The organism is Marinomonas epiphytica (assembly GCF_054780655.1).
This window is the reverse complement of record NZ_BAAGVX010000029.1, coordinates 4,112-60,915: the sequence shown is the minus strand read 5'-3', so window position 1 is coordinate 60,915 and position 56,804 is coordinate 4,112. Positions and strand designations below refer to the sequence as shown.

Genomic DNA, 56,804 nt, shown 5'->3' with positions numbered 1-56,804 from the left:
AGCTGTAGGTGTGTCCTTTTGCTTGAAACAGTGTGCCGTGCTCAATGTTACCGAGCTGGCTAATGGCACCGTCTGCAGGGCAGGCGATGGTGTCTTCACCTTCGCAAATAGGGCGCAGTTCAGGGCGAATGGCGCGGGTAAAGAAATCGTTAAAGTTACGATAGGAGAGAGGGTCACTGTTTACGGCTTGGGACATGTCCACTTGGTATTTTTTAACAAATTGACTGATGAAGGTGTTTTTAACCCAATTGTTTTCACACTCAGCAATTCTGCCTGCCAGTCGAGACAGTGTTTTTTGAGGGGTGATATGCTGCGCGAAGGCAAAAAGTTGGTCTTTTGTCACAGTGTTTTCCTGTTGTTATAGGGCATCACTTAATGTGGTGATGATCTGTTTTAAATCTTTGTAGTCATTGTCTGAAAAATCTTGTTCGGTGTCTAACCAAAATACCAGCACTTCATTGTTGCTAACGGGAGCGGAGGCAAAAATGGCTTGTTTGCAACCATTTAGCATAATGGGTGCCTGGTCGGGCAAGCCCGCACCTACTTTATTCAATTTACTGCCTTGTAAATGTGTGGCTGAGCGTTTTTGGCTTAGGCGTTGTAGGGTGCTTGAGGGGGCGTTCCAGTTATTGCTTTTTATGGTCGACACGTTATGGCCGAATTGCGCGATAGGGCGACAATGCTGGTTTTTAATGCTGATAATTAGAACTCGATGAGTATTGATGATCCGTTTTTTTATGGCTTTTAATGCGATCTTAGCTTGTTGTGTGTTATCGCCTTTGTGTGGAAGTAATGCACTCTTTAGGCGATCCAATCCTTTTAAGGTTCGTGGTTTGCTGCGACCGCCACGATAAAAAAGGTTGGGGTTTAAAAGTTTGCAGGCCAGAGGTCGATGGCTAAGTTTGCTAAAGTTGGCGGCCCTAGCTGCTGCTAGGTGAGTGAGGCTGATTACCTTACTAAAGGGGACATGTAATGCACTGGCAATAACTCGATAATAAAAAGTGAGCTCTTTGCTATCCCAGTCTTTCAGGCGTACTTCATAAGCTACTCTATGAGCGCAATGACTTAAAAATAGGGGTTTATTAATGAGTAACGCAAGAGTTTTATCTTCAGTGAATTTAGGTTGCAGGTCCGGATGAGGTGTCAACTCAGCTAACGCGGTCATTTCTTTTGTGTTCGGTAGGTTTTGGGCTAAAAAAGACTGAATGATGGCATTTGGGGCTCCCCACAGGTTTAAAAGATGAGGGGTAAGTTCGTCTAATCGACAGCCAAAACGCTCTTGCTCGGCTTGTTCTGGCTTAGCGCCTTTGCGGATTGCGTTTTCACAAGCGCTGATGGTAGGTTCTGCGTAAAAATACAGCATCCAACGCACGGCGCCACGAAAAAAAGTAATCCAGAAGATGTCTTCTTCCTGGTTTGGGAATTTTATGCTGGCCCACTGTTTTGCAATATAAGCGGCTTCATAGCTGGTTTGAAGGCCGCGTAAATACATAGCACTGGCTTTAGAGTTGTTAACAAAAGGTTCTAACCTGTTGGGTAACTTGATGATCTTGTTCATACCAATCATGGATGCTGCATGAATAGGTGATTTAATGTCATTTTCTTTGTTGGTGCTGCTTTGAGTGGCTTCAATTAAAACAGCGAGCCCTAGCATGGGTTCTTTTTCGATGATGTTTTGGATGTGCTCGAAGCGACTCTCCTCATCATTGAATAGCCGACGCAGCATGGATAGATTTCGTGCCCCAACAGGAAACTTTTTTTCGCTAAAAAAGCTCTGCCATTGCTCAAGATTAGAGGGAGACGAATTTTGCATAGTTAGGTGTTCTTCAGTCCGTTCAAAAATATTTAGTTAAAATTAGTCTATCTGCCAGATATCACACATAATGATGATACTGTATATTAATCGTTGAGAATACTTAGTTGTTGATAAGGAAAGAAATATGTTTGCAATTATCGGTGTGGTCGTCGTCATTGCGAGTGTGATTATTGGTTATGTAGCGGCTCATGGAAACCTTTTGACCTTATGGCAACCATTTGAAATTCTGATTATATGTGGTGCTGCTCTTGGTGCGTTTATGGTGGCAAATCCATTGGTAGTGCAGAAAAAAACCTTAGCCATGCTGCCTCAAATAGTAACCGGAGGCCACCATACCCAAGCGTTTTATCAGCAGTTGCTGGGGCTAATGTATAGTCTATTGCAAAAAAGTCGCTTAGAAGGGTTTCTGGCAATCGAGGATGATATTGAAGCACCTTTTGAGAGTGAGCTGTTTAGACGTTTTCCGAAAGTGCTGGCAGATAAGGAGCTGGTGTATTTTTTAACGGATAACTACCGAATTTTTACATTAACAGGCTTACCTGCTCATGAAATTGAAGCCTTAATGGATAACGAGGCCGAGCAGATCGCTGAAGAGTTGCTTGAGCCAAGCCATGCTCTTCATCGTGTCGCAGAAGCTTTGCCAGGTTTTGGGATTGTGGCGGCTGTATTGGGTATTATTATTACCATGGGCTCCATTGGTGGTCCTCTTGAAGAAGTGGGTAATCATATTGCTGCTGCCCTGGTGGGCACCTTTATGGGGGTCTTCTTGGCGTATGGTTTTGTGGGGCCAGCCTCAGCTCATTTGGAAAATCTTGCGGTAAAAGAGTTAAAATCTTATTTGGCTGTGAAAGCTTGTCTGGCTTCTGTGGTGTCTGGTCATTCTCCTGCCGTAGCGGTAGAAACTGCTCGAAAATTATTACCTCCTGAATTGAGGCCTAGCTTTGTTGATTTGTCATTGGATCTAAGGCAATACAAAACATCGCCTAGTGTTGAAGTTGAGCAGTAAGAGGTTGCTATGGCGAATGAAAATCTAGTTATTAGGCGAGTGAGGAAAGGCAAAAGAGCCAGTCCTCATGGTGGGTCTTGGAAAATTGCCTTGGCAGATTTTGCTTTGGCGATGATGGCGTTTTTTATAGTATTGTGGGTGATCAATGTCTCTTCTCCTCAAGAGTTGGCTGTCATCCAAGGTTACTTTAACGATCCTCTGGGTACGTCGACGGCCGGTGCTAGCAGAAGCCCAATTGACTTAGGTGGGAGTCCGGCGAAAAGTATAGAGCAAAAGCTCGACTTGGATTTACCAGAACCAGGTAGCACCATGAAGGAAGAAAAAGAGCCTAAGCTAGGTCGTGACATGGAGCAGATGAAAAAGGTTAGCGACATGCTGTACGAGCAGTTTAGGAGTATGAATCATGTGCTTTCTCAGGAAAATAATTTACGCATTGAGCTAACGCCAAAGGGTGTTCGAATTACATTAATAGATGCCCCTGACCAGCCTATGTTCGAGCGTGGCAGTGCTCGCATGATGCCAGATTATGAAAATATTCTTTTAAGTATGGCGCCAATTTTTGTGCAATTGGGGAACCCTGTTGCCATTGCAGGCCATACGGATGCGTCTCGCTTTAGTGGTGGTAATGCTTTAAATAATTGGGATTTATCTGCTTTGCGTGCCAATGCGACTCGTCGTTTGTTGGAAGAGGGGGGGATTAGTTACAACAAGGTGGCACAGGTGGTGGGGCTAGCTGACAGCGTGCCTTATGATCCAGTTGAACCGACTTCCGATGTGAATCGGCGAGTGAGTATTACCTTGCTAACAGATCAGGCCTACCAAGCTCTTCTAAGTCGTAATATTGCGGATTATGGCCCAGCTGACGTGGAAGGCGAAGCGCTCGATCTTACCCCGACAGCTGTATTTTAATGGCTTAAAATGCTTGGTTTTCCTGGATTGATTGCTTGATTCTCAAATAGCTTTCAAAGCGGTGGGGTGTGATTAAGCCTTTCTCAAGAGCGTCTAAAATAGCGCAACCTGGCTCTTTTTCGTGAGCACAATCTCTGAAACGGCAATAGCCTAAGTGATCTCGAAACTCAATAAAGCCGTTGAGAAGCTCGTCTTCACTGATGTGCCATAGGCCAAATTCGCGTATTCCGGGTGAGTCAATTAAATCCCCCCCTGTTGGCATGTGAAAGAGCCGAGCGGTGGTTGTGGTGTGTGTGCCTTTGCGTCGTTTTTGCGACAGTTCTCCAACACTGATATCGATATCGGGTAACAAGGTGCCAATTAAAGAGGATTTTCCTACCCCTGATTGACCGACTAATACACTGGTTTTCTTGCTTAAAAAGTCGTACAGCTCAGCCATGGTTTCTTTGCTTTTGGTTGAGGTGCGTAAAATCTTGTAGCCTAGGTCTTGGTATGTTTTTAGTAGGTCGTCTAAGGCTGGTCGATTACTATCATCAATAAGGTCGCACTTGTTAAGCAAAATCACCGGAGGAATGCCCACGGTTTCAGCGGCCACTAAATAACGGTCGATCAAATTTGCATGCGCTACGGGTTCAGCGGCAATGACCACCACAATATGGTCAATGTTTGCGGCGACGGGTTTTAGTCGGCCATGCATGTCTGGGCGAGACAAGGAGGTGTGCCTTGGGGCGCAGGCGACGACCACGCCACCTTCTTGCTGCTTAGGTCGCCAAATGACCTTATCGCCTGTCACTAGCTGACCAAGGTTGGCCCTTAGGTTACAGCGGGTAGAGATGCCTTCATAGGGTGCTTGGGTGCCCTCAACCTCTACTTGAGTGCCAAAATGCGAAAGAATGATTCCCTCTGTTTCTGGCCCAAGATCGGAGGATTGTAAAGCTTGTTCGGCTTTCTCTGCGCGCTTTTGGGTTCTTTCTATGCGCTCTTTTTGTATTCGCTCAATGCGCCAGGTCTGTTGTTTGCTAAGTTTTCTTTTCGACATTCGAATCAGCTAGTCATATAGTGAGTCGCATAGGGTATAATGCTTAGCATTGATAATAAAGGATTAGAGTGAGTTATGAGCTTTAGTAATGATAATTTAGTGTGGATTGATTTAGAAATGACGGGATTGGACCCTGATTCCGATACCATTATTGAAATCGCGACCGTCGTAACGGACAAGCATTTGAATGTGCTGGCCAAGGGGCCTAACCTCGCGATTCATCAATCTAAAGCGACCATGGATGCAATGGATGAATGGTGTACCCAGCATCATGGTGACTCGGGGTTAACTGAGCGCGTCATCTCGTCCGACGTCACTATGGCTCAGGCAGAGGCGGATACCATCGCTTTTTTAGAAAAATATGTGCCAGCGGGAGCGTCACCTATTTGCGGGAATAGTGTAGGTCAAGATCGACGCTTCCTATATCGTTATATGCCATTGCTGGAAGCGTTTTTTCACTATCGCTACATAGATGTCAGTACCATTAAAGAATTGGCAAAAAGATGGCGCCCAGAAGCCTTAGATGGTTTTACAAAACAAGGTAGTCATTTGGCGCTTGATGATATTCTTGAGTCTATTGGTGAGCTCAAGCATTATCGAAAAACCATGTTTCATATGCAGTAAGTATTCTTTGCCTCTTGGTTAGATAAAGCGAGTTGCACCGTCCCAGATTAACTTGAGGCCAGTTGCAAATAGGCAAAGGTAGATAAACTTAAAGAAGCTTTGGTTTGATAAACGAAAGTGTAACCAAGCGCCCAGTTGTACGCCAAGGTAAGCGATAGGGATAAAACTCAACGAGAGCAAGATGTTTTGTGTATTCAGTTGCCCCATTAATCCGTAAGGTATTATTTTTGCGTAATTAATAATGGTGAAAACAAGTGCCGATGTGGCAACGTATTGGGTTTTATCTAAAGGGGCTCTGAGTAAATACACATTTAACGGCGGACCGCCTGCATGGGCAATGAAGCTAGTGAAGCCTCCTAAAGCACACCAAAATTTTCCCGTTAAATTCCCTAATGGTTTGCGAATTTTGGGGGAAGATTTTTTGGGCCAAGCGTGCAGAGTAAAGCCAATGGCGATTAAACCGACAATGATTTTAAGAAAGTCGCTTGAAATCCAGCTGGCGGTTAAACTGGCCAGCACCAGTCCGGTTAGGGCTGCCGGTATGCACTTTAAAACATACTCTTTATGCCAGCGTAGCCAGAACTTTTGAATGGCAAATAGGTCCATGATACAAAGAATGGGTAACATGATGGCGGCGGCAACGACAGGGGAAGTGCTCAGTGAAATCAGTGGCACAGCAATCATGCCAAATGCGCCGGAGAAACCGCCTTTAGATACGCCCGTTATAAATACGGCTAAAGCAATTAAAAACAGCAGATACCAGTCCATAGCAATCCTTGTTGGCGGGAAGTTTGAAGAATAGAAAAAGTATACTGAGATACTTCTCAGTGTCTGTCAAAGGTTCTGCGATATAAACATGACTGAGAAAGTAAGACGATTTAGAAAGGTAAGCAATAACATGGGGTTTGAGAAAGAAGTTTATGGCGAAGAAGCCATGTTGGAATTTGGTAAATTGCTCTCTAGCGCATTGAATTCGGCATGTACCGTGTATCTGCAGGGTGACTTAGGGATGGGGAAAACCACCCTGGTTCGTGGCTTTTTGCATGGTTTGGGCTATACAGGGCCCGTTAAAAGCCCCACGTACACTCTGGTAGAACCTTATGAAGCCAGTAATCTTGAGCTGTATCACTTTGATTTGTATCGAGTTGGTGATCCAGAAGAGTTAGAGTTCATGGGAATACGTGATTACTTTAATGAGCAAAGTGTGTGTCTGGTTGAGTGGGCTGAGATGGGGCGAGGTGTGTTGCCAACACAAGATATTGAAATTTCACTGTCCCTAATTAGAGGGGGGCGTAAAGTGGTGGTAGAAGCCACAACCAAGCACGGTGAAGAGTTGCTAAGTGTCCTCTCTGAGGCGGCGGTTGGGTGAGTAAAGCAACTTTACGTTGCTTTCGATTGTGATGGTGTCTTGGTAAGGTTATAGTGTCCTTTATATATTGGCTAGCTACTTGATATGCATAAGAAAATTTACAAAACACTGACAATTGTTTGGGCGCTTTTAGCTTTTTGTTTAATGGGCTCTGCCATAGCGGCAGACATTAAAGATGTTCGTGTCTCCCAGCAAGAGGGGGTGACTCGTCTGGTGATCGAGCTGACATCGCAAACGAATCATAGACTGTTTCCGTTAGTTAACCCTGATCGAGTGGTAGTGGATGTGAATAGTGCAACCTTACCGGCAGCAACCGCAGCAAAATTATCGAATCTATCCAGCAAGGTGCTAACCCGAGTGAGATATGCGAAGCGCAACTCAGGAATTCGCTTAGTGTTAGATCTCACTGGTAAAGTGAAAGCCAAAAGTAGTGTGTTATCCGCGAGTGGTGCGTACGGGCCGAGAATTCTCGTTGAACTAGAGTACGGTGTTAAAAAAACAGCTCAAGTGGTTAAAAGTGTCGAAACCATAGTGGCTAAAAAGCGTGACGTGGTGATCGTAATAGATCCAGGCCATGGAGGGAAAGACCCAGGCGCGCTTGGTAAGTTTAAAGTGCGTGAAAAAGACATTGTTTTATCGATCGCAAAAGAATTAGCCAAAAGTCTGAATGCGGTTGATGGTTTTAAAGCCGTATTAACTCGCTCCACTGATAAGTATTTAAAGCTGCGTGAGCGGTCCTTAATTGCTCGGTCGGCTAATGCAGACTTATTGATTTCGATTCATGCGGATGCTTTTACTAAATCCAGTGCCCGAGGGGCTTCGGTTTGGGCTTTGTCTTTAAGTGGAAAAAGTTCCGAAATGGGGCGCTGGTTGGCTCAACAAGAAAGTTCTGCCGATCTTGTGGGAGGTATATCCCTAGACGATAAAGACCCTCTGCTGGCTGAAGTCTTGCTCGATATGTCACTGAATTCGACAATTCAAATGAGCTTGAATGTTGGTGAAAGTGTATTAGGTAAAATGAAAGGTATGGCGCGTTTGCATAAGAATACCGTTCAGCAAGCGGGTTTTGTGGTGTTAAAATCCCCCGATATTCCTTCTATTTTGGTGGAAACGGGGTTTGTATCTAACCCCACGGAAGCGAAAAACCTCTCTAGCCGAACTTATCGAGTTAAAATGGCCCGAGCTATTTCCCAAGGGGTGCAAGAGTATTATGTTCAAAATCCTCCAGACGGTACTTTGATTGCTTGGCGTAAAAGTGGGGCTGCAAGTTATGTGTATACGGTCTCGAAAGGCGATACCTTGTCGGAAATTGCGCGTCGTAATAAGGTGTCCCTACAAGGCCTTAGGCAAGCAAATTCGCTTAAGAATGATGCCATCTGGGTAGGCCAGAAACTTACCATTCCAGCTAATTAAGCCGTTAATTAGTGCCAGAGCTCTAGAATTTCATAGGTATTTCATGCAAAGAATTAATCTCTTATCACCACGCCTAGCCAACCAAATTGCAGCGGGTGAGGTAGTGGAAAGGCCTGCTTCCGTAGTGAAGGAACTGCTGGAAAACAGCTTAGATGCGGGCGCAACTCAGCTTGATATTGATGTCGAGCAGGGTGGGGTGAGGCGAATCAAGATACGCGATAATGGTGCAGGTATATTAAAAGATGATTTGTCTTTGGCGCTAAGTCGCCATGCGACCAGTAAAATCATTACCTTGGATGATCTCGAAGCTGTTTCTACGTTGGGGTTTCGTGGTGAAGCCTTAGCCAGTATTAGCTCAGTTTCACGTTTGCATTTGACGTCTCAGGCGCAAGACGTGCAAGAGGCTTGGCGAGTAGAGGCGGAAGGTAAAGATATGGCGACCGTGGTGAGGCCAGCTTCTCACCCCCAAGGTACCACCATTGATGTGCGAGACTTATTTTTTAACACGCCAGCAAGACGCAAGTTCTTACGTACTGAGAAGACCGAGTTTGCACACCTAGAAGAAGTCGTGAAACGTTTGGCTTTGAGTCGTTATGACGTGGGGTTTCGACTAAGTCATAATAGCAAGCAGGTCTATGATTTACGTCCTGTCACCGACCAGCTTCATGCTGAACATAGATTGGCCACCTTGTTAGGGAAAAAATTCATAGAAAATGCCTTAACTCTGGATGTTGAAGCGGCGGGTTTGCGTTTATGGGGGTGGATTGGATTACCAACTTACTCTCGTTCACAGGCCGATTTGCAATACTTTTTTGTCAATGGTCGAGTGGTGAAAGACAAGCTGGTGGCCCATGCGGTTCGTCAGGCTTATAGAGATGTGCTTTATAATGGTCGTCACCCGACCTTTGTGTTGTATCTAGAACTAGACCCTGCCACAGTTGATGTGAATGTGCATCCAACGAAGCATGAGGTGCGTTTTAGAGACGGTCGTTTGGTACATGACTTTTTGTTTAGTAAAATCCATAAGGTCATTGCAGATGTTCGTCCAGAGTCAGACTCGAGCCCGACGGCAGAACAATTTGCTCCAGATGTTCAGCAAGATGAAATAAAAGATCAGTCCAGTTTGCCATTGTCTAATCGTTCAGGGGGAATGGACTGGATGAGGGCGAATCCTCAAGCACCCGCTCAGGGAGAAGTGCGCGGCCAGCTGGAGGGGATGCAAGCGCTGTCCAATTATGCGGAACACTATACCCAAAGCCAGGAAGAGGTGGACCGTGAAACGGGAGAGGTTCGAGCTATTGCGCCTGTTGTTCAGGCTAGCCACTTTCAGGTGGCCGAGTCCGAGAGTTTTACGCAGCTTGAATCTGCAAGCCAAGATGTGCCGCCACTTGGTTTTGCGGTCGCTCAGTTGCACGGTGTCTACATACTGTCCCAGAGCGAAAAAGGCATGATTGTCGTGGATATGCACGCCGCTCATGAGCGTATTGTTTATGAACGTATGAAAACAGCCTTCTACCAAAAGAACATCGTTGCACAGCCTTTGCTTGTGCCCATTAATATTGGTGTCTCCCAGAGCGAGGCTGATTTGGTGGAAGAGAACGGCCAGGTGTTTGAGTCTTTTGGTTTGCGCGTGGAGCGTTCAGGGCTAGAGAGTGTCATGGTTCGTGAAATTCCTGTGATTCTCATGGGGTGTGATGCAGAAAGCTTGGTGCGAGACATGATTAGCGACCTATCTGAAAATGGTATTTCAGACGTATTGGAAGCGAGAGCAAATGAACTGATGGCAACCATGGCGTGTCATGGTGCTGTTCGCGCGAATCGTAAGTTAACCATTGCTGAAATGAATAGCTTGCTTAGAGATATGGAAATGACCGAGCGTAGCGGGCAATGTAATCATGGCCGACCTACATGGACGCAAATGACCATGTCTGATTTGGATAAACTCTTCCTGCGAGGGCGATAAAATGACTAAACCAACGGTTGTTTGTTTAATGGGGCCCACGGCGTCAGGGAAAACGGGCTTGGCAGTAGAGCTTGCAGAACACCATAACTTTGAAATCATCAGTGTGGATTCGGCATTGGTTTATAAAGGGATGGACATAGGAACGGCCAAACCCGATGCTGAGCTGTTGGCCCGCGCCCCCCATCGTTTAATAGACATTATTGAGCCTACTGAGGCGTATTCAGCGGCTGACTTCATGGACGACGCGTTGGTGCATGTTGATGAAATAATAGCACAGGGTAAAACGCCATTGTTGGTTGGCGGTACCATGATGTACTTTAATGCTTTGCAGAAGGGGTTGGCGCAAATGCCCAAGGCCAGCCCAGAGGTGCGAGAGCAGATTGAGCAGGAAGCGGCTCAGTCAGGTTGGGAGGTGCTGCATGAAGAACTGGCTCGCATTGACCCTGAATCCGCCCAGCGTATTCACCCAAATGATCCCCAGCGTCTACAGAGGGCATTAGAGGTGTACCGTTTAACCGGGAAAACCATGACCCAATGGTGGGCAGAGCAAGCACAGCAAGCCTTGCCCTTTAATATGGTGAATATGGCGGTAATGCCCCAAGAGCGTAAAGTGTTGCATGAGCGAATAGAGCTAAGGTTTATGCAAATGATGGAGCAAGGTTTTCTGCAGGAAGTGGAGGCCTTGTACCAACGTGGTGATCTCACCATTGAAATGCCCTCTATGCGATGTGTAGGGTATCGTCAGTTATGGCAATATTTAGAGGGTGCAGACTCTCTAGATGATGCTATTTTTAAAGGGGTGGTTGCTACACGCCAATTGGCTAAACGGCAATTAACCTGGCTAAGAGGCTGGGAAGATCTGCAAATTTTCGACAGTTTGTCGAAAGATCTTTTGCCAGAAGCCTTGAATTATATAGAAAGCAGAATTATATAAGGGGAAATGGACTAAAACTTGGTGTATCATCTACCATATTGTTTTACCAAGACTTCTACTGTTATTTACCTCAATTAAGGAGATTCCAATGTCAAAAGGGCAATCTTTACAAGACCCTTATCTAAATGTGTTACGCAAAGAAAGAGTACCAGTGTCTATCTTTCTTGTGAACGGCATTAAACTTCAAGGCCAAATTGAATCTTTTGATCAATTTGTCATCTTACTAAAAAACACAGTAAGCCAAATGGTTTACAAACACGCCATTTCAACGGTTGTGCCATCCCGCACAATTCGCATCCCAACTGATTTGACGGAAGAAACCGCTGAATAGTTTGGACTTGAAAGGGCAAACAGAGGAAATGTATATTGTTTTTTGAACGCCCTGAGAGTGGTGAAGTAGCTGTATTGGTTCATATTAATTTTAGCGATCAAAGCGAGAATTATGGGCCGGAAGAGTTTGTTGAACTTGCCATTTCAGCCGGTGCTGACCCAGTTGCGGTAGTGACTGGGTCGCGCCAACGAGCCGACTCGAAGTATTTTGTAGGCTCGGGTAAGCTGGAAGAGATAAAAGAAATCGTACAGAGAGAAGAAGCGCAAGTTGTGCTTTTTGATCATGCTTTATCCCCCTCCCAAGAAAGAAATCTAGAGCATGAGCTGCAATGTCGAGTGTTAGACCGCACGGGTTTGATACTGGATATTTTTGCTCAGCGCGCTCGTACTCACGAAGGTAAGTTGCAAGTTGAATTAGCGCAGTTACAGCATATGTCGACGCGTCTAATTCGGGGCTGGACCCACTTGGAACGCCAAAAAGGTGGTATCGGTATGCGTGGGCCAGGTGAGACCCAGCTAGAAACCGACCGTCGTTTATTGCGTGAGAGAATCAAATCCATTCAAAAAAGATTGGATAAAGTGAATACTCAGCGAGACCAGAGTAGACGCTCTCGTTCTCGTTCGGATATGCCTACAGTCTCTTTAGTAGGGTATACCAATGCGGGAAAATCTACACTTTTTAACCGTGCAACGGGAGCAGAAGTGTTTGCTGCTGATCAATTATTTGCTACCTTGGACCCAACGTTAAGACGCTTGGACATGGAGCAAATCGGCACGGTGGTGCTTGCGGATACTGTGGGTTTTATTCGCCAATTGCCGCACCGATTGATCAAGGCCTTTCAAGCGACCCTGAAAGAGTCATCCGAAGCTGATTTATTGTTACATGTGGTGGATGCCGCTGACATAGCACGAGATGAAAATATCTCTCATGTGGATGCAGTATTGGAAGAAATAGGCGCTAACGAAGTGCCTGTTTTAAAAGTATTTAATAAAATTGATGCCATGGAAACCGCTGAGCCGCGTATCGACAGAGATGCCGACGGTGTGCCAGTAAGGGTTTGGTTGTCTGCCCGAGAAGGGCAGGGGATCGATTTGCTAAAACATGCTATTGCGGAAATTTTAGCGCAGGATGTGTTAGAAGAAACCTTGTGTTTGCCATCTGAGTTAGGGCGCCTTCGAGCCATGTTATTTGAGCATGGTGCAGTGCGTTCTGAAACCTTTGATGAACAAGGTCGATCAGTTTTAAAAGTCTTGTTGCCAAAGAAAGATTATTTGCAAATACTGGCGCGAGTTGGTGTTTCGGAAAGTCAAATTATGGCGGCATAGGAATGCTTAACCAGTTTATTATTAGAAAACGAGTGGAGATGTAGTATGGCCTGGAATGAACCGGGTAATAACGACAATGACCCATGGAATCCGGATAAAAAACGCGATACAGGGGCTCAGCGCCCTGATGATGGTCGCGAAAAGGAGACCAATAATGATCCTTGGGGACGCAAGTCCGGTGGTCGCGATCAGGGGCCGCCTGACCTAGATGAAGCGTTTAAAAAGCTCATGGACATGGTGGGTGTTAAGAAAACGCGTAAAGGTGGTTCTGGTGGTGATTCTGGTTTCTCCGGTAAAATGGGAGGTGGCCTAATTGCCGTTTTGTTAATTGCTCTGATTGCTTTGTGGGCAGCCACAGGGGTTTATCAGGTTGACCAACAAGAGCGTGGTGTTGTGCTGCGTTTAGGTAAATATCATTCTACTGTGATGCCTGGTCTACACTGGAATCCACCAATGATCGATCAGGTGACCAAAGTTAACGTAACGAAAGTACGTTCTCTGGATCACAAAGCGCTTATGCTGACTTTGGACGATGCCATTGTTGAAGTGGGTGTTTCGGTTCAATACTCCGTTAATAACCCGAAAAACTTCTTGATCAACGTGCGTAGCCCAGAAGAGTCCTTGGCACAAGTCACTGAGAGTGCTTTGCGTCATGTAGTAGGTAGCTCTGAGATGGATCAAATTCTGACTGAAGGTCGTGAGCTTTTAGCAGAAGAAGTAAAAACCCGCATGCAAGGTTACATCAGTGCCTATGGTACGGGTTTGCTGATCTCTAAAGTCAACGTAGAGAACACTCAGGCTCCAGACCAAGTGCAAGAAGCGTTTGATGATGTAATTAAAGCGAAAGAAGATGAATTACGTGTTCGTAACGAGGCTGAGTCTTATGCTAACGGCGTAATTCCTGAAGCGCGTGGTCGTGCTCAGCGTATTCGTGAAGAAGCAGAGGCTTATCGTTCTGAAATTGTGGCCCGTGCAAGTGGTCAGGCAGATCGTTTTGATCGCTTATACCGCGAGTATGAAAAAGCGCCTGAAGTGACTCGTCGTCGTTTGTACATTGAGACAATGGAATCGGTTTATCAAAATGCTAATAAAGTGGTTGTAGATACCGAAGGTGGCAATAATATGATGTATTTGCCATTAGACCAGTTGCTTAAGCAAAATGCTGGCAATGCTCAAAATGCAACGAACGCATTGGGCTCGGCAGACATTAATGCGCTGACCGATCAAGTGATCAGTGAGTTGCGTAAACGTCAGTCCACGACAGTTCGTAGAGAGGGGAGAAACTAATGAAAGGCTTATCTTTTGCGGCTTTGATCCTTCTTCTAGTGGGTGTCTTAGCGGCCTCGCAAACTCTTTATGTGGTAAACGAAACCGAGCGAGCTGTGGTGCTCAAGTTTGGTGAAATCGTAGATGCCGATGTGAAACCAGGTTTGCACTTTAAATTACCAGTCATGAACGAAGTTAAAAAGTTTGATGCGCGAATTCTTACAATGGATTCTCGTCCTCAGCGTTATTTAACACAGGAAAAGAAAGCGGTTATCGTGGATTCCTATGTTAAATGGAAAATTGACTCAGTTGATAAGTTCTACCAAGCGACTTCTGGTGATGAAGTGGTCGCTAACCGAGTGTTATCGTCTCGTGTCGATACAGGGTTACGTAACCAGTTTGGTGAGCGTACCATGCACGAAGTGGTTTCCGGTGAGCGTGATTCTCTAATGACGGAACTGCGTGATGACTTAAACGAAGTTGCGCAATCTGAACTGGGTATTAGTATCGTTGATATTCGTGTTAAGCGAATTGACTTGCCACCTGATGTGAGTGAGTCGGTTTATCAGCGTATGCGAACTGAACGTGAGCGTGAAGCTCGTGAGCACAGGTCGAAAGGTTTGGAGCTTGCTGAGGGTATCCGTGCCGATGCAGACCGCCAAAAAGTAGTACTAGAGGCTGAAGCTCAACGAGATGCTGAGATGATTCGCGGTGATGGTGATGCGCAAGCAGCAGCCATTTACTCAAATGTTTATACTCAAGATCCTGAATTCTACGAATTTTACCGCAGTTTGCAGGCATATCGTCAGAGCTTTGAAGGTAACAACGACTTATTTGTCTTGAAACCTGATAATGAGTTCTTCAAATACCTAAATGGTGCGACGAACTAACAGGAATATTCGTTAATAATCCAGCATGGGTCTATTTGTTGAAATAGGAAACATGTTATTATTACACAAACCGGGCGCTGCCCGGTTTTTTAATGGTCATAACAAAGAGAGTTTATGCAGGAATTTTTGCAGGCGCTGCTTGTTGGTGTCAGTCTATTGTTGATCGCAGAAGGGATATTGCCATTTTTGGCTCCACATTTTTGGAGAGAAATAATGGCTAAAGCTATGGCAAGTTCCGATACGAATTTGCGTATTCTTGGTGCGGTTAGTATGTTCCTTGGCTTAATTCTCCTTCTGTTGACTCGCAGTTAAGAGGAAAGATTTAATGACACTAGCAGATCGTTGGTTGCTTCCAGATGGTGTAGATGAGGCTTTACCGGAAAAGGCCGAAAAAATTGAACATCTTAGAAGGACCCTGCTGAACCTCCATGAAAGTTGGGGATACCAACTTGTAATCCCTCCTCTCCTAGAATACCTCGATTCCCTGTTAACTGGGGCAGGCTCAGATCTTGAACTGGAAACAATTAAAGTAACGGATCAATTGTCGGGTCGCTTAATGGGTATTCGCGCCGATTTTACCTCCCAAGTTGCTCGTATTGATGCTCATTGCCTAAAAGAAGAAGGTGTGCAGCGTTTGAGTTACTGTGGAACAGTTTTGCGTACTGTTCCTTCTGGCTTAGATGGGACTCGCTCTCCTATTCAGTTAGGGGCTGAGATCTATGGTCACGGCGGGGTTGAAAGCGATATTGAAGTCTTGTCTTTGATGTTGCAAACCTTATCTACAGCGGGCTTAAAAAATCTGGTCTTAGACTTAGGTCATGTCGATATCGTTAAAGGCGTGATTAGCGCTTGTGAATTAAGCGATGTTGAGCAGGCTAAACTGACGGAGCTTTACAAGGGTAAAGATTTGCCGGAACTTGATCGCTATGTTGCATCTCTTGCACTGAATAGTGAGCAAGCCAGTTGGCTTACCGCTTTACCTCGAATGTGTGGGGGTATTGAGGTGCTGGATAAAGCCAAAGCTCAGTTTTCTAAAGTCAGTAAAGCCATTGAAGAAGCCTTAGAATTGTTAGCGCAAGTAAGTACTACGATTACTGATCGTTTCCCTGGGTTAGGTTTGCATTTTGATCTAAGTGACATGGTGTCTTATAGCTACCATACTGGCTTGGTGTTTGCGGCTTACTTACCAGGGCATGGAAATGCGATTGCCCGTGGCGGTCGTTATAACAATATTGGCGAAGTGTTTGGTCGTTCACGACCTGCAACAGGCTTTAGTACGGATGTGAAGGCATTGGTTGGCTTGGTAGATCAAGAAATATCTCAACCTTCAGTGGTCTTGGCGCCAGCTTGTACTTCGGAAGACTTATGGCAGGCAGTGAATGCTTTGCGTGCAGAAGGGTATCGAGTAATCGAAGCCTTAGATGGGGGCGCTTCTGTTAGCGCTGATTTTTCTTTGGAAAAAGTTGACCAAACTTGGCAGCTGATTCCGCAAGAGAAGTAATTTTTTTAGAACTACTTAAATGAGACCTGAAATTATGGGTAAGAATGTTGTTATTCTAGGCACTCAATGGGGTGACGAAGGTAAAGGTAAGGTTGTTGACCTGCTAACAGAAGATGTTGCTGCGGTTGTTCGTTTCCAAGGCGGTCACAACGCGGGCCACACCTTGGTGATCGATGGCAAAAAAACAGTTTTGCATTTGATCCCATCCGGTATCTTGCGTGATGGTGTGCAGTGCATCATTGGTAATGGTGTTGTGCTTAGTCCTGATGCCTTGCAAAAAGAAGTGCTTGAGTTATTGGAGCAGGATGTTCCTGCTGTAGAGCGTTTGAAAATTAGTGCTGCTTGTCCCTTGATCTTGCCTTACCACATTGCGATGGATCAAGCCCGCGAACAAGCGAAAGGTGAAAAGAAAATTGGTACGACGGGACGTGGTATTGGGCCAGCTTACGAAGACAAAGTAGCGCGTCGTGCTATTCGTGTAGGTGATCTATTAGACGCTGAGCGTTTTGCTTGTAAATTGAAAGAAGTGCTTGAGTATTACAACTTTGTACTAACTAATTACCATAATGTAGACCCAATTTCTTACGATGAAGTGTACGAGCGAGGCCTAGAAATGGCTGAGTTCTTGCGTCCAATGGTGACAGATACAATTGGTCTTTTGCACGATCTCCGTAAGTCAGGTGCCAACATTATGTTTGAAGGTGCTCAAGGTTCATTGCTTGATGTGGATCACGGTACTTACCCATATGTTACCTCTTCTAACACAACGGCTGGCGGTGCCCCTGCAGGTACAGGTTTTGGTCCTTTATACCTAGATTATGTATTGGGTATCACCAAGGCCTACACCACTCGTGTTGGTTCAGGTCCGTTTCCAACGGAGCTATTTGATGAAGACGGTGAGCGTCTTGGTACTCGTGGCCATGAATTTGGTGCGACGACAGGTCGTTCACGTCGTTGTGGTTGGTTTGATGCGGTGGCGTTACGTCATGCGGTGCAAATTAACTCAGTTTCAGGTATGTGCTTAACTAAACTTGATGTACTAGACGGGTCGTCTGTCATTAAAGTGTGTGTGTCATACACAGATGAAGCAGGCAACCCAGTGGCCGGTTCATTGGTAGACAGCGAAGGTTACGAAAAAGCGAAGCCAGTTTACGTTGAAATGCCTGGCTGGACTGAGTCAACTGTAGGTGCGGAAAGTTTTGAAGCCCTACCTAAAAATGCTCAAGACTACATTCGTTTCTTAGAAGAGCAGGTTGGTGTACCTGTTGATATTATTTCAACAGGCCCAGATCGCAATGAAACTATCGTATTGCGTGACCCTTTTAAACAAGCATAATGTTTAAAGTCCAATGAAAAAACGAAAACCGCATTACTGAATGCGGTTTTTTTTTCTTTACAAAGTCTATTTTGAATAAATAGCGTAGCGGAATGCGAAAAGACTGTAAATAGATTGAAAAGAGCGATTTGTCCTTTAATTCAATCGGGTAATATTTACATTAACTGTTTGTAAAGCAAAATATTTAACTTTGAATTATCAGGAATATAAATATGGTTAAGTTACTATTAGCAGATGACGACGCTCGTTTATCGGATTTAATTAAAGATTATTTTGATGGCGAAGGGTACGAAGTCACGCACGCTTGGAATGGTAAAGAAGCCTTAGCGTTAATGGCGGAAAGCACGCCTGACATTGTTATTCTTGATGTCATGATGCCAGAGCTAGATGGCTTTGAAACCCTAAAACAAATTCGTACTAAAAGCTCTATTCCAGTTATTATGCTGACTGCCAAAGGGGATGATATTGACCGCATATTAGGTCTTGAAATGGGCGCGGACGATTACTTGTCAAAACCATTTAATCCACGTGAATTGTTGGCTCGAATAAAAGCCATTTTACGTCGTGCTAGCCAAGAGAAAGAAGAAGACAATACTTCTGATATTGAGCTTGCAGGTGTATTAATGCGCCGTAAGAATCGCACTGTCTATTTGGAAGGTGAGTTGGTTGAGCTTACCAGTTCTGAATATACCTTGTTAGAATGCATGTTAATGGTGCCTGGGCAGGTATTAACAAAACAAGAGTTATCTGAAAAAGCGCTTGGTCGAAAGTTGACCATGTATGATCGCAGTTTGGATATGCACATTAGTAACTTGCGTAAGAAAATTGGCAACCTAGAAAATGGCGAGCCGAGAATAAAAACGGTGCGTGGTGTAGGCTATATCTTTGTATCAGAAGAAGACGACATTTAATCTTATATGAAAAATACTTTTCTACGCGTTTTTCTTGTCATACTGCTTTCTAATATCGTCGTTGTGAGCCTTGGTTTAATGACGGTTCAATTTGTGCAGAACCGTAATCAGGTCTCTTCTAGTGTGTTGGGAGATGTGGGCGTTCAGCTTGTTTCTGGTTATGAAAAGCATGGTTTGGAGCACTTGCGGGCAGAGGCAAATAAGGCGGAAAAAAAGTTATTTGGTCGTATCTATCTGTATAAGGAAAATGGCACCACTTTATTAAAGCCTCTACCGAGGGATATACGTCAAGGTGCGGCCGAGAATGGCCGAGCGGCTTTGGCGGCAGATGTGCTCAATAGTCAGTTTATCCAAGTGGTCGGCAGTGAGAATGTTCAGTATTTGATGATTTTCAAGCCCAACCCTAAAATCGATGCCCTTGCGCCTGAGTTCTTTATTGCTTTCTTGTTGCTGGGACTGTTGGTGTCCAGTGGGATTCTAGCGTATTGGTTGTTGGGGCCCTTGTTGAAATTGCAACGGGTGGCACGCAGCTTTGGCAAGGGTGATATGTCGGTGCGTGTGGAAGGTGGATTGGCTCGACGGAATGATGCGATTGGTAAGCTGGCCCACGAATTTAACGAAATGGCGGAGCGTATAGAAGACTTGCTGTCTTCGAAAGAGCGCTTAATGCGCGATGTTTCCCATGAATTGAGAACACCCTTAGCTCGAATTGAAGTTGCCTTGACCATTGCGGAAGATAAGCACGGCGAAAAGCAGCAAGAAAAATACCTAGACCGTATACGTACTGAGTTGCATGAGCTCGATGAGCTCATTGGTCAGGTGCTTAACTTGAGCCGTCTTGAGGAGTCTTCTTTGAAAAAAGAGAAGATGCAACTGCAAGAATGGTTGGATGAAATTGTGGCGGACGTCAATTTCGAGAGCCAACTTAAAGGGATCTCTGTTTCCAAGGTTGGTGATAAGCCAGAGAGCATGGTGGGCGACCCTTTGCAGCTTCGTCACGCTATTGAAAATATTCTGCGCAATGCATGTTGTTATGCATCAGACGGCGGCTTGGTTGAGGTAGTGACAGAGCAAGTGCAGCAGGAAGTGCTGATATATGTCCGGGATAATGGGCCAGGTGTAGAAGAAGAAAAACTGGACAAAATCTTCCATGCTTTTTATCGCACCGATGAGTCCAGAGGTTCTTCAAAAGGTGGTTTTGGTGTGGGAATGACCATAGCTCAGCGTATTGTCAGAGCACACAAAGGTGAAATTAGTGCTAAAAATCGTCCGCAAGGAGGTTTAGAGGTCTGTTTTCGTTTGCCTGTGACCTAAATTACAGAAAAGGGCCATAAACTACTTGTTATTCTATGTACGCCTAGGTAGGATTCACGCCGCAAGTTGGCCAGACAGTCGCCGCCTCTATGAGGGGGAGGAAAGTCCGGGCTTCGCAGGGTAAAGTGCCAGGTAACGCCTGGGGGGCGTGAGCCTACGGAAAGTGCAGCAGAAAATATACCGCCTAAGCAGTTTACTGCCGGTAAGGTTGAAATGGTGCGGTAAGAGCGCACCGCGCGACTGGTAACAGTTCGTGGCATGGTAAACCCCACTTGAAGCAAGACCAAATAGGAACTCATTGGCGTGACCCGCGCTGAGTTCGGGTAGGTTGCTAAAGACGTGCAGTGATGTACGTATTAGATGAATGGCTGTCCACGACAGAACCCGGCTTATCGGCCAACTTGCTTTTCTTCTCCCTTTTGTGCTTTTTGTTTTGTTCTGCCCAGTGCTGCCTTTGTCGTTCCATTCTTAATGCTAGAAGCAAGCAAGTTAATCGTTCTTTCCCACTTCGTCCCACTTTTTATGTGTCTGCTGTGTTGTTTTGCCTTTTATTCTTTTTTTCTCTTCGTTTCTTAATATTTCGACTGCTTGCTTCTGTCTTAATGTGTAATCGAGGGCAGCTTTTTGCCTAATTTTGCCTTTTTTGCAAATTCTTTTTACCTTTTTTGAAGAATGGTGTTAAATTGTGGGATAAAGTGTCGATAAGTGGGATATGAGCTTGTTTCGAGGGATTCATCAGGTCAGTGCAGATGCTAAGGGGCGTATGTCGCTCCCAGCCCGCTTGCGCGATGAATTAGCTCAATACGATGATGAAGGTGTTGTGGTAACCATAGACCCTGTGTCTCGCTGTCTACTGCTGTACCCCGTCGTTGAGTGGGAACAAATACAAGCCAAGCTAGATAAATTGCCCAGCTTTCAACCGCAAGCTAGGCGATTACAGCGCTTATTAGTGGGGCATGCTACAGACTTAGATGTAGACAAAGCGGGGCGAATTTTATTGCCTGCGCCATTACGTGAGTTTGCTAAGTTAGATCGCAAGTTAACGATTCTAGGTCAGGGTAAAAAGCTCGAAATCTGGAGCCAAGCAGAGTGGGAAGCTCAGCGAGAAGATTATTTAGCAGAAGATGCATTAGACGACTTACAACTTGAAACCATGATGGATATATCTCTATGACAAACCCAATGGCTGAACACATTAGTGTCATGCTGAATGAATCGGTAGATATGTTAGTGACAGATGCTGACGGATTCTATGTAGATGGGACATTTGGTCGCGGAGGCCACACAAGGTTGGTCCTAGATAGGCTGGAAAAAGGCCGTTTGCTGGGATTTGATAAAGACCCAGTCGCCATTGGTTTTGGTCGTGCGCTAGAGCAAGACGACAGTCGATTCCAGATAGTACAAGACAGTTTTGCCGCTATGTCAGAGCACATCCCCAGCGTCTTTGGTGTCGATAAAGTGGATGGCATTATGATGGACCTAGGGGTCTCATCTCCACAACTTGATGATGCCGAACGTGGCTTCAGTTTCATGAATGATGGCCCATTGGATATGCGCATGAACCCTGATAAAGGGCAGAGTGCAGCAGAGTGGATTGCCGTGGTCGATGAAAAAGAGTTGGCTGATGTCATGTACCAATATGGCGAAGAGCGTTTCTCTCGTCGTATTGCTAAGGCAATTTGTGACTACCGTTCACACACCCCCATAGTCTCCACATTGCAGTTGGCAAAAATTGTTGCTGAAGCCAATCCAGCTTGGGAAAAGGGTAAAAACCCTGCAACTCGTGCATTCCAAGGTATTCGAATTCATATCAATAATGAATTGGGCGATCTAGAAGTGGGTTTAGAAGCGGCAACGCAAGCGCTGAAAGTAGGCGGCCGATTGGTCGTAATCAGCTTTCACTCTCTAGAAGATCGCATGGTAAAGCGCTTTATGAAACTTAAGTCGAAAGGGCCTGAGCTACCACGCCATTTACCCATTCAAAATGCGCATTTAGATATTAAGTTTAAAACCGTGGGTAAGGCTATTAAGCCTTCAAAATCGGAAGTCAGTGACAATGTTCGATCTCGCAGCGCCGTGTTGCGAGTGTTGGAGAAGATCAGTGATTAAGAAGGTGAAATTCTCTCTTGCAGCTTATGTAGGAGGAGTTTTTATCTTGGCAGTGGTATCCATTGCTGTGGTGATACAGGTGTATCAATTTAGAAAGGATTTCTCGCATCTTCAGGTATTGAAGAAGGCTGAAATTAATTACGAAGTAACTTGGGGGCAGCTGTTGTTAGAGCAAAGTGCGTTAACACAACCTGGCCGTTTAGAGCAGTATGCAATTAAAGATTTAAACATGCATGCGCCCACGCAAGATGAACTCATAATAGTGAAACCATGAAACAAGATAACGGATTAATTCACCCAGGAAAATGGCGCTTTGTTTTTATATATGGTGCTGCGCTTTGCCTCTTTTTGGTGGCGGGTTGGCGCTTATTTCAATTGACTGTACTGGATAAAGAATTCTTGCAAAACCAAGGTGAGATTCGTGCTGTACGTACGGAGGCTATACCTGCTACCCGAGGCATGATTCTGGATCGCCGTGGTGAGCCTTTGGCCGTCAGCACACCTACTTGGACCATAGTGGCAAACCCTAAAGCCTTGTGGAAAATGGATTACGATCCAAAGACAGGTGAAGGTCCTGAGCAAGAAATTGAACGATTAGCTCAGGTGATGGGAGTTGGTACCGCCTGGTTGCGTGAACGCTTTGAACGAAATAAGTCTCGCTCTTTTATGTACCTAAAGCGCCAGCTTCCTCCACACGAGGCTGACGTGATCATGGCGGCAAAAATAGAAGGGGTCACTAAAACTAAAGAGTACAAGCGCTTTTATCCAGCGGGTGAAGTCGCCTCTCATGTGGTGGGTTTTACCAATATCGACGATAAAGGCCAAGAAGGCATTGAGCTGGCTTATGACAGCGCCCTGCAAGGTCAGTATGGTAAACGTACGTATGTAAAAGACTTAAGAGGCAATATTATCCGTGGAGTCGGCGAGGAAGTCGCCGAAAAACCAGGTGACAACATTGAGCTGAGTATTGATTTACGCCTGCAGTATTTAGCCTACCGAGAGCTGAAAGCAGCGGTAACCGAACATAGAGCAACTTCTGCTTCGGCAGTAATACTGGATGTGAAAACAGGCGAAATTCTTGCCATGGTTAACCAGCCTTCGTACAACCCTAATGACCGCTCGGAGCTGGCCTATGAAGAGTTAAGAAACCGTGCGGTGATTGATTTGTTTGAGCCAGGTTCTACCATGAAGCCTTTTACTATTTCTACGGCTCTAGCATCCGGTCAATATACAACGGAAACGCAAATTAACACCGCTCCTGGTTACATGCGTTTCGGGCGTTTTACCATTCGTGATGCAACCAATTACGGAACGATTGACCTTGAAAAACTGCTGATTAAATCCAGTAACGTTGGCTCCTCTAAGATTGCCTTATCTTTGCCGCAAGATGCGATTTGGAACATGGACTATGAGCTGGGTATTGGCTCGCCAGTGGGTATTGGTTTCCCTGGTGAGGCCAGTGGGGTATTGCCTTCACACCCTAAATGGCACCCTTCTGAACTTGCCACGCTTGCTTACGGTTATGGTTTATCTGTTTCCACATTGCAATTGGCGCAAGCTTATATGACATTGGCAAACGATGGTTACAAGGTACCGGTAACTATTTTTAAACAAGACATTCCGGGCGCTGGTAAGCAAGTTATCCCGACAGGCGTTTCGAAAGATGTGGTAAAAATGCTTGAGGCGGTCGTGCAGAGAGGGTCTGGCAAAGCTGCAAAAATTCCAGGTTATCGTGTCGCAGGTAAAACAGGTACCGTCCATAAAGTTGGATCAAAAGGTTATGAGTACGATCAATATATCGCACTTTTTGCAGGTATGGCGCCGGCTTCTAATCCACGATTAGCGATGGTTGTGATGGTGAATGACCCGAAAGGTCGAGAGTATTATGGTGGTGAGGTAGCCGCCCCTGTGTTTTCACGTGTTATGGAAGGTGCCTTGACTACTTTGAATATATCGCCTGATTTACCGGAAGGTTTACGGGAAGTACGAGTGGACAAAAAAACGATTCCCTATCAGGTGGCACAAGGAGGATAAATGCTTCAAATACCCCATCAAGAACTCCTCGAACTGGCAGGGCTCTCTTATGAGAGTGACCTGCCAGAATTGTTTTATACCCATATAGAAACAGACAGCCGAAAAGTAACCTCTAAGGCTGTTTTTTTTGCGCTACCCGGTGTGTCTAGTCAAGGCTGGGATTACTTGCAGCAGGCCGCAGAAAACGGGCTAAAAGTTGCAGTTGTGCCGAAAGGGTTGGGGTTGGCCGTGACAGGGTTGACCTTGCTGGAGGTGCAAGATCCTAAAGCGTTAATGCTGGCATGTTTAGAGCGTTATTGTGGTGCTTTACCTGCCCACCTAGTGGCGGTAACGGGGACCAACGGTAAATCCTCTATTTGTTATTATCTGGCGCAACTCGCTCAGGCAGTTGGTATGCACAGTGGTTTAGTAGGGACCTTTGGAATAGGTCAGCTCGATAACTTACAAGAAGCAAGCCAAACCACGCCAGACCTTTTATCCATGCATAAGACTTTGCGCGTAATGGCTGAAGAGGGGGTGAATTTCGTATCCTTCGAGGCTTCTTCTCATGCGCTAGACCAAGGTCGCATAGACGGCTTACCCTTTGCAAGCGCGGTGTTTTCAAATTTGACTCGTGATCATCTGGATTACCATGGGGACATGGCAAATTATGCTGAGGCAAAAAGAAAGCTGTTCGAATTTGAAAGTGTCAAACGAGCGGTGTTCTGCCTTGATGATAACTATGCTCACTTTATGAGTGAAACAACACGTGCTGAGCGAATTTTTTATAGTCAGCAAAACGATCAAGCCCAGTTCTTTGCAAAAGGGCTGATTTTTAAACCCACTGGTTGTGAGTTCTCTTTACTGACTCCAGAAGGTGAGTGTAAAGTTTTCTTGCCTTTGTTAGGCTTGTTCAATGTACAAAATGCCCTTGCTGCTTTGTCTGCACTTTGGGATAAAGTGGCCGATAAAGCCTTGCTGATATCGGCTCTTGGGCAACTGCAAGGTGCACCAGGTCGGATGGAAAAAGTGGAGCGTGAAGGAGCTCCATTGGTGGTAGTGGATTACGCTCATACTCCAGATGCGTTGAGTGTCGCTTTGCAAGCCGTCAAATCCCATTGTGATGGCCAATTATATTGTGTGTATGGTTGTGGCGGTGACCGAGACCGAGGTAAACGTCCTCTGATGTCGCAAGCTGCTCTTGCGGGTTGCGACTTTCCTGTTTTAACCAGTGATAATCCAAGAACCGAATCCGTCCAACAAATTCTAGATGATGCGTTAGTGGGTGTAGATGTTACTGCAATCAAAGTGATTGCCGATCGTCGTCATGCCATTGAGCAAACGATTAAAATGGCAGGACCTAACGATGTGGTGTTGATCGCTGGTAAAGGTCATGAAAATTATCAAGACATTGAAGGGGTTAAGCACCACTTTGATGACCGAGAAGAAGCCCAAAGGGTGCTAAATAATTATGTTGGTTAACTTGTTATTAAGTCATATTGCTGATGTTTGCCAAGGGGAGTTGGTTGGCCCAGATCAGCTGGTTGAGCATGTTGTTACCGATACTCGTAAAATCACCGAAAAAAGCTTGTTTATTGCTTTGGTTGGAGAGCGCTTTGATGGTCATGACTACGCTCAAGACGCTTTGGAGCAAGGCTCTGTTGCGGTGCTCTCACAGCAAGATTTAGCCATTACTTGCTATGTTAAGGTGGAAAATACCGTGACCGCATATGGCCAATTGGCACGCTATATTCGAGATCAATTTACGGGACCAGTTGTCTGTATTACGGGAAGCAATGGTAAAACAACTGTAAAAGATTGGTTGGCTCAGTCTGTTGCTGATAAAACTGTGTTAAAAACCCTCGCCAATTTGAATAACCAAATAGGTGTGCCACAAACTTTATTTGGTTTGCGGCCTGATCACGAGTTAGCCATCGTGGAAACGGGTACAAGCTACCCCGGGGAAATTGAGCGTCTTGCCAGTATTGCTCACCCAGACGTGGTGATTCTAACCAATGCAAGTGGTAGCCATTTTGAAGGTTTTGGAAACCTTCAAGGTATAGCAATAGAGAAAGGTCAGTTGATCTCTGGGAGTCAGCCGAATGCAGTGGTAGTGCTCAACCGAGATGACGGTTTCTTTGATTACTGGCATAACTTAGCACAAGGTCGGAAAGTGTTGGCATTTGGCTTTACTAATGCCGCGGACTTGTGGGCGGATGAGGTCGCTCTGGCAGGCGACTACAGTGATGTAACCTTGCACTATGATGGCTTATCAGAACAAGTGCGAGTAGCAATGCCAGGTAAGCATCAGATCGCTAATGGAATGGCGATAGTATTGGCTATGTTGGCGTTGGGGTACGAGTTTTCTGTAGCGGTGCAGCAATTATCAAAACCCAGTGTGGTGGCAGGGCGATTAGAGAGATTGTGCACAAAAAATGGAGCTCTATTGATCAATGATTGTTACAATGCTAGCCCATCGTCTGTGGAAGCGGCAATCGATGTTTTGGTGATGCAAAATGCTACTGGATCCTGGTTAATTTTAGGTGCACTAGGTGAGCTAGGTGATCAATGGCAAGAAATTCATGCGGCTTTAGGTCGCTATGCTGCTTCAAAGGGCGTAAAGAATTTAGTGTGTGTTGGTGAGGTAGCAGCCATTGCTGGTCGCGCTTTCGAACAGAGTGGTGGCAAGGCGGTGTTTTGTCACAATCACCAAGACGCCGCTAAACAAGTGCAAGAACTCAATGAAAATCATGCCATTTTAGTGAAAGGCTCACGCTCCGCTAAAATGGAAAATGTTATTAAGGCATTAATTAATTAAGGACTATCCTTACCAATGTTGCTTCTGCTAACCGCTTACTTAAGTAAGTACTTTACATTCTTCTCAGTATTTAACTATCTCTCTTTAAGAGCAATTTTAGGGGTGTTAACCGCCTTAGCTATTTCATTGCTTATCGGCAATAAAGTAATCGTGCTTTTGCAGCGCTTGCAGATTGGTCAGGCGGTTCGTGATGATGGCCCTCAGTCTCACTTAAGCAAGGCGGGTACACCAACAATGGGTGGTGCGCTGATCATTTTCTCTATTGCTATCAGTACTTTGCTATGGGGCGATTTGAGTAATCAGTATGTTTGGGTTGTGCTATTGGTGATGCTGTCCTTTGGGTTGATAGGTTGGGTAGACGATTACCGCAAAGTGGTGGAGAAGAACCCACGTGGCTTGCCCGCTAAGTGGAAATATTTGTGGCAAAGTGTGTTTGGTCTGGCAGCGGCGGTGTATTTGTTCTTTACTGCCAGCACGCCTGCAGAAACGGCCTTGATCGTACCTCTGTTTAAAGATGTCGCCATTCCTTTAGGCTTCTTCTTCATTGTGTTGACTTACTTCGTTATTGTCGGGACCAGTAATGCGGTTAACCTGACAGATGGCTTAGACGGATTGGCAATAATGCCCACGGTAATGGTAGGCGGAGCGTTAGGTGTGTTTGCTTACCTTACCGGTAATATTCGCTTTGCAGATTACCTACTAATTCCCTATGTGCAAGGTTCTGGAGAATTAATAGTCTTCTGTGCGGCGCTTGCCGGAGCTGGCTTAGGCTTTTTGTGGTTTAACACTTATCCTGCGCAAATTTTTATGGGGGATGTCGGGTCATTGGCGTTAGGTGCTGCCTTAGGTGTCATTGCCGTGATTGTTCGCCAAGAGCTTGTGCTGTTCATTATGGGTGGGGTCTTTGTAATGGAAACCGTATCGGTTATTTTGCAGGTCGCCTCATACAAGTTGACCAGGCGACGGATTTTTAGAATGGCGCCTATCCACCACCACTTTGAATTGAAAGGTTGGGCGGAGCCAAAGGTGATTGTACGTTTTTGGATCATCACGGTTTGTTTGGTGTTAATTGGCTTTGCTACGTTAAAAGTTCGATAGGTGTATAGACATGTCGTTAATTAGTTCCGATCGTATTCGTGCCGTGGTTGGGTTAGGGGTGTCTGGCTTATCTTGTGTGCGTTTTTTAGCCGAAAAAGGGTTGGATTTTTTTGTTGTCGACTCCCGTCCTAACCCTCCCGGTTTAGAAGAGGCGAAGGCATTTTGTCCCCCTGAGCGAATTCATACCGGAAGTTTAGACGTACTCGAAAGCTTGGGTGTGACTGAGCTTTTTGTGAGTCCTGGTATTCCATTAAGCACGCCGATATTACAACGTTTGGCTGAGCGTGGTGTGGCCATGCGTGGTGACATTGATTTGTTTCGTGAATATGTGAAAACGCCTTTTGTCGCTATTACGGGTTCTAATGCAAAAAGTACGGTCACTACTTTAGTGGCAGAATTGCTCAACGCTAGTGGTAAAAAAGCACTAGCTGGTGGGAACCTTGGGTTGCCAGCGTTAGACCTACTGGCTGAGTCTGTAGACTTTTACGTTCTAGAGTTATCCAGCTTCCAGCTGGAAACCACACCCGCCCTACAAGCCGATCTTGCTTGCCTTTTAAATGTGTCAGAAGACCATATGGATCGCTATCAAGATTTATATGAGTACCAACGGACAAAACAACGAATCTATCGTGGTTGTAAAGCGGCTGTGTGCAACAAGCAAGATATCCTAACGGCTCCCTTGCTGGCTGAGAATACCCCGGTTAGAGCGTTTACAACCAAAAGTCCTGATCTAAAAGAATTTGGACTTCTTCCAGACGAGCAGGGTGCTTGGTTATGTCGAGGGGTGGAGCGTCTTTATCACACATCTGACATTAAGTTGAAAGGGGCTCATAATCACGCAAATATTTTGGCGGCCTTAGGGATTCTTGAGCTTCTCGGAGTGTCCATTAAATCAGCAGAAATCGCCGCTACATTGGCAGAGTTTTCTGGTTTGCCACATCGTTGCCAAACCACTCGAACTTTAGAGGGTGTAACCTATATTAATGATTCTAAAGGCACGAATGTTGGGGCAACACTTGCGGCCTTGGAGGGCTTGGGGGATAAATCGCGTCGACATATACACCTTATTTTAGGTGGTGAAGGAAAGGGTGCTGATTTTCGTTCCTTGAAGAAGCCCATCAGTGAATTTGTCCAAACACTCTATTTATTTGGTCGCGATGCTAAACTGATTGCTGAGGCGTTAGCGGGAGCCAATGTAGACATGCAATTTTTCCCCAATTTGGAAAGCATTGTTGAAACGGCCCGTAGCCATGTGGAGTCAGGTGATTTAGTGCTATTTTCACCCGCTTGCGCCAGTTTTGATATGTACCAAAGCTTTGAGGCAAGAGGGGATCATTTTCAGCAATTGGTACATGCTCTATGAATGTAATGGCCTATCTTGACCGGGTGTCACTGCGTGAATTTCAACGAGTGGATCCTTGGTTTTTGATTGCGACAGTGGCTATCTTGGCGTTGGGTATTGTGATGGTGGCCAGCGCTTCCATTTCTATCTCCGTTAGTTCCTATGGTCACCCCTTCTTCTTTATGGGGCGCCAATGTCTTTATTTGGTTCTCGGTTTGATCTTTGGCTATATGATGTTGTCTTTGCCCACTCAGCAACTGCAAAAGTGGGGTATTTGGATGATGTTGCTCTCTTTCGCATTGCTGGTGTTGGTATTAGTGCCAGGTATTGGTAAAAGTGTGAACGGCAGCCAGCGTTGGATCAATCTTGGCGTGTTTAACCTGCAGGCCTCCGAAGTCGCGAAAGTCTGTATGGTAGTGTACATTTCAGGCTATCTTGTTAGACGAGCTGATAACCTGCGTAAGGGTTGGGTTGGCTTCTTGCTGCCTTTATCGTTGAGCATTGTTTTTCTTGTGTTTCTGCTGCTAGAGCCAGATTTTGGCGCTTCCGTTGTGTTGTTAGGAACCGTTATGGCGTTGCTGTTTTTGGGGGGCGCGCCTTTGTATCAGTTTATTGTTTTAGTTACCCTTGCGCTCATCGCTTTGGCAGCAGTGGCAATGGGGGAGAGTTATCGGGTAAAGCGTTTAACTAACTTTCTAGACCCTTGGGCTAACCCTTTCAGTGAGGGGTACCAATTGAGTCAAGCACTTATCGCTTATGGGCGGGGTGAATGGTTTGGTCTTGGCCTGGGGAATAGCGTTCAAAAACTGTCTTACCTTCCAGAAGCCCACACAGACTTTGTGTTCTCTATATGGGTGGAAGAAACAGGTCTTGTTGGTGGTCTGCTACTGATTTCCCTATTCGCTTTATTGGTCAGTCGAATATTTAGAATTGGACATAAAGCCTTGGCGTTATCCCGTCCTTTCTGCGGTTATATGTGTTTTGGCTTTGCCATATTGATTTTAGCTCAAGTGATTATCAATGTAGGGGTAAATACAGGCTTTCTACCAACCAAAGGATTAACGCTACCATTAATTAGTTATGGTGGTAGTAGCCTGATCATTACCTTGGGCAGTTTGTTTGTCGTGGCCAGAGTAGATGTTGAAAATCGTCGATTGTTGGCGACCGAATCGTTAGAAGATACAGTAAAAGGTAGTGTGAATGTCGGATCTTAAAAAAGTCGCCATTATGGCTGGAGGAACAGGAGGGCACATCTACCCTGCTCTTGCTTGTGCGCATGCCTTTACCGATCGTAATGTTGAAGTGCAATGGCTTGGCTCTAAAGGTGGCATGGAGGAAAAGCTCGTTCCAGAGCAGGGCTTTAAAATGCATACCTTGTCGATTAAAGGGGTGCGTGGTAAAGGAGTGTTAGGACTTATTGCTGCGCCCTTTAGAATATTGCATGCCATTGGGCAAGCGGTCGCCATTTTACAGAAAATGAAGCCCGATGTGGTGTTAGGTATGGGGGGCTTTGTTGCCGGACCAGGTGGTATCGCCGCTAAGCTGTTGGGTATTCCTTTGGTGATTCATGAGCAAAATGCCATTGCAGGCACCACGAATCGTTTGTTAGCCAAGGTCGCCAATGTCAAGCTGCAAGCCTTTGATCAAGCTTTAGACGGAGCCATGCATGTAGGAAACCCTATCCGCAAGGATATTTTGCGCCAGTTACACAGGCCATCAAGGCTAGACAAAGCGAGACCCTTAAAATTACTGGTGGTCGGTGGCAGTCTTGGTGCAAAAGCGATTAATGATTTGGTGCCGCAACTGTTAAGTCAGTGGCCGCATTCCCAGCGTTTGGATGTTTGGCATCAAACGGGTGTGAGAAACCATCAAGAAGTCATGTCACAATATGCTCAACTAGAAGTTGAAGCTCGTGTTGAGCCTTATCTAGAGAATATTAATCAGGCTTATTATTGGGCTGATATGGTGCTGTGCCGAGCAGGGGCTATGACGGTTAGTGAACTAGCGGTTGCTGGCTTGCCTGCTATTTTTGTGCCTTATCCCCATGCCATAGATGATCATCAAACAGCCAACGCCCGCTATTTAGAAAAAGTCGGTGCGGCTTATTTGTTGCCTCAGCCAGAGTTGAACGTAGAAAAGGTTATGGCTCTGCTGACTGAGCTAATTGAAAACGACGAAAAATTATTAGAGATGGGTGATAAAGCCAAAATGGTTGCTCATCCAAACGCCACTCAAGATGTGGTGATGCATTGTTTAAGGTTGATGAAAGTATGATAGAAACAAAGACTCAGTATGATATTCCGGCCATGCGTCGTATTCAAAACATCCACTTTATCGGTATTGGTGGGGTAGGTATGTGTGGCATTGCTGAAGTGCTGCATAACCAAGGTTATCAGGTGTCAGGGTCTGATTTGAATGCTTCTGCAACGACTCAGCGCCTGGAAGAGTTAGGAATAAAAGTCTATTTGGGTCACCAAGAAACCAATGTGTATGAGGCGCATGTTATAGTTGTGTCTACTGCCATCAACGAAGAAAACCCAGAAATTATTTGGGGTAAAGAGCACCGTATTCCTATTGTAAGAAGGGCGGAAATGCTAGCGGAGCTGATGCGCTATCGCCACGGAATAGCGGTTGCAGGAACGCATGGTAAGACCACTACCACCAGTTTAATGGCGTCAGTATTGGCGGCAACTGGTGAAGCGCCTACTTTTGTGATTGGTGGGCGTCTTACGAGTGCGGGCACAAATGCTCAGCTTGGCAGCAGTTCTTATTTGGTAGCAGAGGCCGACGAAAGCGATGCTTCTTTCCTTCATTTGCAACCTCAAACGGTCATAATTACCAACATAGATGAAGATCACATGGACACCTATGGTGGGGATTTCGAAAAGGTTAAGCATACCTTTGTGGAATTCGTACATAACTTGCCTTTCTATGGTTTGGCTGTGCTTTGTGTTGACGATGAGAATGTAAGGGAGATCCTGCCTTCTTTGAGTCGCCCAGTATTGACCTATGGTATTGATCAGAAAGCAGATTTTTATGCGACAGATATTGTTCAAAAAGGCCGTTTTTGTGAGTTTTTAGCTCATCGCCCTGAAGGTGAACCACTGAAAATTCGTTTGCCTATGCCTGGGCGTCATAATGTATTGAATGCACTGTCTACAATTGCGGTGGCAACGGACTTAAATGTAGACGATGCAGCAATCCAGCTTGGCTTAATGGGCTTCGAAGGGGTGGGGCGTCGCTTCCAAGAGCAAGAGCCGCTTAGTATTGCTGATGGCTCGCAAGTGATGTTTGTAGACGACTATGGCCATCACCCGAGTGAGGTGCTAGCAACCATAAAGGCGATTCGTGCTGGTTGGCCTGAAAAGCGTTTGGTGATGGTGTATCAGCCTCACAGATACTCACGTACCCGTGACCTGTACGAAGACTTTGTGCGAGTTTTATCAAAGGTTGATGTCTTGCTCTTGTTGGATGTTTACGCCGCAGGTGAAGCCCCAATAAATGGTGCAGATAGCCGATCTTTATGTGGCAGTATCCGTCAATTAGGCTCGGTTGACCCTATTCATATTGCGGATGTAGAGGATCTTAACTCGATCCTTAAGAATATTTTACGTGAAGGTGACCTCTTGATTACTCAGGGGGCTGGTAACATAGGTAATCTTTCTAAGAAACTGTCTGAGGATGGGATTTAATATGGCGAAGCCTTTAAAGGATGCCGTGATCGCGGTGATTTACGGTGGCCGTTCAGCAGAGCGTGAGGTGTCACTGCAAAGTGGCGACATGATTGCTAAGGCTTTGTCAGAACAAGGCTATCAGGTAGTTGCATTAGATTTATACGGCCCAGGAGGTGGGGAAGACCCCATCGCCCAATTGCAGTCCGTTTCTTTTGATCTCGCTTTCATTGCACTACATGGCGGTGAAGGAGAGGACGGTACCTTGCAAGGGGTTTTGAATATGTTGGGTAAGCCCTACACAGGAAGTTCTCCTTTAGCCTCAGGGTTTGCCATGGACAAGGTGCTGACTAAGCGTTACTGGAAGGGGATTGGCATCGCAACGCCCGCCTACCTTTCTTTTGAAGGGCAAGCGAATATTGCAGAAATTGAATCGCAAATGACTTACCCCTTAATTGTGAAGCCATCTCATGAGGGTTCCACCATCGGCATTAATAAAGCGGATGATCGACAAGGCTTAGAAAGTGCTCTAGAGCAGGCCTTACAATATGACTCTGATATCTTGGTTGAAGAGTTTGTTGATGGGCCTGAGTATACTGTGTCTATTATTGATGGTGTGGCATACCCAGCCATTGGCCTGAAAGCCTCGCAAGAACATGTGCTGTATGACTACGACGCCAAATACCTGGCAGATGACACTGAGTATCTATTGCCGTGCGGCTTGAATGAAGACGACGAAAATGAGTTGCTTCAGTTATCACTCGAAGCGTATGAGTCCCTTGGCTGTAGTGGTTGGGGGCGAGTGGATGTGATGCGTGATAAGCAAGGCAAGTTTTGGGTGCTGGAAGTGAATACGGCGCCTGGTATGACGTCTCATAGCTTGGTTCCTATGTCGGCTCAACATGCAGGCTTAAGTTATGGGCAATTAGTTGAGAAAATTGCCTTGAATGCCTGGCAAAAAGTAGGTCAAAACTGATCATGAGATTGGCTGCGCTCATTGGTGCCATCCTATTGGTTTTGGTGGCGACCTTTCAAGATGACGACCCCCTGCAGGACTGGTTTCAGATTGAACAAATAAACGTTGAAGGTGACCTCAAGTACACCAATCAGCAAGCTCTTGCTAGTGAGTTTAATTCGTTGCTGGGAACCAGTTTGTTTGATCTGTCTGCTGTGGATTTAGTTGCTGTCGTTGAGGCGTCTCCTTGGGTGGAAAAAGCCCAGGTGCGTAAAGTGTGGCCCAATGAGCTTACTATTATCGTTGAAGAACATACTCCTTTGGCCTACTGGCAAGAGGGGCAATTAATTTCCACTAAGGCGGTGACCTTTGTGCCGTCTTCTATTCCCGATTTGCCGATTCCTCATTTGTATGGGCCTGAAGGCTCTAGTGATGTCGTACTAGAACAGTTTGGTTTGATCAGCCAGGTGTTGTCAGGCGGAGATTTACGAATCGTTACATTATCTTTAGAGGCTCGTGGAGCTTGGAGTGTCACCTTTGGCAACGGTTTGCAGGTAAAGCTAGGCAGAGAGGAAATTTTAGAGCGTTTACAACGCTTTATCACGGTGTATAAAAGTGATTTATCAGGTAGAATAGGCCGGATAACTTCCGTTGATGCTCGTTATCCTCATGGGGTAGCCGTGGGTTGGAAGGAAGTTGAGTAAAAATTGGCCTGTTTGTTGCTAAGTTTTGTTTGGAGTGAGGTTTTGACAGCACATTATACCGGGACGGTGAAATGATAGTTGGGTTAGATGTAGGTACATCAAAAGTCATTTGTTTGGTAGGCGAGGTTCAGTCTGACGGCAGTTTAGAGATTGTCGGTATTGGTTCGCATCCTTCCAAAGGAATGAAGCGCGGAGTCGTCATTAATATTGAGTCTACTGTGCAATCTATCCAGCGAGCTGTTGAAGAAGCAGAGCTAATGGCTGGCTGCAATATCCACTCAGTTTACGTCAGTGTGGCAGGTAGCCATATTCGCAGCCTAAATTCCCACGGTATCGTGGCGGTAAAAGGTGGCGAAGTTGAACGTGAAGATATTGATAGGGTAATTGATGCGGCTCAGGCCGTTCCTATCTCATCTGATCAGCGTGTCTTGCACGTGTTGCCCCAGGAGTATCACATTGACTCCCAAGAAGGGATTAAAGATCCCCTTGGTATGTCTGGGGTGCGCTTAGAGGCGAACGTTCATCTTATTTCTGGTGCTTTGAATGCTATCGTGAATATTGAAAAGTGCATTCAGCGTTGTCAATTAGGCGTTGATGGCGTCATCTTATCTCAGTTAGCTTCTAGTGAGTCCTCTTTAAGTGACGATGAAAAAGAATTAGGCGTATGTTTGGTGGATGTTGGTGCGGGCACCTCTGATATAGCTGTTTGGATTGATGGCGCATTACATCATACCGCTGTTATTCCCGTTGCTGGGGATCAAGTGACCAATGATATTTCCATGGCGCTGCGGACTCCGACACAGCACGCCGAAGAGATTAAAGTGAAATACGCTTGTGCTATGTCTTCAATGGCATCTTCTGATCAGGTATTGGAAGTGCCCAGTGTTGGGGATAGACAGCCAAGATCAATTTCACGACACGCTTTGACGGAAGTGGTCGAGGCGCGTTATGAAGAAATTTACAATTTAGTTTTAGATGAATTAAGACGCAGTGGATTTGCTGAAAGAATCCCTGCAGGTATTGTCATTACTGGTGGTACGTCGTTAATGGAAGGCGCTTCCCAGCTAGCTGAAAAGATTTTTCAGATGCCGGTTCGCCTTGCGGCACCAGATAATGCTAAAGGAATGTCTGACATTGTCGATAACCCTATATATTCAACAGGCGTTGGATTATTGGCTTACGGAAGCAAAGAGGTAGAAGTGCCTTCCGCTCCGACCAAACCGACAATGACGAAGGCGCAAAATAAACGTGAAGTTTCAGGAATGATTAACAACGAAGCCAGCCCATCCTTCAGTGTACCGAAGGCATGGCAGAAGTTAAAAAACTGGTTCGCTGATCATATTTAATCAGGAATGAAAGAATTAATTAAGGAGCAACAGGTTCATGAACGTCTTTGATTTAGCCGATGAAAATTTATCTGAAAACGCCGTAATCAAAGTGATTGGCGTTGGTGGCGGTGGCGGTAATGCAGTCCGTCACATGCTGGATAACCAGTTAGAGGGTGTTGAATTTATTTGTGCCAACACCGACTCGAAAGCATTAACAGGATTTGATACGGGCGTTTCTTTGCAACTCGGTTCAGCCATCACCAAAGGCTTGGGTGCTGGGGCGAATCCTGCAGTAGGTAGAGATTCTGCCCTAGAAGACCAAGAGAAAATTACCCAGCTTTTAAGTGGTGCGGATATGGTCTTCATTACTGCTGGTATGGGTGGTGGTACAGGTACAGGTGCAGCTCCTGTGATTGCTAAGGTAGCTCGCGAATTAGGTATCTTGACTGTCGCTGTCGTTACTCGCCCATTCCCGTTTGAAGGTCGTCGTCGTGCAAAAGTAGCTGACGAAGGTGTTAAAGAATTACGCGATAATGTCGATTCATTAATTACAGTGCCTAATGAAAGATTGTTACCAGTGCTTGGTAAAAACATTTCATTGCTGAAGGCTTTTGGTGAAGCGAACAATGTTTTATACAACGCTGTTCAAGGTATTACTGACTTGATCATGCGTCCTGGCCTTATCAACGTTGACTTCGCAGACGTGCGTACTGTGATGTCAGAAATGGGCTTGGCAATGATGGGAACAGGCTCTGCCGCAGGCGAAGACAGAGCGCGTGTTGCAGCAGAAGCCGCAATTCACAACCCATTATTAGAAGATATTAATTTAAAAGGTGCCCGTGGTGTGTTGGTTAACATCACCGCTAACGAAGAGGTTGGACTGTCTGAGTTCACAGAAGTGGGTGGCATCATTGAAGAATACGCATCGGAAGATGCAACCGTAGTGATTGGTTGCGCGATTGATCCAAGTGTTGGTGATGAAATGCGTGTAACCGTCGTGGCGACAGGATTAGAAGGGCGTCCAGGTGTGGAAATGAAATCCGCCATGGGAGAGTCGGTAGTATCTTCTCAACCTGTTGCTTCTAAGGTAGAGCGAGTCGTGGAAGAAGTTGCTCAACCTGCTGCAGTCGTTAAGCCAGTAGCAGCACCCGTAGAAAGTGCTAGAAGTGAAACAGTAGAGAGTGCTCCTGAAGCTGAAGCGAGTGATTCAACTGAGTCAAACTCAGCGTCCGGTGGCGATAAGTTATCTTATTTGGACATTCCTGCGTTTTTGCGTCGACAAGCTGACTAGTTTGAGTAAAAAAGATGCAAAGTATACGTGGCGAATTGTATAAAAATCACGTAATTGATATTATTTATCAAATAGTAATATCATGTAATTAAATTGTAGGAATATCATGGTACGTCAACACACATTAAAAAACATTATTCGCGCGACAGGAGTGGGTTTACATTCCGGCGAGAAGGTGTATTTGACATTGAAGCCGGCGCCTGTCAACACAGGTATTGTCTTTGTTCGTACTGACCTGGATCCAGTTGTTGAAATCCACGGCGATGCACGAGCAGTTGGCTCAACAAATTTTGCAACGGCTTTATGTCAAGATGATGTGAAGGTTAGTACCGTTGAACACTTGCTTTCTGCAATGGCTGGCCTCGGGGTCGACAACGCTTATGTAGAAGTGAGCGCAAGTGAAATCCCATTGATGGACGGCAGTGCAAGCCCATTTGTTTTCTTGTTGCAGTCAGCAGGTCTTGAGGCGCAGAACGCACCTAAAAAATTCATCAAAATCAAGAAGCCTATCCGCGTTGAAGATGGCGACAAATTCGCCACTCTTGAGCCTCATAACGGTTTCCGTTTGTCTTTCGAGATTGATTTTGAGCACCCAGCAATCGGTGAAGATGTTCAAAGAACTTCTTTTGATTTCTCCACAACGACTTTCGTGAAAGAGATTAGCCGTGCTCGTACTTTTGGTTTTATGAAAGATCTTGAGTACTTTAAAGATAATAACCTAGCTCGTGGTGCCAACATGGATAACGCCATAGTGCTTGATGATTATCGTGTACTGAACGATGAAGGTCTTCGTTACCGTGATGAGCTTGTGCGCCATAAAGTATTAGATGCCATTGGTGATCTATACCTGCTTGGTCATTGTTTGATCGGCGAATACAAGGCTTATAAGTCTGGTCATGCTCTTAACAATAAGCTTCTGTTGGCTTTATTAGAGCAACAAGATGCTTGGGAATACGTTGCTTTTGAAGATGAATCTCAAGAATCTGCGATCTCTTATACGGACTCTGTATTAGTTGGTGCTTAATCTGTTCAAATAATCGACAGGTTTATCAGAAACCAGGCATTTTGCCTGGTTTTTTTGTATTTAAACCCTTGATATTTCATGTTTTGTCACACATTACCATGATAGACTCTATTTATTACTAATTGGCTACGTTGAATTCAAGATGTTGGGAAATGTAATTAAGAAAATCGTCGGTACTAAGAATGACCGAGAAGTAAAACGTTATAAAAAAGTTGTTGCGCAAATAAACAAGTTTGAAGAGACCATCAAAGGATTATCTGATGACGCTCTAACAGCTAAAACCAATGAGTTTCGCGAAAGATTAGCAAAAGGCGAAACAGTAGATGCCTTATTGCCTGAAGCTTTTGCGGTCGTTCGTGAAGGCAGTCAGCGTGTGATGGGGATGCGCCACTTTGATGTTCAGTTAATCGGTGGCATGGTGCTAAACGAAGGCAAAATTGCCGAGATGCGTACCGGTGAAGGTAAAACCCTAGTGGCAACCTTGGCTGTATATTTGAACGCTTTAACGGGCAAAGGTGTTCATGTAGTTACCGTGAACGATTACCTGGCCAAGCGTGATGCTAACTGGATGCGTCCGCTGTACGAATTTTTAGACATGAGTGTCGGTGTGGTGTTCTCGGGTCAAGAAAGGGACGAGAAAAAAGCCGCATACTTGTGTGACATTACCTACGGTACCAACAACGAGTTTGGTTTTGACTACCTAAGAGACAACATGGTTTTCCGTTTGGAAGATCGTGTACAGCGTGATCTTTACTTCTCAGTGGTCGACGAAGTTGACTCCATCTTAATTGACGAAGCGCGTACGCCTTTGATCATTTCTGGCGCTGTTGAAGACAGCTCAGAGCAATACCGCAAGATTAATGAACTTGCTCCTTTATTGGTGAAACAAGAAGAGAGCGAAGACGAAGAGGCAGAGCAAACCGGCCACTATGTATTTGATGAGTCTCAGCGAAGCATCGAATTAACGGAAGAAGGCCACTCTTTTGTTGAAGATTGGTTGGTTCAACAAGAAATGCTGCAAGAAGGGGATAGCCTTTACGCAGCAGGTAATCTGGCCTTATTGCATCATGTTCATGCGTGTTTGAAAGCCCATGTGATTTTCCAGAAGAACGTTGACTATGTTATTCAAGGTGACCAAATTGTCATTGTAGATGAGCATACGGGTCGTACTATGGCAGGTCGTCGCTGGTCTGAGGGTATTCACCAAGCGGTAGAGGCGAAAGAAGGGGTAACAATTCAAGCAGAAAGCCAAACTCTTGCTTCGACTACTTTCCAGAATTACTTCCGTTTGTATGAAAAGCTGTCTGGTATGACAGGTACGGCAGATACAGAAGCCTTCGAATTTCAGCAAATTTATAGCTTGTCTGTGGTGGTTATCCCAACTAACCGCGCTGTACAGCGTAAAGACTTCAATGATCTGATCTACATGTCCACACAGGACAAATTTGAGGCCATTGTTAAAGACATTGAAGATCATGTTGCTCAAGGTCGCCCCATTCTTGTGGGAACCGCGTCGATTGAATACTCAGAATTACTGTCAAACTTCTTAAACCAGAAGAAGATCAAACACAACGTATTGAATGCCAAGCAGCATGAGCGCGAAGCGGAAATTGTTGCGGAAGCGGGTCGTCCTGGTGCGGTTACCATCGCAACCAATATGGCGGGCCGTGGTACAGACATCATGTTGGGTGGTAACGTTCAGGTTGAAATTGCTCAGCTAGGCGAAAATGCGACGCAAGAGCAAATTGAAGCACAAAAGGCCGACTGGCAGCAACGTCACGAGGCTGTGTTAGCCGCAGGTGGTTTGCATATTATTGGTACTGAGCGACATGAATCGCGCCGTATTGATAATCAGCTACGTGGTCGTGCAGGTCGTCAGGGTGATGTAGGTTCTTCGCGTTTCTACTTATCCCTTGAAGACAACCTGATGCGTATTTTTATGTCTGAGCGCATTAAGAAAATGATGCTGGCGCTGGGCATGGAAAAAGGCGAGGCGATCGAGCATAAAATGGTGTCAAACGCCATTGAAAAAGCTCAGCGTAAGGTGGAAGGTCGCAACTTCGATATTCGTAAGCAATTGCTTGAGTACGATGATGTTGCTAATGATCAGCGTCAGGTTATTTATCGTCAGCGTTATGAAATGATGACCTCTGATGACTTGTCTGATGCCATTTCAGCCATGCGTGAAGAAGTGGTAGCAGGTATTATTGATGAGTTTATCCCGCCGCAAAGTATTTTTGATATGTGGGATCTTGAAGGCTTAGAAGAAAAAATTCGTAACGAGTTTGGCTTGGAACTGCCTATTTCTCAGTGGGTAGCAGAGGACAAGAAACTCTATGAAGAGCCATTGCGTCAGCGCATTCTAGATAACTTCATTGCTGATTACGAAAATAAACAGCAAGTAGCTGGTGAAGAGCCTCTGCGTCAATTTGAGAAGCAGGTTCTGTTACAAGTATTGGATACCCTATGGAAAGAGCACCTACAAACGATGGATATGCTGCGTCAGGGTATTCATTTACGAGGCTACGCTCAGAAAAACCCTAAACAAGAGTATAAACGTGAAGCCTTTGAGCTGTTCCAAAGTCTATTGGAGCAGATCAAATTTGAGGTGGTTCAGGTGATCACTCGTGTTCACGTGCAGTCGGCAGAAGAAGCTGAGAAAATCGAAGAGGCCCGCCGTCAGCAAGAACAGAAAACTCGTATGAGTATGTCTCGTGCTTTGCCAGAAGGCGAAACGACTGATTCTGAAGCAGCTTCCGATGGTCAGGAAGTACCTCGCGTAGGTCGTAATGAGTTATGTCCTTGTGGTTCTGGCAAAAAATATAAGCATTGTCACGGTAAGTTAGTTTAATAAGGGTTAAAGACATGGCTGTTGGATTATGGGATTTCCCAGCGATTCCTGAAATAAAAGGGGTGCGCTTTGGTATTGCTCAAGCAGGTATTAAAAAGCCAAATCGAAAAGACTTGGTGGTGTTTGAGTTGTCTGAAGGCGCCTCAGTTGCAGGGGTCTTCACGCAAAATGCTTTTTGTGCAGCCCCTGTACGACTTTGTCAAAAACACCTACAACTAGAAGCCCCAAGGTATCTATTAATTAATACGGGCAATGCCAACGCAGGAACAGGCAAGCCAGGCTTAGAAACGGCCCAGCAAACTTGTGATTTTCTAGCACAGCAGACTTCGGTTAACGCCAGTGCTGTGTTGCCGTTTTCAACGGGTGTGATTGGTGAGCCTTTACCGGTTGAAAAAATTGTGGAGGCGATACCTGAAGCCCTAGCAAATCTAGGTGTGGACGATTGGCGTTCGGCTGGTGAAGGCATTATGACAACTGATACACTACCAAAAGGTGCAGTTCAGTCTTTTGAGTTTGAGGGTAACACCTACACAGTGGCGGGCATTTCTAAGGGCGCAGGTATGATTCGCCCGAATATGGCTACTATGTTGGGTTATGTTTTTACTGACATTGCGATTGAGCAAGCTCTTTTGCAGAGCCTCTTAAAAACCGCTACAGATAAAAGCTTTAACCGCATAACAGTAGACAGCGACACTTCTACAAACGACTCTTGTGTGGCAGTGGCGACCGGTAAAGCGGGTAATCAGATGATCCAGTCCCTGGATGAGCCATTAGCGCAAGCTTTTGTTACGGCTTTTGAAAAAGTCATGCAGGACCTCGCTCATGCCATCGTGCGTGATGGCGAAGGGGCGACCAAGTTTGTTACTGTGGAAGTGGCGGGAGCGAAGCAAGAATCCGACGCTACTCAAATTGCTTTTGAAGTGGCGCATTCACCGTTAGTGAAAACTGCCTTGTATGCGGCTGACCCTAACTGGGGGCGTATTCTTGCGGTAGTGGGTCGAGCTGGCGTTGCAGGCTTAGATGTTGATAAGGTGCAGCTACACATTAATGGTGTGGAGATTGCCCGAGAAGGGGGCTTGTCTCCCGCTTACAGTGAAGAGCTTGGTCAGCAAGCTATGGCACCAGAAGAAATCCACATTGTCATCGATCTTGGTGAAGGGGATGCCTCTGACACTGTGTGGACTACTGACTTCTCCCATGAATACGTCACTATCAATGCGGATTATAGAACGTGAAGCAAGTACATGTGGCAGCTGGCATCATTATGCGCGACGATAGTGTGTTTATAGCACTGCGTAAGGCGGATCAGCATCAGGGTGGTTTATGGGAGTTTCCTGGTGGCAAGTGTGATAAGGGAGAAAGCTCAGAGCAAGCTCTATGTAGAGAATTGCATGAAGAGTGTGAAATCCAAGTGCAATCATGTCAGTTATTTCAAACAATTGCTCATGACTATGGCGATAAGCAGGTTAAGTTAGACTTTTTTTTAGTAAAAGAGTTTTTGGGTGAGCCTGTGGGTAAAGAAGGTCAAGAAGTAAAATGGGTTATGGTTAATCAATTGCTTGATTATCGATTTCCAGAGGCAAATCAACCCATTGTCGAGGCTCTCTTGTCGGCGCATTAAGCAAACTGATTAGATATAAAAAAAGGGCCTCATAATTGAGGCCCTTTTTTGTTTTACCCTTGGTCGTTAAGGATTTTAATCAATAGCTGGCGAATGGTTTGGGGTTCAAACGGTTTACCGCAGATGGCGTCAACACCTTGTTGGGCAACATTGGCAAGTTCGCTTTGGTCTGCGTTTGAGCTGACCATTAATATTGGAAGGTGGGAGAATTCTTGATGGTTGCGAATGGTTTCTGTGAGCTCTATGCCGTCCATTTCTGGCATGTTGTAGTCCGTGATCACAAGGTCGAAGTTGTTCAGGCTTAATTGCTCTAGTGCTTCTTTGCCGTTTTCAGCGTAAAGGATGTTATCGATACCCATGACATTCAGGGTTTTACTAATGTGTTTGCGAGCCATCTTGCTATCGTCTGTAACCAAAACACGAAGGCTTTCTGGCTCAAATAATTCGAGCTCTATGTCTTCCTCGCGGATTAAGTCGAGGGTGGCGTTAATGGCGCGCTGTAAGTCTTTCATATCAAAAGGCTTGGGTAAAATAGCTAATGCGCCTGATTGACGTAAATGCTCAAGATGCTCGCGGTTGCGCTCACTTGAGATCAAAATGAAGCATTGCTCTTCGGTATCTGGGTTGCTTCGTATTTGGTCTAATAGGTTGTCTGCTGTGCCATCTGGTAGATACATTGAGGATATAACAAGGTCAGGTGGGAAGTCGCTCAAACAGTCTAGTGCTGTAGCGATGCTGCTGGCGTATTCTATTTGTTGAATGCCCGCGCTGTGCAATGCTTGAGTAATAATTTTGCGCTGTGTATCAGAGGGTTCGACGAGTAAGAAAGATAATTCGTTAATTTGTAAATGATTAGACATGTAACAACAGCCTTACAATAAGAGTGGTAGGTAACCATGAATTTATCCTGATTTTATCATGGTAAATGCGTTAAAATGGGTAATTATTTGATGCGAGTGAGTAGACAGTTATGGCCATGGCGAGTGCTTGTCATATTTTGGTGAAAAACAAACCGGAAGCAGAAAAAATTAAAAGTCAGCTTGATAAAGGTGGCGACTTCCATAAGTTAGCAAAACAGTACTCTATATGCCCTTCTGGTAAGAAGGGCGGGGATCTTGGGGAGTTTCGTAAAGGCGATATGGTGCCAGCTTTCGATCGAGCCGTGTTTAATGGACCATTGTTAAAGGTGCAAGGCCCTATAAAAACACAATTTGGTTTTCATTTAATTAAAGTGCTTTACCGTTCTTAATATCAAGAGGAGAGTGTGATGAATGAACCGACTATGCTAGAAGAGCAATACTTTGTAGCGCCACAGATTTATGCAGAGGATTTGCCTCGTTTAAAAGAGTTAGGTTTTGAGCGTATTATTAATAATCGCCCAGACGGCGAAGTAGAAGATCAACCGACAGCCGCCGTTTTGCGCGAGCAAGCAGAAGCTTTGGACTTAGAGTATGTTGAAAATGCCATTGACCTTAAGGCATTGTCACAAGATCACGTGGTGAGACAATCCATTGCTATTGACCAAGATAAGAAAACTTTGGCTTTTTGTCGTACTGGCACTCGTTCCTCTGTTGTATGGGTGTTGCTGAAAAATGCGGCGGGAGAGGATTATTCTTCTTTGTGTGCAAGTGTGCAGGCCAAAGGGTTTGACTTGTCTCGCTGCGAGGCGGCTATGTCCCCTCTGGCGAAGTAATAAAGCAGTATTTAATTGATAAAACGCACGCGTATTGTTATTTAAAACGGTGTGAAAGGAATAGGTGAAGTATGGTAAGTCGACCGTCATTAGAAACGGCAACAGCGTCTGATCCTGACCGTTTTGTTGAGCCCTTAGAGTTAGGTAAACGGGTTAAAGAAATTCGCTTAGCGAAGGGTTGGACACTGGAAGAAGTCAGTAAGCGTACCAGTATTGCGCGTTCAACCTTATCTAAAATTGAAAACGACCAAGTGTCTCCTAGTTTCGCCATAGTGCAAAAGCTGATTAAAGGCTTGGGGATGGATTTGCCACAGCTGTTTGTGGAGTCTAGTGAATTTTCCATAGCTGGGCGCAGAGACATTACTCGCAAAGGGAAAGGAGAGCCTCATCCAACGGCCACCTATGAGCACGAGTTACTTAATTTCTCAATCAGTAAGAAAAAAATGGTGCCTTTTAAAACAACCGTAAGGGCTAAGTCTTTTGATGAGTTTAAAGAATGGGTGCGCCATGATGGCGAAGAGTTTTTATTGGTGTTAGAGGGTAAAATTAATTTTTTCTCTGAGCTCTATGAACCAATTGAATTAAAAGAAGGCGACAGTGTGTATTATGATGCCACCATGGGTCACGCAGTGGTGTCTTTATCTACGAAAGATGCACAAATTTTATGGGTTGTCGCTCGCTAGGGTGCAACAGATAGTTACAAAAATAATAGGTAGTGAATGATTATGGAAACATGGGGTTTAACAAGTTGGAGAAATAAAACGGCGTTACAGCAGCCGCTTTATCCTAGTGCAGAGCAGTTAGCGGCAGTAGAAGCTAAATTGCAAAAAATGCCACCACTTGTTTTTGCTGGGGAAGCGCGTCAATTAAAAAGTGCTTTAGCGCAGGTGTCGCAAGGGCAAGCATTCTTGCTACAGGGTGGCGATTGTGCGGAAAGTTTTGCAGAGTTTCATGCCAATAATATTCGTGACACTTTTAAGGTTATGCTGCAAATGGCGGTTGTATTGACTTATGCTGGTAAATGTCCTGTTGTAAAAGTAGGACGTATGGCCGGTCAATTTGCTAAGCCAAGGTCTGCAGATACCGAAATCGTTAATGGTATTGAATTGCCAAGTTATCGTGGTGATATTATTAATGGTATTGAATTTACCGAGCAGGCTCGTGTGCCAGACCCTGAGCGTCTTGTGCAGGTGTACAATCAAAGTTCTGCCACTATGAACTTGCTGCGTGCTTTTGCGCAAGGTGGCTTTGCTGACTTACATCAGGTTCATCGCTGGAACCTAGACTTTTTGAATAACAGTCCTGCGGGTAGTCGTTTTCAAGGTGTGGCAGGGAAAATTGACGATGCACTTCAGTTTATGGAAGCTTGTGGTTTGGGGGCTGGGATTAGCCAATTCAAAGAGACGGAATTCTACACGTCTCACGAAGCTTTATTGCTACCTTATGAAGAAGCCTTGACTCGTCAGGACAGCTTAACGGGTGATTGGTACGACTGTTCTGCACATATGTTGTGGATTGGTGATCGTACTCGTCAGCTAGACGGCGCTCATGTGGAATTCTTGCGTGGAGTTAAAAACCCAATTGGTGTGAAAGCTGGGCCTTCTATGGACCCTGAAGACCTAGTGCGTTTGTGTGACATCCTTAACCCGGAGAATGAACCTGGTCGTTTGAATATTATTGTTCGCATGGGGGCTGACAAAGTTGCTGATGGTATGCCGAAATTGGTGCAGGCTATTCAGCGCGAAGGTAAGCAGGTAGTGTGGAGCTGTGATCCTATGCACGGTAATACAATTAAGGCTTCAACGGGGTACAAAACTCGCCGTGTTGACGATGTATTAAAAGAGGTGCAGCAGTTCTTCCAGGTTCATAACGCAGAAGGCAGCTACCCAGGTGGCGTGCATTTCGAAATGACGGGGCAGAATGTGACCGAATGTGTCGGTGGGGCGTTTGAGGTAACAGAGGCCGATCTTGCTGACCGTTACCATACTCATTGTGATCCTCGCCTGAATGCAGATCAATCTCTTGAGTTGGCGTTTATGATCTCTGAAACGTTAAAAAAAGCACGAGCTTAGCCAAAATCTAATTAAGTGCTGAAAAATATAAAACCCCGCAAGGCTTTCACCTTGCGGGGTTTTATATTGTGTTTGCAGTAAGCTAGCCTTTACGGCGTCGAAAAGCGGATGAGGCGGCTTTTGAGGTTACATCAATTTTTGCCATGATCATGGCCATTTCTTCCGCTTCTGCTTGTTGCTGAGCTTTTAGTTTTTCTTCACGCTCTTTTTTGGCTGTGCGTTCTGCTTCGTTTAGCATTTTTTGTATGCTGGCTTTACTGCGCGTGCGCGTAGGTGTCTTTTTTGCCTTAGGTGCTGGCTCAGCAGGAGCATCTAAGCGTTCTTCGCTGATTAATTCACCAAAGAAAGATTTTGTTGTCGGTTTGGTCTCTGTCAGGCTTTTGCTAGGCAGTTCGACGCTTTTAGTTGCGCTCGTTGCGGTTTTTTTGCGGGTTTTCTTCGGTGCTTCTGTTGTTGATACGCCGTTTGAGTCAAACATCGCTTTTTTGCCAAAGCTTAAAGGTGCGTTTTTCTCAGCTGATTGGGCTATCTTGTAGCCGCGCAAACTAATACCGTTGTAGATAGAAATGTAGTCTTTTTCTAGCTCGTAAAGCTCTTCTTTGTCTTGAGTTTCAAATAACTCTTCAACAGTAAATGCCTGAGCGCTGTGCTCACGAATGTCATCATACAAAGGGAATTCAAGGCCCTCGTTGGTTGCTTCAACGTATTGCTCAAAGCGTTGGAATCCACTATTGAATGATGTGCCAATATAGTGTTTGCCAGTAATGTTATTTGTGATTTTAAAAACGACCAAAATCGCTGCCTCTTCCTTACTATCTGTAAATAGCACGACGAACCCGCTCACAAAACTGTGAGTAGGTTGGTCGGCAATGAATTAAAAAATTAATGTTTAACGACTAGATTTAGACCGTCGCGTACGTTCAGGTGAACATTTTCAACGCGGTTGTCTTGCGCAATTAAGCGGTTGACTTGATTAACAGCAATATCACTGTCTTCTTTTGGGTCAAGGACGCGTCCTTGCCAAAGAGAGTTGTCGATAATGATAAGCCCGCCAGATGTTACAAGCGGCACGACCGCCTCGTAATAATTCAGGTAGTTGCGCTTATCAGCATCGATGAATACCAAGTCAAAGCCAGGCTCCAGATCTTTGATAGTGTCTAAAGCTGGGCCGAAAATAGGGGTGATTTTGTGGCCATGTGGGCTGCGATCAAAAAACGATTGTGCAAACTCAATGGCTCTTGGGTTGGTTTCACAGCAGATTAATGTGCCGTCTGCAGACATGCCTTCAGCAATAGAAAGGGCAGAATAGCCTGTAAACATACCGATTTCCAAAGCGCGCTTAGGTTGCTTGAGACGAGACAACAGCTTCAAAGTACGGCCAATGGTTTTTCCAGACAGCTTGTTTGGGTAGCCCATATCAGAATACGTTTTTTCGACCAATTCTAATAATAAGTCAGGTTCTGCTTGAGTAGTATCAATGCAGTAATCGTCTAGAAGTTGAGAGTCCATAGAGCCTTTTGAGTGTTGAAGCAAGTTGTTGTGAAACGGAGCGCAATTTTACCTTGCACAGCAGGAATGTCTATGGCTTGTGGTGAATAAATTGCAATAAATTCGTACTTGAGTCTGAAACCTCATATTGGCTCAAATTGTGGTCGCATGGTAAAGCAATAAATGTTAGTTTAGGCGCTTGAAATTTACATGTGCTCTTTGGTATGGAGCACCACTGACTCCAAAAAAGGGGAATCAAAAAAATGCCTGTAATTACTTTACCGGACGGCAGTCAACGCTCATTCGAAAATCCAGTTAGTATCATGGATGTTGCTTTAGATATTGGTCCTGGTCTTGCGAAAGCGACCATCGCAGGGCGCATTAACGGCGAATTGGCCGATGCCTGTGAAATGATCAACGAAGACGCAACCTTGAGCATAGTGACAGGGAAGGACGCGGAAGGAGTGGAGATTATTCGTCACTCATTTGCTCACCTTGTTGGGCATGCTGTTAAGCAATTGTTTCCAGAAGCGAAAATGGCCATTGGTCCTGTGATCGACGAAGGTTTCTATTACGACATCGCTTATGAGCGCCCATTCACACCAGAAGACATGGCCGCAATTGAAAAGCGTATAGCAGAATTGGTGAAAACCGATTACGACGTAGTGAAAAAAATGACTCCGATCGACCAAGCTCGCCAACAGTTTGTTGAACGCGGTGAAGATTACAAAGTCGCTTTGATCGACGATATGGACGACTCTGTGACTCAGGTTGGTTTATACCACCATGAAGAATATATGGATATGTGTCGTGGCCCTCACGTGCCCAACACGCGCGTATTGCGTCATTTTAAATTGATGAAGTTAGCGGGTGCTTATTGGCGCGGTGACTCAAATAACGAGCAGTTGCAGCGTATTTATGGCACAGCTTGGAATGACAAAAAAGAGCTAAAAGCCTACTTGACTCGCATTGAAGAAGCGGAAAAGCGCGATCACCGTAAGTTGGGCAAAAAACTAGATTTATTCCATGTTCAAGAAGAAGCGCCAGGTATGGTGTTTTGGCACCCTAAAGGGTGGAGTCTTTACCAAACTGTTGAGCAATACATGCGTAAGAAACAGTTAGATAATGGCTACAACGAAGTAAAAACACCGCAGGTTGTTGATCGTGTGCTTTGGGAAAAGTCAGGGCATTGGGGTAAGTATCATGAAAACATGTTTACCACGCACTCGGAAAACCGAGACTATGCCATTAAACCAATGAACTGCCCTTGCCATGTTCAGGTTTATAACCAGGGCCTTAAGAGTTACCGTGACCTGCCATACCGTATGGCTGAGTTTGGCTCTTGTCACCGTAATGAGCCTTCTGGAGCATTGCATGGCATTATGCGTGTACGTAACTTTGTACAAGACGACGGACATATCTTTGCAACAGAAGACCAAATACAATCAGAAGTATCGGCATTTATTGATTTATTGCATGATGTATACAGTGACTTTGGTTTCACCGATATCATTTATCGCTTGTCGACTCGTCCTGAGCAGCGCGTGGGTTCAGATGAAGTGTGGGATAAATCTGAAAAAGCCTTGGCTGATGCGTTGGATGCAGCCAATCTAGATTGGGAAGAGTTACCAGGCGAGGGCGCTTTCTATGGTCCTAAGATTGAATTTTCCCTAAAAGATGCCATTGGTCGTGTTTGGCAGTGTGGTACAATGCAAGTCGACTTTTCTATGCCGACTCGTCTAGATGCTAAGTTTGTTGCGGAAGACGGTTCGCGCCAAGCACCGGTGATGTTGCACCGTGCGATTGTTGGGTCACTAGAAAGATTTATTGGTATTTTGATCGAAGAGACAGAAGGTTCTTTCCCTGTCTGGCTAGCGCCCGAACAAGTTGTTATCATGAATATCACAGATCGTCAGGCCGAATACTGTGCTGATTTAGAAAAAAGATTAAATTCAAACGGCTTTAGAGCGAAACTAGACTTGAGAAATGAGAAGATCGGGTTTAAAATTCGCGAGCATACAATTCAGCGCATCCCTTACATGATTGTCGTTGGTGATAAAGAGGTCGAACAACAACAAGTTGCTGTTCGTACTCGCACCGGTGAAGATCTAGGGGTGATGAGTGTTTCCGAATTTGAAGAACTGCTTCAAACAGAAGTCGCTCGCCGTAGCCGTAAACAATAAATGGAGATATCGTTATAAAAGGTAATATGAATCGTGGGCGTAGTGCTAGCAAGCAGCGCCCTCTAATCAATGAGAACATTCGAGCAACTGAAGTACGTTTAATCGCTGCTGATGGTGAGCAAATTGGTGTTGTATCGATAGAGGAAGCGCTTAAAGCCTCTCAAGAGGCGAGTCTTGACCTAGTGCAAATTGCTGATTCAGATCCAATTGTTTGCAAAATTATGGACTACGGCAAGCATGTTTTTGAGCAAAAGAAAGCAAAAGCTGCTCAAAAGAAAAATGCGAAGCAAATCCAGGTAAAAGAAATGAAATTCCGTCCAGGGACGGAGGAAGGGGATTATCAGGTAAAACTCCGCAACCTGATACGTTTCCTTGAAGGCGGGGATAAGGCCAAAGTATCGCTTAGATACCGCGGTCGTGAAATGGCCCATCAGGAGCTTGGAATGCAACTTATGCATCGTGTCGCTGCAGACCTCGATGAATACGGTACTGTTGAACAAGCTGCGAAAATGGAAGGTCGCCAATTAACTATGGTGCTAGGCCCCAAAAAGAAGAAGTGATGCATAAATAACCCAGTTATTAAGCACACATTAACATTAACGAATGCGAGAGTGGTTTTATCATGTCCAAAATTAAGTCACACAGCGGCGCTGCTAAGCGCTTTAAACGTACCGCGAATGGTTTTAAACATAAGCAGTCTCATACTAGTCACATCTTGACTAAAAAATCGACTAAGCGTAAGCGTCATCTTCGTTCTTTGAACCAAGTAGCGCAAAGCGACAAAGCGTTAATCACACGCATGTTGCCATACATCTAAGTATCATTTTTTAGTTCATTAATTTATTAGTATAGGGTTTATATTATGCCTCGCGTAAAACGTGGTGTTCAGGCTCGTCGCCGTCACAAGAAGATTTTAAAACAAGCTAAAGGTTACTACGGTGCACGTAGCCGTGTATTCCGTGTAGCTAAACAAGCTGTTATCAAAGCTGGTCAGTACCAATACCGTGACCGTCGTCAGCGTAAGCGTCAATTCCGCGCATTGTGGATTGCTCGTATCAACGCGGCTGCACGTATCAATGGTATGTCTTACAGCCGTTTCATTGCTGGCTTGAAAAAAGCAGCAATCGAGATCGACCGTAAAGTACTTGCTGACCTAGCTGTGTATGAGAAAGAAGTTTTTGCTGCAATCGTTGAAAAAGCGAAAGCAAGCTTGGCTTAATTTCTGACGTAGCCTTAGGGTGATAACGTTGTGCAAGAGAATATCTTGAAACGCATCATTCAAAGCAGTCTTTAATAGGGGAAGAGCCAACGCTCTTCCCCTATTTTATTTTTTGGAGTATGAAAATGGAGAACCTACAGCAGATTCTCGCTGATGCGCTAAGCGCAGTAGCCGCGTCTGAAAGTGAGTCCGCCCTGGATGATGTGCGAGTGCATTACTTAGGGAAAAAGGGGGCTCTCACAGCATTGTTGAAACAGCTTGGTAACGTTTCAGCAGAAGATCGACCAAAGTTTGGTCAAATGGTAAATGAAGCAAAAGCTCAAGTTCAGGAAAAAATTACTGAGCGTAAGCAGGCTTTGGTAAAAGCGGCATTGGATGCCAAGCTAGCAACCGAAACCATAGACATTACCCTGTCTGGTAAAGGGCAAGAAGTGGGTGGATTACACCCTGTTACCCGTACTATGGATCGTATTGAAAACTTTTTCCGTGGAATTGGCTTTGATGTGGCGGCAGGCCCAGAAATTGAAGACGATTACCATAACTTTGAAGCCCTTAATATCCCGGCTCATCACCCAGCCCGTGCGATGCAGGATACCTTCTATTTTAATCCTAATACGGTACTAAGAACCCATACTTCACCGGTTCAAGTGCGTACTATGGAGCAAACTCAGCCACCGATTCGTATTATCTGTCCTGGCCGTGTGTATCGTTGTGACTCAGATCAGACGCATACACCTATGTTCCATCAGGTAGAGGGGTTGTTGATCGATGAAAATATTTCTTTCGCAGATCTAAAAGGCACCTTACAACAGTTTCTAAATGTGTTCTTTGAAGACGATGTAAAAGTACGTTTTCGCCCAAGTTACTTCCCGTTTACAGAGCCTTCTATTGAAGTGGATATCATGCGTACGAACAGCAAGGGTGAAGAGTCTTGGCTAGAAGTACTGGGTTGCGGCATGGTACACCCTAAAGTGTTGGAAATGTCAGGTATTGACTCTGAAAAATACACTGGCTTTGCCTTTGGTATGGGAGTAGAGCGTTTTGCTATGTTGCGCTACAAGGTAGACGATCTGCGTATGTTCTTTGAAAACGATTTGCGTTTCCTTAAGCAGTTCAACTAAACCGTCAACCTAGGATATTGTTATGAAAATTAGTGAGAATTGGCTAAGAGAGTGGGTCAATCCAAATATCAGTAGTGATGATTTGGTAGCACAAATTACTCTGGCGGGTTTAGAAGTAGATGAAGTGTTGCCCGTTGCTTCGCAATTTACTGGCGTGGTCGTGGGTGAAATTATCAGTGCCGAACAACACCCGAATGCAGATAAACTGCAAGTGTGTAAGGTCTCTGATGGTGCTGAAGAATTTCAGGTTGTTTGTGGTGCTCCCAATGCACGTGCCGGCATTAAGATTCCTTTTGCAAAAATTGGCGCGGTATTAGACGGCGATTTTAAAATCAAAAAAGCTAAGCTACGTCAGGTTGAGTCCTTTGGTATGCTGTGTTCTGCGTCTGAGCTGGGTATTAGTGAAGACAATGACGGTATCATGGAATTACCAAGTGTTGCGCCAACAGGTCAAGATTTGCGTGACTACCTAACGTTAGACGACATTATTATTGATGTTGATTTAACACCGAACCGCAGCGATTGCCTGAGCTTAGCGGGTCTTGCTCGTGAAGTGGGTGTATTAAACAAAACAGATTTAACGCCTGTTGAGGTTAGCCCAGTAGCGGCCAGTATTACAGACACATTTGATGTAAAAGTTGAAGCTACTCAAGGTTGCCCTCGTTACCTTGGTCGTGTTGTTCGTGGTGTAAACGTGGCGGCAACGACGCCATTGTGGATGGTTGAGAAGCTTCGTCGCAGTGGCATTCGCTCGATTGACCCCATAGTTGATATCACCAACTATGTGATGATCGAACTTGGCCAGCCTATGCATGCGTTTGATCTTGCTAATCTAAATGGTTCTGTCGTTGTTCGAAATGCCAAAGCCGAAGAGAAAATTGTTCTACTCGATGGCCAAGAGGTAGCGCTAAGAGAAGACACGTTACTGATCGCAGACGAGCAGGGCCCATTAGCGATTGCTGGTGTTATGGGGGGCGAAGGCTCTGGTGTAAACCAAGAGACGCAAGATATCTTTTTAGAGAGTGCGTTCTTTGCGCCGCTTACTCTTGCGGGTAAAGCTCGTTCTTATGGCCTGCATACGGATGCGTCTCATCGGTATGAGCGTGGTGTCGATGCTAGCCTACAAGAAAAAGCCATGGAGCGTGCAACTCAATTGGTATTAGAGATTGCTGGCGGCAGTGCTGGCCCTATTACTCATACTGTTAGCGAAGGTGATTTGCCAAGTGCGGTACAAGTGACTTTACGCCGCCAAAAGCTAGACCAGTACCTTGCTGTATCGATCGATAAAGACCTAGTAACCGACATTCTAACTCGACTAGGGCTAGACATGTTGGAAGTAACAGATGAGTCTTGGACAATTAAAGCGCCATCACACCGCTTTGATATCACCATCGAGGCGGATCTGATTGAAGAAGTGGCTCGTATCTATGGTTACGATAACTTGCCATCAGCAATGCCAAAAGCCGCTGTTAACTTCACGCCGCAGTCTGAAAGTAAAACGGCTATTCAGAACTTGCGTTCTATTTTGGTTTCTCAAGGTTACCAAGAAGCAGTGACTTATAGTTTCATTGACCCTAATTTAAGCAAGCAGTTCTTGCCTGAAATTGAACCTGTACCACTGGCTAACCCAATTTCAGCGGATATGGGTGTAATGCGCCCAAGCCTGGTGCCTGGTTTGGTGAAAGCTTACTTGCATAACCAAAATCGCCAGCAAAGCCGTGTTCGTATTTTCGAAACTGGCCGTCGCTTTATTGGTTCTGTAGACGCGTTAGATGAGTTGGATCAGCAACTGCAAATTTCGGGTCTGATTGCGGGCAGCCGCCACCCTGAAGCTTGGTATCATAAGAGTGAAAAAGTGGACTTTTATGACCTGAAAGCCCATGTGGAAGCATTATTTGACTTGAACAATGGTGGCAAGCCTAGCTACCAGCGTTCTGATTGTGTTTTCCTTCACCCAGGTCGCTCTGCCGATATTATGGTAAATGGCGAATTTGTTGGTGTAATGGGTGAACTGCATCCGCAACTTGCTAAAGAGTTAGGGGCTAACCAGCCGCTTTACCTATTTGATATTGCACTTGATGCGGTACTCAATGCTCAGTTGCCTCAATATAAAGCAGTTTCTAAATTCCCAGAAGTGCGTCGTGACCTAGCCTTATTGGTTGATCGTACTGTGCCTGTTGGAGAGTTGAAAGCAGTGATTGAGTCGGCAGCGGGCGATGCTCTGAAAAATGTACTTGTTTTCGATGTTTATCAAGGCCAAGGTATTGATGAAACGAAAAAAAGTGTTGCTTTGGGCTTGACGTGGCAGCATCCTTCACACACTCTTAGTGATGAAGAAGTAAACAACTCTGTCGAGTTAACAGTGCAGGCCTTATCTGAACAGTTAGGCGCAGTAGTAAGGGGATAAACCTATGGGATCGTTGACGAAAGCTGATTTAGCCGAAAACTTAGTCGACTCAGTCGAGTTAAGTAAAAAAGACGCGAAAGACCTAGTAGAAGGTTTCTTTGAAGCCATCCGCCAATCTCTCGTTGAACGTGAGCAAGTCAAACTGTCTGGCTTTGGTAACTTTGAAGTCAGAGAAAAAAGTCAACGCCCTGGGCGAAACCCGAAAACAGGGGAAGAAATTCCTATTACTGCGCGTACCGTTGTAACTTTTCGACCAGGGCAAAAACTCAAGTCGAAAGTTGAAGGCTACATGCAGGACTAACTTGTTAGATCTTAAAAAAAACCACCTACGGGTGGTTTTTTTGTGTCTAAGCTCACCACACGGCCTTTAAGGCATTGGAAACTGAAGAGGGCGCCTGAGTATTAAATGAGCAAAAAAAGCCCTTATTAAGCATTAAAAGAGCGAAAATGCTGGTTAATTTGTTTAAGCCTTAAACAATTGATCTGATATCGAAAAATGCCTTCATAAAATTGAAAAAAAATGAATAAAAGTCTTCCCTTTTCAATTCGTTATAGTAATATACGCACCCGCTGACAACGACACAGTCTTTGTTTGCATCGGGGCGTAGCGCAGCCTGGTAGCGCACTAGCATGGGGTGCTAGTGGTCGCAGGTTCAAATCCTGCCGTCCCGACCAAAATTTGAGTAATGCCGCTATAGCTCAGTTGGTAGAGCATCTGACTTGTAATCAGAGGGTCCCGAGTTCGACTCTTGGTGGCGGCACCAAAATTTGGTTGAAGTCCGAAAGGATGAAAAAAGAAAGATATTTTAGCCGCTATAGCTCAGTTGGTAGAGCATCTGACTTGTAATCAGAGGGTCCCGAGTTCGACTCTTGGTGGCGGCACCATCTTAACAGATGCTTAAAATATCCTGCGTATACAATTTGCCGCTATAGCTCAGTTGGTAGAGCATCTGACTTGTAATCAGAGGGTCCCGAGTTCGACTCTTGGTGGCGGCACCATCACTTAATAACCTTGGTTAGTAAGTGAGACAACTTAAAATTAGCGTTTAGCCGCTATAGCTCAGTTGGTAGAGCATCTGACTTGTAATCAGAGGGTCCCGAGTTCGACTCTTGGTGGCGGCACCATTAAAGGCTAAATCAGATTGGGTGTGTAGCTCAGTTGGGAGAGCGTCGCCCTTACAAGGCGAATGTCGGGAGTTCGAACCTCTCCACACCCACCACTTATAGGAAAGTGGCTAAACAACCTATGAAAATGGAGCGGTAGTTCAGTTGGTTAGAATACCTGCCTGTCACGCAGGGGGTCGCGGGTTCGAGTCCCGTCCGTTCCGCCACTTACTTTTGATAGAGTAGGTAAGTAATACCATCATCAAGATGGGTGTGCAGCTCAGTTAGGATTCGTTCCTACAAGGCGCATAGATACCGGGAGTTAAGAACTCCGATCGAAAGATCTAAAATTGCAACGGGTGTGTAGCTCAGTTGGGAGAGCGTCGCCCTTACAAGGCGAATGTCGGGAGTTCGAACCTCTCCACACCCACCACTTATAGGAAAGTGGCTAAACAACCTATGACAATGGAGCGGTAGTTCAGTTGGTTAGAATACCTGCCTGTCACGCAGGGGGTCGCGGGTTCGAGTCCCGTCCGTTCCGCCACTTACTTTCTAAGTAAGCATCTACCTAAAGATGTAAAACTATATGGGTGTAGCTTAGTTTGGATTCGTTCCTGCAAGGCGCATTGATACCGGGAGTTAAGAACTCCGATCGAAAGATCTAAAATTGCAACGGGGGTGTAGCTCAGTTGGAATTCGTTCCTGCAAGGCGCATTCATACCGGGAGTTAAGAACTCCGATCGAC

Annotated in this window: 53 protein-coding genes, 9 tRNA genes and 1 other RNA gene (1 of these 63 cut by a window edge); 56 read left to right on the top strand and 7 right to left on the bottom strand. The window is 45.3% G+C overall.

The window, feature by feature from the left end:
- Together asd and ACYVGZ_RS08445 are read right to left on the bottom strand one after the other, a co-directional pair.
- Positions 1–343, bottom strand: partial view of an archaetidylserine decarboxylase gene (asd, locus tag ACYVGZ_RS08450; RefSeq protein ID WP_460753915.1) — the start only. The gene continues 518 nt to the left of window position 1, outside the view; 343 of the gene's 861 nt are visible here — the first part of the coding sequence; its start codon is at positions 341–343; its stop codon lies beyond the left edge, outside the window.
- 15 nt (positions 344–358) lie between these two features.
- A complete protein-coding gene (locus tag ACYVGZ_RS08445) occupies positions 359–1,813 on the bottom strand; it encodes an HDOD domain-containing protein (protein ID WP_460753912.1) in 1,455 nt (484 codons plus the stop codon).
- A gap of 127 nt (positions 1,814–1,940) precedes the next feature.
- On the opposite strand from ACYVGZ_RS08445, the gene motA reads away from it, so the two are divergent.
- Both motA and ACYVGZ_RS08435 read left to right on the top strand, forming a co-directional pair.
- Positions 1,941–2,822, top strand: coding sequence for a flagellar motor stator protein MotA (motA, locus tag ACYVGZ_RS08440; protein WP_460753909.1), 882 nt, complete (start codon positions 1,941–1,943; stop codon positions 2,820–2,822).
- Positions 2,823–2,831: 9 nt separating this feature from the next.
- Positions 2,832–3,731 carry a flagellar motor protein MotB gene (locus tag ACYVGZ_RS08435; RefSeq protein WP_460753906.1) on the top strand — a complete coding sequence of 300 codons (900 nt, stop codon included), beginning with the start codon at positions 2,832–2,834 and terminating at the stop codon, positions 3,729–3,731.
- Between the two features lie 4 nt (positions 3,732–3,735).
- Here the strand turns inward: ACYVGZ_RS08435 and rsgA are convergent, their stop codons facing one another.
- Positions 3,736–4,770 carry a small ribosomal subunit biogenesis GTPase RsgA gene (rsgA, locus tag ACYVGZ_RS08430; protein WP_460753903.1) on the bottom strand — a complete coding sequence of 345 codons (1,035 nt, stop codon included), beginning with the start codon at positions 4,768–4,770 and terminating at the stop codon, positions 3,736–3,738.
- A gap of 75 nt (positions 4,771–4,845) precedes the next feature.
- Here rsgA and orn point away from each other — a divergent pair, with 75 nt between their 5' ends.
- The gene (orn, locus tag ACYVGZ_RS08425) at positions 4,846–5,394 is read left to right on the top strand and encodes an oligoribonuclease (RefSeq protein ID WP_460753900.1); all 549 of its coding nucleotides are present in this window, start codon (positions 4,846–4,848) and stop codon (positions 5,392–5,394) included.
- 18 nt (positions 5,395–5,412) lie between these two features.
- Here orn and ACYVGZ_RS08420 read toward each other — a convergent pair whose 3' ends face one another.
- Positions 5,413–6,162, bottom strand: a complete 750-nt coding sequence (locus tag ACYVGZ_RS08420) for a sulfite exporter TauE/SafE family protein (protein ID WP_460753897.1) — start codon at positions 6,160–6,162, stop codon at positions 5,413–5,415.
- An 88-nt stretch (positions 6,163–6,250) separates the two neighbouring features.
- On the opposite strand from ACYVGZ_RS08420, the gene tsaE reads away from it, so the two are divergent.
- The 33 genes from tsaE to mutT all read left to right on the top strand — a co-directional run bounded on the left by tsaE (position 6,251) and on the right by mutT (position 42,772).
- Complete coding sequence (tsaE, locus tag ACYVGZ_RS08415; RefSeq protein WP_460753894.1) at positions 6,251–6,763, top strand: tRNA (adenosine(37)-N6)-threonylcarbamoyltransferase complex ATPase subunit type 1 TsaE; 513 nt, start codon at positions 6,251–6,253, stop codon at positions 6,761–6,763.
- Positions 6,764–6,847: 84 nt separating this feature from the next.
- Positions 6,848–8,176 carry an N-acetylmuramoyl-L-alanine amidase gene (locus ACYVGZ_RS08410; RefSeq protein WP_460753890.1) on the top strand — a complete coding sequence of 443 codons (1,329 nt, stop codon included), beginning with the start codon at positions 6,848–6,850 and terminating at the stop codon, positions 8,174–8,176.
- Positions 8,177–8,219: 43 nt separating this feature from the next.
- Positions 8,220–10,139 carry a DNA mismatch repair endonuclease MutL gene (gene mutL / locus ACYVGZ_RS08405; RefSeq protein WP_460753887.1) on the top strand — a complete coding sequence of 640 codons (1,920 nt, stop codon included), beginning with the start codon at positions 8,220–8,222 and terminating at the stop codon, positions 10,137–10,139.
- A gap of 1 nt (position 10,140) precedes the next feature.
- A complete protein-coding gene (gene miaA, locus ACYVGZ_RS08400; protein WP_460753884.1) occupies positions 10,141–11,073 on the top strand; it encodes a tRNA (adenosine(37)-N6)-dimethylallyltransferase MiaA in 933 nt (310 codons plus the stop codon).
- Positions 11,074–11,161: 88 nt separating this feature from the next.
- Positions 11,162–11,404 carry an RNA chaperone Hfq gene (gene hfq, locus ACYVGZ_RS08395; protein ID WP_460753881.1) on the top strand — a complete coding sequence of 81 codons (243 nt, stop codon included), beginning with the start codon at positions 11,162–11,164 and terminating at the stop codon, positions 11,402–11,404.
- Positions 11,405–11,439: 35 nt separating this feature from the next.
- Entirely contained in the window at positions 11,440–12,729 is a 1,290-nt protein-coding gene (gene hflX / locus ACYVGZ_RS08390) for a ribosome rescue GTPase HflX (RefSeq protein ID WP_460753878.1), read from the top strand.
- Between the two features lie 45 nt (positions 12,730–12,774).
- The gene (gene hflK / locus ACYVGZ_RS08385; protein WP_460753876.1) at positions 12,775–14,016 is read left to right on the top strand and encodes an FtsH protease activity modulator HflK; all 1,242 of its coding nucleotides are present in this window, start codon (positions 12,775–12,777) and stop codon (positions 14,014–14,016) included.
- Entirely contained in the window at positions 14,016–14,885 is an 870-nt protein-coding gene (hflC, locus tag ACYVGZ_RS08380; protein ID WP_460753873.1) for a protease modulator HflC, read from the top strand. The genes hflK and hflC overlap by 1 nt, the downstream gene beginning before the upstream one ends.
- A 114-nt stretch (positions 14,886–14,999) precedes the next feature.
- On the top strand, positions 15,000–15,197 hold the full coding sequence (locus ACYVGZ_RS08375; protein WP_460753871.1) for a DUF2065 domain-containing protein: 198 nt from the start codon (positions 15,000–15,002) through the stop codon (positions 15,195–15,197).
- Between the two features lie 13 nt (positions 15,198–15,210).
- Entirely contained in the window at positions 15,211–16,386 is a 1,176-nt protein-coding gene (locus ACYVGZ_RS08370) for an ATP phosphoribosyltransferase regulatory subunit (RefSeq protein WP_460753868.1), read from the top strand.
- A 34-nt stretch (positions 16,387–16,420) separates the two neighbouring features.
- Positions 16,421–17,722: an adenylosuccinate synthase gene (locus ACYVGZ_RS08365; protein ID WP_460754142.1), complete on the top strand. Its 1,302-nt coding sequence runs from the start codon at positions 16,421–16,423 to the stop codon at positions 17,720–17,722.
- 212 nt (positions 17,723–17,934) lie between these two features.
- Complete coding sequence (locus ACYVGZ_RS08360) at positions 17,935–18,633, top strand: response regulator transcription factor (RefSeq protein ID WP_460753865.1); 699 nt, start codon at positions 17,935–17,937, stop codon at positions 18,631–18,633.
- Positions 18,634–18,639: 6 nt separating this feature from the next.
- Positions 18,640–19,947 (top strand): sensor histidine kinase, encoded by a 1,308-nt coding sequence (locus ACYVGZ_RS08355; RefSeq protein WP_460753862.1) that lies wholly within the window; start codon positions 18,640–18,642, stop codon positions 19,945–19,947.
- A gap of 62 nt (positions 19,948–20,009) precedes the next feature.
- Positions 20,010–20,355: RNase P RNA component class A (rnpB, locus tag ACYVGZ_RS08350), an RNA gene on the top strand.
- Between the two features lie 310 nt (positions 20,356–20,665).
- Positions 20,666–21,121, top strand: coding sequence for a division/cell wall cluster transcriptional repressor MraZ (gene mraZ / locus ACYVGZ_RS08345; RefSeq protein ID WP_460754140.1), 456 nt, complete (start codon positions 20,666–20,668; stop codon positions 21,119–21,121).
- Positions 21,118–22,056 carry a 16S rRNA (cytosine(1402)-N(4))-methyltransferase RsmH gene (rsmH, locus tag ACYVGZ_RS08340; RefSeq protein ID WP_460753860.1) on the top strand — a complete coding sequence of 313 codons (939 nt, stop codon included), beginning with the start codon at positions 21,118–21,120 and terminating at the stop codon, positions 22,054–22,056. The genes mraZ and rsmH overlap by 4 nt, the downstream gene beginning before the upstream one ends.
- Positions 22,049–22,330, top strand: coding sequence for a cell division protein FtsL (gene ftsL / locus ACYVGZ_RS08335; protein ID WP_460753857.1), 282 nt, complete (start codon positions 22,049–22,051; stop codon positions 22,328–22,330). Before rsmH ends, ftsL begins: the two co-directional genes overlap by 8 nt.
- On the top strand, positions 22,327–24,090 hold the full coding sequence (locus tag ACYVGZ_RS08330) for a peptidoglycan D,D-transpeptidase FtsI family protein (protein WP_460753855.1): 1,764 nt from the start codon (positions 22,327–22,329) through the stop codon (positions 24,088–24,090). Before ftsL ends, ACYVGZ_RS08330 begins: the two co-directional genes overlap by 4 nt.
- The gene (locus tag ACYVGZ_RS08325) at positions 24,091–25,551 is read left to right on the top strand and encodes a UDP-N-acetylmuramoyl-L-alanyl-D-glutamate--2,6-diaminopimelate ligase (protein WP_460753852.1); all 1,461 of its coding nucleotides are present in this window, start codon (positions 24,091–24,093) and stop codon (positions 25,549–25,551) included.
- A complete protein-coding gene (locus ACYVGZ_RS08320; protein WP_460753849.1) occupies positions 25,541–26,887 on the top strand; it encodes a UDP-N-acetylmuramoyl-tripeptide--D-alanyl-D-alanine ligase in 1,347 nt (448 codons plus the stop codon). Before ACYVGZ_RS08325 ends, ACYVGZ_RS08320 begins: the two co-directional genes overlap by 11 nt.
- 15 nt (positions 26,888–26,902) lie before the next feature.
- Positions 26,903–27,985 (top strand): phospho-N-acetylmuramoyl-pentapeptide-transferase, encoded by a 1,083-nt coding sequence (mraY, locus tag ACYVGZ_RS08315; RefSeq protein ID WP_460753846.1) that lies wholly within the window; start codon positions 26,903–26,905, stop codon positions 27,983–27,985.
- 10 nt (positions 27,986–27,995) lie between these two features.
- Positions 27,996–29,348, top strand: a complete 1,353-nt coding sequence (murD, locus tag ACYVGZ_RS08310; protein WP_460753843.1) for a UDP-N-acetylmuramoyl-L-alanine--D-glutamate ligase — start codon at positions 27,996–27,998, stop codon at positions 29,346–29,348.
- Positions 29,345–30,541, top strand: a complete 1,197-nt coding sequence (ftsW, locus tag ACYVGZ_RS08305) for a putative lipid II flippase FtsW (RefSeq protein WP_460753840.1) — start codon at positions 29,345–29,347, stop codon at positions 30,539–30,541. The genes murD and ftsW overlap by 4 nt, the downstream gene beginning before the upstream one ends.
- Entirely contained in the window at positions 30,528–31,601 is a 1,074-nt protein-coding gene (gene murG, locus ACYVGZ_RS08300; RefSeq protein ID WP_460753838.1) for an undecaprenyldiphospho-muramoylpentapeptide beta-N-acetylglucosaminyltransferase, read from the top strand. The genes ftsW and murG overlap by 14 nt, the downstream gene beginning before the upstream one ends.
- Entirely contained in the window at positions 31,598–33,019 is a 1,422-nt protein-coding gene (gene murC, locus ACYVGZ_RS08295) for a UDP-N-acetylmuramate--L-alanine ligase (RefSeq protein ID WP_460753835.1), read from the top strand. Before murG ends, murC begins: the two co-directional genes overlap by 4 nt.
- 1 nt (position 33,020) lies before the next feature.
- The gene (locus ACYVGZ_RS08290; protein ID WP_460753832.1) at positions 33,021–33,974 is read left to right on the top strand and encodes a D-alanine--D-alanine ligase; all 954 of its coding nucleotides are present in this window, start codon (positions 33,021–33,023) and stop codon (positions 33,972–33,974) included.
- Between the two features lie 2 nt (positions 33,975–33,976).
- Positions 33,977–34,657: a cell division protein FtsQ/DivIB gene (locus tag ACYVGZ_RS08285; protein WP_460753829.1), complete on the top strand. Its 681-nt coding sequence runs from the start codon at positions 33,977–33,979 to the stop codon at positions 34,655–34,657.
- Between the two features lie 71 nt (positions 34,658–34,728).
- On the top strand, positions 34,729–36,003 hold the full coding sequence (gene ftsA, locus ACYVGZ_RS08280; protein ID WP_460753826.1) for a cell division protein FtsA: 1,275 nt from the start codon (positions 34,729–34,731) through the stop codon (positions 36,001–36,003).
- A 37-nt stretch (positions 36,004–36,040) separates the two neighbouring features.
- Positions 36,041–37,276: a cell division protein FtsZ gene (gene ftsZ / locus ACYVGZ_RS08275; protein ID WP_460753823.1), complete on the top strand. Its 1,236-nt coding sequence runs from the start codon at positions 36,041–36,043 to the stop codon at positions 37,274–37,276.
- A 106-nt stretch (positions 37,277–37,382) separates the two neighbouring features.
- The gene (gene lpxC, locus ACYVGZ_RS08270; protein ID WP_460753820.1) at positions 37,383–38,300 is read left to right on the top strand and encodes a UDP-3-O-acyl-N-acetylglucosamine deacetylase; all 918 of its coding nucleotides are present in this window, start codon (positions 37,383–37,385) and stop codon (positions 38,298–38,300) included.
- 142 nt (positions 38,301–38,442) lie between these two features.
- Positions 38,443–41,151 (top strand): preprotein translocase subunit SecA, encoded by a 2,709-nt coding sequence (gene secA / locus ACYVGZ_RS08265; protein ID WP_460753817.1) that lies wholly within the window; start codon positions 38,443–38,445, stop codon positions 41,149–41,151.
- Between the two features lie 14 nt (positions 41,152–41,165).
- On the top strand, positions 41,166–42,386 hold the full coding sequence (gene argJ, locus ACYVGZ_RS08260; protein ID WP_460753814.1) for a bifunctional glutamate N-acetyltransferase/amino-acid acetyltransferase ArgJ: 1,221 nt from the start codon (positions 41,166–41,168) through the stop codon (positions 42,384–42,386).
- A complete protein-coding gene (gene mutT / locus ACYVGZ_RS08255; RefSeq protein WP_460753812.1) occupies positions 42,383–42,772 on the top strand; it encodes an 8-oxo-dGTP diphosphatase MutT in 390 nt (129 codons plus the stop codon). The genes argJ and mutT overlap by 4 nt, the downstream gene beginning before the upstream one ends.
- Positions 42,773–42,825: 53 nt before the next feature.
- Here the strand turns inward: mutT and ACYVGZ_RS08250 are convergent, their stop codons facing one another.
- Positions 42,826–43,632: a response regulator transcription factor gene (locus tag ACYVGZ_RS08250; protein ID WP_460753810.1), complete on the bottom strand. Its 807-nt coding sequence runs from the start codon at positions 43,630–43,632 to the stop codon at positions 42,826–42,828.
- A 110-nt stretch (positions 43,633–43,742) separates the two neighbouring features.
- Between ACYVGZ_RS08250 and ppiC the strand changes: the two genes are divergently transcribed.
- From ppiC to ACYVGZ_RS08230, 4 genes are all read left to right on the top strand, one after another.
- A complete protein-coding gene (ppiC, locus tag ACYVGZ_RS08245) occupies positions 43,743–44,021 on the top strand; it encodes a peptidylprolyl isomerase PpiC (protein ID WP_460753807.1) in 279 nt (92 codons plus the stop codon).
- A gap of 18 nt (positions 44,022–44,039) precedes the next feature.
- Positions 44,040–44,465 (top strand): protein tyrosine phosphatase family protein, encoded by a 426-nt coding sequence (locus ACYVGZ_RS08240; protein WP_460753805.1) that lies wholly within the window; start codon positions 44,040–44,042, stop codon positions 44,463–44,465.
- Positions 44,466–44,536: 71 nt separating this feature from the next.
- Positions 44,537–45,148, top strand: coding sequence for a helix-turn-helix domain-containing protein (locus tag ACYVGZ_RS08235; RefSeq protein WP_460753802.1), 612 nt, complete (start codon positions 44,537–44,539; stop codon positions 45,146–45,148).
- Between the two features lie 42 nt (positions 45,149–45,190).
- Positions 45,191–46,537 (top strand): class II 3-deoxy-7-phosphoheptulonate synthase, encoded by a 1,347-nt coding sequence (locus ACYVGZ_RS08230; protein WP_460753800.1) that lies wholly within the window; start codon positions 45,191–45,193, stop codon positions 46,535–46,537.
- Between the two features lie 82 nt (positions 46,538–46,619).
- On the opposite strand, the gene ACYVGZ_RS08225 is transcribed toward ACYVGZ_RS08230, so the two are convergent.
- Together ACYVGZ_RS08225 and ACYVGZ_RS08220 are read right to left on the bottom strand one after the other, a co-directional pair.
- Entirely contained in the window at positions 46,620–47,366 is a 747-nt protein-coding gene (locus ACYVGZ_RS08225) for a GIY-YIG nuclease family protein (RefSeq protein WP_460753797.1), read from the bottom strand.
- 53 nt (positions 47,367–47,419) lie between these two features.
- Positions 47,420–48,046: an O-methyltransferase gene (locus ACYVGZ_RS08220; RefSeq protein ID WP_460753794.1), complete on the bottom strand. Its 627-nt coding sequence runs from the start codon at positions 48,044–48,046 to the stop codon at positions 47,420–47,422.
- 242 nt (positions 48,047–48,288) lie between these two features.
- Here ACYVGZ_RS08220 and thrS point away from each other — a divergent pair, with 242 nt between their 5' ends.
- The 16 genes from thrS (at position 48,289) to ACYVGZ_RS08140 (ending at position 56,603) form a co-directional block, all read left to right on the top strand.
- Positions 48,289–50,208, top strand: coding sequence for a threonine--tRNA ligase (gene thrS / locus ACYVGZ_RS08215; RefSeq protein WP_460753791.1), 1,920 nt, complete (start codon positions 48,289–48,291; stop codon positions 50,206–50,208).
- 26 nt (positions 50,209–50,234) lie between these two features.
- Positions 50,235–50,768, top strand: a complete 534-nt coding sequence (gene infC / locus ACYVGZ_RS08210) for a translation initiation factor IF-3 (RefSeq protein ID WP_460753788.1) — start codon at positions 50,235–50,237, stop codon at positions 50,766–50,768.
- Between the two features lie 62 nt (positions 50,769–50,830).
- Entirely contained in the window at positions 50,831–51,025 is a 195-nt protein-coding gene (gene rpmI / locus ACYVGZ_RS08205; protein ID WP_460753785.1) for a 50S ribosomal protein L35, read from the top strand.
- 45 nt (positions 51,026–51,070) lie between these two features.
- Positions 51,071–51,427, top strand: a complete 357-nt coding sequence (gene rplT / locus ACYVGZ_RS08200) for a 50S ribosomal protein L20 (protein WP_226752880.1) — start codon at positions 51,071–51,073, stop codon at positions 51,425–51,427.
- A 125-nt stretch (positions 51,428–51,552) separates the two neighbouring features.
- The gene (pheS, locus tag ACYVGZ_RS08195) at positions 51,553–52,548 is read left to right on the top strand and encodes a phenylalanine--tRNA ligase subunit alpha (protein ID WP_460753781.1); all 996 of its coding nucleotides are present in this window, start codon (positions 51,553–51,555) and stop codon (positions 52,546–52,548) included.
- A gap of 22 nt (positions 52,549–52,570) precedes the next feature.
- Positions 52,571–54,955: a phenylalanine--tRNA ligase subunit beta gene (pheT, locus tag ACYVGZ_RS08190; protein ID WP_460753778.1), complete on the top strand. Its 2,385-nt coding sequence runs from the start codon at positions 52,571–52,573 to the stop codon at positions 54,953–54,955.
- Between the two features lie 4 nt (positions 54,956–54,959).
- Positions 54,960–55,256, top strand: coding sequence for an integration host factor subunit alpha (locus tag ACYVGZ_RS08185; protein WP_460753775.1), 297 nt, complete (start codon positions 54,960–54,962; stop codon positions 55,254–55,256).
- Between the two features lie 297 nt (positions 55,257–55,553).
- Positions 55,554–55,630: transfer RNA gene (locus tag ACYVGZ_RS08180), tRNA-Pro, on the top strand.
- 13 nt (positions 55,631–55,643) lie between these two features.
- Positions 55,644–55,719 (top strand) — tRNA-Thr (locus ACYVGZ_RS08175).
- 45 nt (positions 55,720–55,764) lie between these two features.
- A tRNA-Thr gene (locus ACYVGZ_RS08170) sits at positions 55,765–55,840 on the top strand.
- 38 nt (positions 55,841–55,878) lie between these two features.
- Positions 55,879–55,954, top strand: a tRNA-Thr gene (locus ACYVGZ_RS08165).
- A gap of 50 nt (positions 55,955–56,004) precedes the next feature.
- Positions 56,005–56,080: transfer RNA gene (locus ACYVGZ_RS08160), tRNA-Thr, on the top strand.
- 19 nt (positions 56,081–56,099) lie between these two features.
- A tRNA-Val gene (locus ACYVGZ_RS08155) sits at positions 56,100–56,175 on the top strand.
- 34 nt (positions 56,176–56,209) lie between these two features.
- A tRNA-Asp gene (locus ACYVGZ_RS08150) sits at positions 56,210–56,286 on the top strand.
- 130 nt (positions 56,287–56,416) lie between these two features.
- Positions 56,417–56,492: transfer RNA gene (locus ACYVGZ_RS08145), tRNA-Val, on the top strand.
- A 34-nt stretch (positions 56,493–56,526) separates the two neighbouring features.
- Positions 56,527–56,603 (top strand) — tRNA-Asp (locus tag ACYVGZ_RS08140).
- The last annotated feature ends 201 nt before the right edge of the window (positions 56,604–56,804 follow it).

What these genes read in the sequence shown, in the direction of transcription:
- ACYVGZ_RS08445 (WP_460753912.1), bottom strand. Translation starts at nt 1,813, where the DNA reads ATGCAAAATTCGTCTCCCTCTAATCTTGAGCAATGGCAGAGCTTTTTT.
- motA (WP_460753909.1), top strand. Translation starts at nt 1,941, where the DNA reads ATGTTTGCAATTATCGGTGTGGTCGTCGTCATTGCGAGTGTGATTATT.
- ACYVGZ_RS08435 (WP_460753906.1), top strand. Translation starts at nt 2,832, where the DNA reads ATGGCGAATGAAAATCTAGTTATTAGGCGAGTGAGGAAAGGCAAAAGA.
- rsgA (WP_460753903.1), bottom strand. Translation starts at nt 4,770, where the DNA reads ATGTCGAAAAGAAAACTTAGCAAACAACAGACCTGGCGCATTGAGCGA.
- orn (WP_460753900.1), top strand. Translation starts at nt 4,846, where the DNA reads ATGAGCTTTAGTAATGATAATTTAGTGTGGATTGATTTAGAAATGACG.
- ACYVGZ_RS08420 (WP_460753897.1), bottom strand. Translation starts at nt 6,162, where the DNA reads ATGGACTGGTATCTGCTGTTTTTAATTGCTTTAGCCGTATTTATAACG.
- tsaE (WP_460753894.1), top strand. Translation starts at nt 6,251, where the DNA reads ATGACTGAGAAAGTAAGACGATTTAGAAAGGTAAGCAATAACATGGGG.
- ACYVGZ_RS08410 (WP_460753890.1), top strand. Translation starts at nt 6,848, where the DNA reads ATGCATAAGAAAATTTACAAAACACTGACAATTGTTTGGGCGCTTTTA.
- mutL (WP_460753887.1), top strand. Translation starts at nt 8,220, where the DNA reads ATGCAAAGAATTAATCTCTTATCACCACGCCTAGCCAACCAAATTGCA.
- miaA (WP_460753884.1), top strand. Translation starts at nt 10,141, where the DNA reads ATGACTAAACCAACGGTTGTTTGTTTAATGGGGCCCACGGCGTCAGGG.
- hfq (WP_460753881.1), top strand. Translation starts at nt 11,162, where the DNA reads ATGTCAAAAGGGCAATCTTTACAAGACCCTTATCTAAATGTGTTACGC.
- hflK (WP_460753876.1), top strand. Translation starts at nt 12,775, where the DNA reads ATGGCCTGGAATGAACCGGGTAATAACGACAATGACCCATGGAATCCG.
- hflC (WP_460753873.1), top strand. Translation starts at nt 14,016, where the DNA reads ATGAAAGGCTTATCTTTTGCGGCTTTGATCCTTCTTCTAGTGGGTGTC.
- ACYVGZ_RS08375 (WP_460753871.1), top strand. Translation starts at nt 15,000, where the DNA reads ATGCAGGAATTTTTGCAGGCGCTGCTTGTTGGTGTCAGTCTATTGTTG.
- ACYVGZ_RS08370 (WP_460753868.1), top strand. Translation starts at nt 15,211, where the DNA reads ATGACACTAGCAGATCGTTGGTTGCTTCCAGATGGTGTAGATGAGGCT.
- ACYVGZ_RS08365 (WP_460754142.1), top strand. Translation starts at nt 16,421, where the DNA reads ATGGGTAAGAATGTTGTTATTCTAGGCACTCAATGGGGTGACGAAGGT.
- ACYVGZ_RS08360 (WP_460753865.1), top strand. Translation starts at nt 17,935, where the DNA reads ATGGTTAAGTTACTATTAGCAGATGACGACGCTCGTTTATCGGATTTA.
- ACYVGZ_RS08355 (WP_460753862.1), top strand. Translation starts at nt 18,640, where the DNA reads ATGAAAAATACTTTTCTACGCGTTTTTCTTGTCATACTGCTTTCTAAT.
- rsmH (WP_460753860.1), top strand. Translation starts at nt 21,118, where the DNA reads ATGACAAACCCAATGGCTGAACACATTAGTGTCATGCTGAATGAATCG.
- ACYVGZ_RS08330 (WP_460753855.1), top strand. Translation starts at nt 22,327, where the DNA reads ATGAAACAAGATAACGGATTAATTCACCCAGGAAAATGGCGCTTTGTT.
- ACYVGZ_RS08325 (WP_460753852.1), top strand. Translation starts at nt 24,091, where the DNA reads ATGCTTCAAATACCCCATCAAGAACTCCTCGAACTGGCAGGGCTCTCT.
- ACYVGZ_RS08320 (WP_460753849.1), top strand. Translation starts at nt 25,541, where the DNA reads ATGTTGGTTAACTTGTTATTAAGTCATATTGCTGATGTTTGCCAAGGG.
- mraY (WP_460753846.1), top strand. Translation starts at nt 26,903, where the DNA reads ATGTTGCTTCTGCTAACCGCTTACTTAAGTAAGTACTTTACATTCTTC.
- murD (WP_460753843.1), top strand. Translation starts at nt 27,996, where the DNA reads ATGTCGTTAATTAGTTCCGATCGTATTCGTGCCGTGGTTGGGTTAGGG.
- ftsW (WP_460753840.1), top strand. Translation starts at nt 29,345, where the DNA reads ATGAATGTAATGGCCTATCTTGACCGGGTGTCACTGCGTGAATTTCAA.
- murG (WP_460753838.1), top strand. Translation starts at nt 30,528, where the DNA reads ATGTCGGATCTTAAAAAAGTCGCCATTATGGCTGGAGGAACAGGAGGG.
- murC (WP_460753835.1), top strand. Translation starts at nt 31,598, where the DNA reads ATGATAGAAACAAAGACTCAGTATGATATTCCGGCCATGCGTCGTATT.
- ACYVGZ_RS08290 (WP_460753832.1), top strand. Translation starts at nt 33,021, where the DNA reads ATGGCGAAGCCTTTAAAGGATGCCGTGATCGCGGTGATTTACGGTGGC.
- ACYVGZ_RS08285 (WP_460753829.1), top strand. Translation starts at nt 33,977, where the DNA reads ATGAGATTGGCTGCGCTCATTGGTGCCATCCTATTGGTTTTGGTGGCG.
- ftsA (WP_460753826.1), top strand. Translation starts at nt 34,729, where the DNA reads ATGATAGTTGGGTTAGATGTAGGTACATCAAAAGTCATTTGTTTGGTA.
- ftsZ (WP_460753823.1), top strand. Translation starts at nt 36,041, where the DNA reads ATGAACGTCTTTGATTTAGCCGATGAAAATTTATCTGAAAACGCCGTA.
- lpxC (WP_460753820.1), top strand. Translation starts at nt 37,383, where the DNA reads ATGGTACGTCAACACACATTAAAAAACATTATTCGCGCGACAGGAGTG.
- secA (WP_460753817.1), top strand. Translation starts at nt 38,443, where the DNA reads ATGTTGGGAAATGTAATTAAGAAAATCGTCGGTACTAAGAATGACCGA.
- argJ (WP_460753814.1), top strand. Translation starts at nt 41,166, where the DNA reads ATGGCTGTTGGATTATGGGATTTCCCAGCGATTCCTGAAATAAAAGGG.
- ACYVGZ_RS08250 (WP_460753810.1), bottom strand. Translation starts at nt 43,632, where the DNA reads ATGTCTAATCATTTACAAATTAACGAATTATCTTTCTTACTCGTCGAA.
- ppiC (WP_460753807.1), top strand. Translation starts at nt 43,743, where the DNA reads ATGGCCATGGCGAGTGCTTGTCATATTTTGGTGAAAAACAAACCGGAA.
- ACYVGZ_RS08240 (WP_460753805.1), top strand. Translation starts at nt 44,040, where the DNA reads ATGAATGAACCGACTATGCTAGAAGAGCAATACTTTGTAGCGCCACAG.
- ACYVGZ_RS08235 (WP_460753802.1), top strand. Translation starts at nt 44,537, where the DNA reads ATGGTAAGTCGACCGTCATTAGAAACGGCAACAGCGTCTGATCCTGAC.
- ACYVGZ_RS08230 (WP_460753800.1), top strand. Translation starts at nt 45,191, where the DNA reads ATGGAAACATGGGGTTTAACAAGTTGGAGAAATAAAACGGCGTTACAG.
- ACYVGZ_RS08220 (WP_460753794.1), bottom strand. Translation starts at nt 48,046, where the DNA reads ATGGACTCTCAACTTCTAGACGATTACTGCATTGATACTACTCAAGCA.
- thrS (WP_460753791.1), top strand. Translation starts at nt 48,289, where the DNA reads ATGCCTGTAATTACTTTACCGGACGGCAGTCAACGCTCATTCGAAAAT.
- infC (WP_460753788.1), top strand. Translation starts at nt 50,235, where the DNA reads ATGAATCGTGGGCGTAGTGCTAGCAAGCAGCGCCCTCTAATCAATGAG.
- rpmI (WP_460753785.1), top strand. Translation starts at nt 50,831, where the DNA reads ATGTCCAAAATTAAGTCACACAGCGGCGCTGCTAAGCGCTTTAAACGT.
- rplT (WP_226752880.1), top strand. Translation starts at nt 51,071, where the DNA reads ATGCCTCGCGTAAAACGTGGTGTTCAGGCTCGTCGCCGTCACAAGAAG.
- pheS (WP_460753781.1), top strand. Translation starts at nt 51,553, where the DNA reads ATGGAGAACCTACAGCAGATTCTCGCTGATGCGCTAAGCGCAGTAGCC.
- pheT (WP_460753778.1), top strand. Translation starts at nt 52,571, where the DNA reads ATGAAAATTAGTGAGAATTGGCTAAGAGAGTGGGTCAATCCAAATATC.
- ACYVGZ_RS08185 (WP_460753775.1), top strand. Translation starts at nt 54,960, where the DNA reads ATGGGATCGTTGACGAAAGCTGATTTAGCCGAAAACTTAGTCGACTCA.